This window comes from Pseudomonas sp. HP_01 (genome assembly GCF_055284355.1).
On sequence record NZ_JBTOPV010000029.1, the window covers coordinates 1 to 53,558 of the forward strand.

A 53,558-nucleotide genomic window follows, 5' to 3' on the forward strand; every position below is an offset into this window, starting at 1 on the left:
CGGATCGCGTTTAAATAGTGGGACCGGCTTTAGCCGGTAAGGCGTCGGGCGTTACACCCCGAAATTGGAGGTGTACATGCTGGCTTCTTCCCGGCTAAAGCCGGTCCTACTGACGGATCGCGTTTAAATAGTGGGACCGGCTTTAGCCGGTAAGGCGTCGGACGTTACACCGCAAAATTGGAGGTGCCCATGCTGGCCTCCTCCCGGCTGAAGCCGGTCCTACTGACGGATCGCGTTTAAATAGTGGGACCGGCTTTAGCCGGTAAGGCGTCGGACGTTACACCGCAAAATTAGAGGTGCACATGCTGGCTCTTTCCCGGCTAACGCCGGTCTCACTAATGCGCGCAGCTCTTTCAGTTAGCCTTAAACAACGCCGTCTGCCCTTCAGGTGAGGTGAAGATCGCGTCGCCGTTGTGCCCGACGTTTTTCACTTCAACCAGGCGTTGATTCAAGCCTTCCGGATGACGCTTGGTAAGGTAATCGAAATAGTTGTGACCACGTGCCAGACGCTGCGGCCCCTGGGCTTCGGCACCGCAATCCTTGTCCAGCGCCGGATGGTCCGGATCGGTGTCCAGCGCGCCCAGCAGATAAGTAATGTCCCGCTTTACGTACGCAGCCTCCAGCTCAGCCGGTGTTTCCTTGCCGGCATAGGCGGGCAGCTTGTTCAGGCCGTACTTCCATGTGTCGAAAGTCGGGCAGCTTGCCGCATCAACCGGCACAGGCCGAGTCGCATCGAAATACGCATACGAGGATGGGTTGGCGATCACATAGCGCAGCTTGATGCCTTCCTTCTTCAGCAATGCATCTTCCTTGCCGCCAATCATTGCGTAGCGCTGCACCACTTGAGCACCGCCCGAATGGCCAGCGATCACGATCTCCTTCAAGTTGGGAAACAGCTTGCTGTCACTCAAACGTTTGAGGATGTGATCGATGACCACAAAAGAGCTGACCGGCTTGGAGCCCAACGACTTCTCGCCCGCCATCCAGTCATTGGTGTGCCAGCGCAGCACCGATTCGGGCAGGCGGTGCTGTGCAATGTCTTTCTCATCGAGAAATTGCGGCGCGATCAGCAGCGTTTTCGAGCGCTGGCGTGACTGGTTGGCCGCACGCTCGACACTGCGCAGGTAGGTTTGCGCGTTGCGCAGCCGGCCGTGAAAAACGATAACGACCCGCTGGACCTGCGGGCTGGGACGAACCCAGCTCTGGCTCAGGCCGAGCGTGGCCTGGGTCGTCCCGTTGATCTGCAGCCGGTCCGGGCTGATGGATTTAACCGCCTGATCCGCTGCATGAGCATTGAGGCTCATCAGGGTGCCCAACAACAGGATCGAAAGCGGTTTCATCATGTGATCAGAGGCTCTTGGCGGCGAACGTATCGCATTGGTTGATTTGTCCTGCGGCAAAACCTGTCTTGAACCAGCGGACCCGCTGGGCAGAAGTGCCGTGGGTAAACGAGTCTGGCACGACCCGGCCCTGACCCTGTTGCTGCAAGCGGTCGTCGCCAATGGCGTTGGCGGCGTTCAGCGCCTCTTCAATATCACCCGGCTCCAGCCAGTTCAAACGCTTTTGTGCGTTGTTGGCCCAAACGCCTGCCAGGCAGTCAGCCTGAAGCTCCTGACGCACCAGCAAACCGTTGTCACCTTCCATTTTCATACCGCGTTGGCGGGCGGCGTCAACTTTAGCCGAAACCCCCAGCAAGGTCTGCACATGATGGCCAACTTCGTGGGCAATCACGTAAGCCTGAGCGAAATCTCCCGCCGCTTTAAAGCGCTGACTCATTTCACGGAAAAACTCCATGTCCAGGTACACGCGCTGGTCAGCCGGGCAGTAGAAAGGGCCGCTCGCCGAAGACGCCGAACCACACGCCGATTGCACCCGACCGCTGAACAGAATCAGGGCGGGTGCCTTGTACTGGCTCCCCATTTGCTGGAACACCTGCTGCCACGTGTCCTCGGTGTCGCCCAGGATCGCGCGCACGAAGTCGGCCTGCTCGTCATTGGCCGGTGGCGCCTGGCGCGTTTGCGGATTGACCGCTGCGGTCTGCTCCGAACCCATCTGGCCGGTGATCTCACCCAGAATCCGCATCGGGTCCTGCCCGGTCAGCAGGCCGATTGCGACGATGATCACAATCCCGCCAAGCCCCAACCCCTTGCCGCCAATGCGCATCCCGCCGCCACCGCCACCCCCGGAATCGCCACGTGCGTCCACGACGTTGTCACTGCGACGTCCTTTTTTCCATAGCATGGGGGAATCCTCTTTTTGGTCGTGTGGGAAGTGTAGACGGCGGGCGTGCGCCGTCTGGTCTGCTGGACTAAGAGAGGAGGGGAGGGGGAATAGTTCGCGAATCGGTTCTTCAGAGGTATCGCTGACCTGCAAAGCTTGTTGATGGAGGTTGGCAGCTCAGTACCTTCATTTTAATTTTTCAATCTGCGGAGAAGTAGACCCATGCCAAGGCAGCGCCCTTTGAGTGCACTAATGAGGCGCACGAAAATAATAGAGTAGTCCGCTACTCACACCGATGAGAATCATCGAGCCGTAAATTATGCGCACTCCCCATATCATTCGGGCATCAGATATGCATCTGCAGTCATTTAGGTAACTTTCAATTATTTCTATCTTTCGGTAGCAAAAAATCGTCATCGTCAAGATGGTCGCAATCATCCAAAAAGACATTGCCAGTGAAAGTAGGCCGATCAAGTAGTGCATGGGTGAAGCAGCTCCAAATTTCTTCCCTAATGAGGGTCAAAAGATCTCGCAGAGCACTGTCAAGCTTGTTCAGTCTAGGGAGAAATAAACCCAAGCTAAAGCGCCGCCGTTTGCATATGAGAAAAGATAGAGCGCCTGAAGTTGAAGCCTGAGCGCCGAAGACAACCGCTTATCTGCATCGGGAGGTATCTCACCCCGACTGTTCATAAGCTTATGCATGATGATGATCATCGCTAATCCATTCAGCCTCATCTGCCTGCCAATGAGGCCCCCGCCCCACACGCTTTTGTTCCACTGGACAAGTTTTACGTCTGATAGCCGTTCCTCCATAGCGGCTAACTTATTGAGCTGGAAGTAAATCATTATGATGATGTTGACGAATATGCTTCCAAATACCGCCATCACCCACCAGACTTTCTCGGGCATAATTATTTTATTAGCCAGGCCAATATAGCCAAGCAGGTACAGTTAACGAAAAGCCAGCTGTAAATTCCCCAGATCCACCTTTTCAGGCGAAGAGGAATACGGTAGTGAGCATCTTGAGTCGAATCGCCTCGCCGGTACATTGCGCTCGGAAAGGTGATTGCCATCAGCACCATATTAAATCTCATGTGCCTGCCAATTATTCGTCCCTGCCAAATCGCTCTGAAATAATTGATGCACCTGCAGTCAGATAGTAGGTGCTCAAGATGTTCTATGTTTTTGTAGGTAAACCATTACGATGATATTGGTCCACATCGAAAGTAATAAGATAAAACATGATGTGCCTAAAACGATGAAGTGCATTACGGAATCCAGTCGTAGATTAACTATCCGTGATATTTACCAATGTTTTCACCGAGCAATCCCCCAGCGTATCCCTCTATGCCAAGTTAAGAGCGTTTAAAAAAATTTTATCAAAAACGATAGTGCCATCAGCGATGTGAGGTTAAGAAAAAGAGAGATGTGGAGTCCCCACATCCATCGTTTTAAATGACGAGGAATACTCTGGTGGGCATCTTTCATTGCTTCGCCTCGAGCGTACATAAATCCTGGCATTGAAATAACGATGAAAACCATGCCGAGTCGCATAAGTCTGCCAATTACTCCACCTCCCCAAAGGCTTTTCGTGTTAATTACGCATTTGTTGCCAGACAAACATCGTTCGAGGAAGTCTAGGTGCTTGTGCATAAACCCTAGTAGAAAAAAAAATGTTGGTCCACGCCGAAATCGTTAGGATCAATCCAACTTGACCGTAAGATGAGGTAGGCATAATGGGCTCCCATTCATCAATAGATGCAATGTATCCCAAGTGATCCCCCCCCCTATCCGTGAAGTTGGCGCGGCCCGTGACTGCTCACAATTCAACAATTCAGGAAGTCAACTCCGTGTTTGAGATTTCGAAAGAGCCGACTTAAACTATCAGTTGAGTAAGCCGCACTAGTGAGGCGCGCGGAAATAATAGAGTAGTACCGCACTCATGCCGATGAAAACCATCGAGCAATAAACGATTCGTACTCCCCACAACAGTCGGGGAGGCAGTTTGAGAAGTTTTGCTCTCGGAATACGCTCCTGTCTCCAAAAAATTTCAGGTGCGACGGCAACTAGCGTTACGAAATTTTCTCTCATTTTTCTGCCAAGAAAGCTGTCTCCGTAGAACTTCTTGTTCACGGCAATCATTTTGATATCGCATAGGTAGTCTTCGATCTTTTCCAAGTATATGTAAAAGAATATATAGGAGCACGCAATGTGAGCGGCGATCATCAGTAACATGATGAGTGAGAGCAATCCCGTTGGTATATCGTCCGTCATGGCATCCACTCATAGAGATATTCCCCAGTAATTTCGCCGAAGAATTCACCAATTAGCCCACCGCCGTATCCGCCCACGACGCCTCCAACGATTCCGCAGCCGATCACGCCTATCCCGGACGTCAGGCCTCCCAAAACGATGGCGCACGCCGTGGTTCCTGCCGATGCACCTAATTCTCCACCGAAGTACCCCGTCAGTGTGCTGCCGAGAAATTTGCTACTTTCAACGTACCGGGCTTTTCGACAAAACTCCTCTCGCCCCGTCGAACATGCCTCCTTGATTTCAAGGCCTGCTGAAATTGCATTCAGCCCAATCCCCACAGGCGTCCCGAATTTCAGCAACTTCGCCACTCTAGCGATCCGCCCAACCCGCTCCGCATACCCCTGGATCTCGCCCGTATGCAGATAACTCTTGGTCGACAACCCCAGCATCTTCTTCAGCGGGCCCTTTTTCCGTAGCCCGGTGCCCCAGCGAGCAATGCCTTCCAGTTGCTTATCAAGCGTGGCAAACAGCGCTCGTCGCTGGTTGATGAACTCTTGCCGGGCAATGGGTGTTCCGCGCGCCAGCGACAGTTTGTAAAGCCGCTCGATCTCTTCCAGGGTTTTCTTCACGCCCTCCAGGTGCTTGCCCCAACTCCCGGTGGCAGCGCCAATACCCAGCGATCCATAACTGAGCATGTTCTGCAGCAAGTCGTAGTTCTCGATGAGCTGGCTGCCCGCGCCTTTCACTTGACGATGGACGTTACGCGCCAGGTTCATCAGTTAGGTTTCTTCGGCTGTCAGAGTGCCGTTTGAACCGTCGCTGACAATCACCAGTTGGCCTGGCATCACCACAACGTTTCGAATGTGCGCGTTAAGCACATCGAACTTCGCACCCCCGCTCACCCGTGCCTTGAGTGTGAAATAGGTCTGTATGCGGTCATTGATAAACACATAGGGCTTGGACACGTGCTGTCCTCAACTAAAGCGCTTGTTGGCGATGCGGTCCCAGCCGCCGACTACATTGCCGGCTGCCGCCCCGTCGCTGCGTTTCTGCTGGGTGTACAGAATGCGGACGCGGCCGAAGTTGATTTGCACGTGTTCCAGGGGCTCGCCGCTTTCACCGCTTTGGCTGAAGTCAGAAATGATGACTTCTTCGAGGCGCACTTCGTAGTACTTCAACTTATCTCCACCGGCGCGGTAGAGGCACAAGGTCAGGTCCTTGATGTGCGTACCCGCGCAACTGGCTTCAAACAACGCAGCGCTGGATTTATCCAGGCGCTTGCTGAAGCTGAAGTCGCTGAGGCTGGCCCGACCCGAGCCCGCGCCGCCGTTTGAGCTGGCGGTGGCCGAAGTGCTTTGGCTGACGCCGAAGTCGTAGGCCACTATTTCGATCCAGCCCTTGTTGCGCTCATCCAGCGACTCGCCGTCGATCCCGTCCAGCCTGATGAATCCGTCAAATGCCATGCCGCGTGTCCTTGCTGAGTTCAGGTCCAGCAAGGATAGGGAGCGTATTCGTGGCTTTGAAGCGTCAAGAGGGGGGGCAAAAGTACGATTCGGATTGGTCCTACGCTGGAGCCATAGCACGTCTTACGGAAGATTCCGTCACGGGTGATGTTCGCGGCAGTGATCGGTCGAAAAGGTGGGAAATAGCCGTATTCGCTGCTGGCGCAGAGGGTGCGCGCCAACAGCTAAAACCACATGGGTTAGACCCTCGCCGTCTGCTTCTCGGTGGTCTCGACCGGCGAGGCATCGGCGAAGTGGTTCACCTGGCGCAGGGCCTTGAAGCCAACCATCCAGGCGCCAACGACACCCAGTGTGCACAGGCCGCCGATGATCGCAGCGGGCACGGCACCCCACAGCGCTGCGCTGCTCCCGGCGCGGAATTCGCCCAGCTCGTTGGACGAACCGATAAACAGCATATTCACCGCATTGACCCGTCCGCGCATGTCGTCCGGCGTCGAGAACTGCACCAGCGTGGAGCGAATGTAGACGCTGACCATGTCCGCCGCACCGGCAATCATCAAAGCGAGCAGCGACAGCCAGAACAGGGTCGACAGGGCGAACACCAGATTGGCGACACCGAACACCGCGACGGCGATGAACATGACCAGACCGACGTGTCGATCAAAAGGCCGGAAGCTCAGGTACAGACCGGTGCTGACCTCCCCCAGACTCATTGCACTGCGCAGCGCGCCCAGCCCTTGCGGCCCCAGGTGCAGCACTTCATGGGCATAAATCGGTAACAGCGCCACCACGCCGCCGAGCAGCACGGCGAACAGGTCCAGGGAAATGGTGCCGAGGATGATCGGCCGCGAGCGGATGAAGGCGATGCCCGCGGTAAAGCGCTTCCAGGCCGTGGACTCGAGAATCTGCTTCTTGCCGGCATAGAGCACCGGCACGCGGATCAGCAACAGCACGCCAGCGATGAAGCTGGCCATGCACACTGAGTAGGTCAAACCGCCGCCGCCCGCTGCATATAAGCCGCCGCCGACCAGAGGCCCGGCGATGGTGGCAATGCGCATGATCATGCTGTTGGTGGCGATGGCCGAGGCGAGTTTTTCACGCGGGACGACTTGTGGCAGCAGGCTCTGCAGCGCCGGGCCGGTGAACGCCCGCGCGCAACCGAACAAGGCCAGGGTGGCGTAAATCAGCCGCGTGTCCTGATGGTGCGTGACCGAGAACAGCATCAGCATCAGGCTGCACACCGCTTGCACCGACCAACTGATGGTCAGGATCATCTTGCGATCGTAGCGGTCGATCAGGTCGCCGGCCGGCATCAACAACAGCAGCATGGGAATGAACTGCGCGAGACCCACATACGCCAGCGAAATCGGGCTGCGAGTCATGTCGTAGACCTGCCAGGCGACGACCACTGCCTGAATCTGCATGGCGAAAACGGCAGCAAGGCGCGCAGTCAGGAAGGCGAAAAAACCGGGCAGCCGCAGGGCGCTTTTAGCGGAGGATTCAGAAGGCGGGGCGGGCGATTCGGAGCTCAAGGCAAGGCATCCATCGAAGCGAAAGACGGCCGAGAGTTATACACCGGTCTGGCGCGGTTCGCCGCTAGCTGTCAGGAATTTAATGATGGATGGTGCGGGATATGCTGCGGGCGCATGGAGATAGTGTGGGCGTTTGCAATTACCGCTATTCCCGGCTGAAGCCGGTCCCACTCAAACACCCTCTCCAGCTGAAGCCGGTTCTGCTGACACCTCGCTCTGCAGGAGCCGGCTTGCTGGCGAACGCGGAGTGTCAGACACATAGATGTCGACTGACGCCATGCGTTCGCCAGCGGGCTGGCCCCTACAAAATGGGTTGATGCGAAGAACTTGCCAGAATCGCCTTCAGCGGCGAACCAGCAACACCCCCGACTCCATATGATGGGTGTATGGAAACTGATCAAACAATGCGCAGCGCTCGACCCTGTGGGTGTCGTGCAGCTGTGCGATGTTCGCGGCCAGGGTTTCCGGGTTGCACGAGATGTACAGAATGCGTTCGAAACGCCGCGTCAGCTCACAGGTGTCCGGGTCCATGCCGGCGCGGGGCGGGTCGACGAACACGCTGCCGAAGTCGTAGCTTTTCAGATCGACACCGGCCAGACGACGGAACGGGCGCACCTCATTCAGGGCTTCGGTCAGCTCTTCCGCCGACAGGCGCACCAGCGACACGTTATCCACCCCGTTGTCCGCCAGGTTACTCAATGCTGCATTGACCGACGTCTTGCTGATCTCCGTCGCCAGCACCTTGCGCACGCGGGTCGCCAACGGCAGCGTGAAGTTGCCGTTGCCGCAATACAGCTCAAGCAAGTCGTCATCGCGATCGCCCAATGCCTCGTACGCCCAACTCAGCATTTTCTGGTTCACCGTGCCGTTAGGCTGGGTGAATGCGCCCTCCGGCTGGCGATAGCTGAACGTGCGACCAGCGACATCCAGCTGCTCAGTCACGTAATCGCGACCGATCACCAGACGCTGCCCTTTCGAACGACCGATCACGCTGACCTTCAAATCAGCCGCCAGTTGCTCAGCCTCGACTTGCCAGGCGTCGTCCAGCGGGCGGTGATAGCACAGGGTGATCATGCCGTCGCCGGCCAGCGTGGTCAGAAAATCCACCTGAAACAGCTTGTGATTGAGCGTCTTGCTCGCCTCCCAGCGATCCCGCAACACCGGCATCAGCGCGTTGATCTGCTGGCTGGCAATGGGGAAGTCGCTGATCAGGATCGGCGTGTGCTTGTCGCCCGGCGCGAACATCGCGTAGTGACGCTTGCCGTCGTCGCGCCACAGGCGGAATTCGGCGCGCAGGCGGTAATGCTCGCGCGGCGAATCGAAGACCTGAGGCTCGGGCGCCGCGAAAGGCGCCAGTAGCTCGCGCAGGCGCGCGGCCTTCTCATCGAGCTGAGCGGTGTAGCTTGCAGGGTCGAACGTAGAACTCATGGATAAAAGCCCAGCTTGATCACGAACAGAATCGACAGCACGACCAGCGCCGAATTCAGCTCGCGGCCCCGGCCCGACAACAGCTTGATCACGGTCCAGGAAATGAAGCCAAAGGCGATACCGTTGGCGATCGAATAGGTGAACGGCATGGCCAGCGCGGTGATCACCACCGGTGCTGCTTCAGTGATGTCGTCCCAGTTGATTTCGGCAAGGCCCGAGGTCATCAACACGGCCACGAACAGCAGGGCAGGGGCGGTGGCGAATGCCGGAACGCTGCCGGCCAGCGGTGCGAAAAACAGCGCCAAAAGAAACAGCACGGCAACCACAATGGCCGTCAGACCGGTTCGCCCGCCAGCGCTCACGCCCGCAGCCGACTCGATGTAACTGGTGGTGGTCGAGGTGCCCAGCAGAGAGCCGGCCATTGCCGCGGTACTGTCGGCGATCAGCGCACGGCCCATCTTCGGCATGTGGCCGTCCTTGCCCATCAGGCCCGCGCGCTTGGCGACGCCGATCAGGGTGCCGGAGTTATCGAACAGGTCGACAAACAGGAAAGAGAAAATCACGCTGACCAGGCCGATGTTCAGTGCGCCGGGGATGTCCAGCTGCAGGAAGGTCGGTGCCAGCGAGGGCGGCATCGATATCACGCCGCCAAAGGGCGAGAAACCCATGACAATGGAGATGATGGTGACGGCCAGAATGCCGATCAGCACTGCGCCGCGCACTTTCAGGGCCTCCAGCGCCACGATCAGCGCGAACCCCAGCGCCGCAAGAATCGGTGCCGGTTTGGCCAGATCGCCCAGGCCGACCATAGTGGCCGGGTTAGTGACGACGATGCCGGCGTTGTGCAGCGCAATCAGCGCCAGGAACAGGCCGATACCGGCGGCAATGGCCGAGCGCAGCGGCAGCGGGATGCTGTTGATGATCCATTCGCGTATGCGGAAGATCGACAGCAGGAAAAACATCACCGCCGAAATGAACACCGCGCCCAGCGCCACTTGCCAGGTGTGGCCCATGTGCAGCACGACGGTGTAGGTGAAGAAGGCATTGAGGCCCATACCCGGCGCGAGGGCGATCGGGTAGTTGGCGATCAGGCCCATGACGGTGGAGCCGATGGCGGCGGCCAGACAGGTGGCGACGAAGATCGCGCCCTTGTCCATGCCGGTCTCGCCAAGGATGCTCGGGTTCACGAACAGGATGTAGGCCATGGCCAGAAAGGTCGTGACCCCGGCCAGAATTTCGGTGCGCACATTGGTGTTGTGTGCCCTGAGTTGAAACAACCGCTCCAGCATTTAAGGCTCCCCGGTGACGCTCCGCGTCATTTATGTAGTCGACTGAAACAGCAAAGCACAGCTCACCGAAACGGCTTGCACAAATTCTGCCAGTTGCAAAAAGCCGCGCATCATACCAGCAGCTCCGGGCGATGGGGCCTGGTGCTTGTCGTCGGATTGCAAATGTCCGAATTGGCTTGCCCCAGGCAGGCGCACCGCTGCGTCAAAACGCCCGTCATAAACCCTGAACGTTTCCGAAATCGCGCAAGTCGTACTCCTTAAGACGCAGATCACTGCGCTGATCGAGTACCTACCGTGAGGCTTCCCATGAGTGCAACCAATGAACAGGCGTTCGCAGGGCATTCCATCGCCCTGACGTTGAACGGCCAGACCCGACAAGTGGACGTACAGCCTTGGACCACGCTGCTGGATCTGCTGCGCGAGCAGCTCGATCTGGTCGGCACCAAAAAGGGCTGTGACCACGGCCAATGCGGTGCATGCACCGTGCTGCGCGACGGCAAGCGCATCAATGCGTGCCTGACCCTGGCGATCATGTGTGACGGCGCCGAGCTGACCACGATCGAAGGGCTTGCAGATGGCGATACGCTGCATCCGATGCAGCAAGCGTTCATCAAGCATGACGCTTTCCAGTGCGGCTACTGCACGCCCGGCCAGATCTGCTCGGCGGTGGGCCTGGCCAACGAAGGCCGCGCCAGCACCGACGATGAAGTGAAAGAACTTATGAGCGGCAACCTCTGCCGTTGCGGCGCCTACAGCAACATACGTGCGGCGGTGGTGGAAGTCTTGCCATCCATGAATGCCGCGCCGGATCAGGGAGGGCGTGGCCAATGAATCCCTTCAGCTACAGCAAGCCGTCCGACATCGCTCAGGCGGTCAATCTCGCAGGTCCTGGCAGCCGATTCATCGCTGGTGGCACGAACCTGCTGGATTTGATGAAAGAAAACATCGCTCGCCCCGAGCACTTGATCGACATCACCGGGCTCCCGCTGAAAGATGTCCGCGCAACCGACAGCGGCGGCCTGATGATCGGCGCGCTGGTGAGTAACGCCGACCTGGCGTGGCACCCGCTGATCGAGCGTGACTATCCGCTACTGTCCCAAGCCATTCTGGCCGGCGCTTCGCCGCAGTTGCGCAACATGGCGAGCACGGGTGGCAACCTGTTGCAGCGCACTCGCTGCTACTACTTCTACGATTCGACCGTGCCGTGCAACAAGCGCGAGCCTGGCACTGGCTGCCCGGCCAAAGACGGCCTGAACCGCATTCACGCGATTCTCGGTGCCAGCGATGCCTGCGTCGCGACTCACCCGTCGGACATGTGCGTTGCGCTGGCTGCGCTCGAAGCCCGCGTTCACGTCCAGGGTCGTGCCGGTGCCCGGGTCATCGAGTTTGCTGACTTCCACCGCCTGCCCGGCGATGCGCCCCAGCGCGACAACCAGCTTGCCGACGATGAACTGATTACCGCCGTCGAACTGCCAGCTCCACGTTTTCAGCAGCACAGCCATTACCTGAAAATCCGTGACCGCGCGTCTTATGCCTTTGCCCTAATCTCGGTGGCTGCGGCCGTTGAGCTCGATGGCGACGTGATCCGTGATGTGCGCATCGCCCTGGGTGGCGTGGCACACAAGCCATGGCGCGACACGGCCGTCGAGCAATCGCTCAAGGGCCTGCCGGTTTCCCGGGAAAACTTTGTTGCTGCTGCCGACGCGATGCTGCGCGACGCTCAACCGCTGGCGCACAACGCTTTCAAGATCAAGCTGGCGCGCCGCGCGATCGTTCGCGCCTTGAGCGACGCCACCTTGGGAGGAACTGTTTAATGAACGCCAATACACCCACCCCGGGAAAGGCCTCTGCGCTGGGCCAACCGATGGACCGCGTCGACGGACGCCTGAAAGTGACCGGTCAGGCCCGCTACGCCGGTGAATACCCAGAGGCCGGCTTGCTGCATGCCAGCGTCGTGTCCAGCACCATCGCATCGGGCCGCGTCGTGCGCATCGATGCTTCACAAGCGCTGGCGGTACCTGGCGTGGTGGCGGTCATCGACCACACCAACCGCCCGCACATCGCCAGTTATGACGAGGACTATCAGGACGCCGACTCGGCGGAAGGTTCGCCGTTCCGCCCGTTCTACAACGACCACGTGCTCTACAGCGGCCAGCCGCTGGCATTGGTCGTGGCTGACACCCTTGAACTGGCGCGGCATGCCGGCTCCCTCGTGCGCATCGAGTATCAAACCGAGTCGCACCAGACCGACCTCAGCGTCGGCCAGAGTGACGCCCACACGGCACCGGCGGAAACACCGAAGCCGCGCGGGGATTTTTCGGGTGCATTTGCCCAAGCTGCGGTGACGGTCGACACCCACTACAGCACGCCCAACGAGCACCACAACCCGATGGAGCCCCACGCATCGACGGTGTTCTACAAGGCTGATGGCAGCCTGGAGATCCACGATAAGACCCAGGGTACGCAGAACTGCCAGGACTACCTGCACAGCGTGTTTGGTCTGGAGAAAGAAAAGATCCGCATCCTCGCTGCCTTCGTCGGTGGCGCGTTCGGTTCCGGCCTGCGTCCGCAATACCAACTGCCGCTGGCCGTCATGGCGGCGTTGAAGCTCCAGCGTTCGGTGCGTCTGACGCTGACCCGTCAGCAGATGTTTACCTTCGGTTACCGCCCGCAGACCCTCCAGCACATGCGTCTCGGTGCCTCGAAGGATGGCAAGCTGATGGCGATCGCCCACGACGCGATCGGCCAGACGTCGCGCTTTGAAGACTTTGCCGAGCACGTCGTTGAATGGAGCGGCATGCTCTATCAGTGCGACAACGTGGCATTGAGCTACAAGTTGGCGCCGCTGGACGTCTACACGCCGCTGGACATGCGCGCACCGGGCGCTGCTTCCGGCATGGTCGCGCTGGAATGTGCGATGGACGAGCTGGCCATTGCGGCCGGCATCGACCCCGTGCAATTGCGGATCGTCAACTTTGCCGACAGCAACGGCAACGAGGGCAAGCCGTACTCCAGCAAAGAACTGCTGGCCTGCTACGAGCAAGGCGCACAGTGCTTTGGCTGGAGCAAGCGCAACCCGGAGCCGCGCAGCATGCGTCAGGGTCGTCAACTGGTCGGTTGGGGCATGGCCGGCGGTGTATGGGAAGCCATGCAAATGCCGGCCAGCGCCAAGGCCAGTATTGACAGCAGCGGCAAGATCACTGTGAGCAGCGCCACCACTGACATCGGCACTGGCACTTACACGGTCATGACTCAGATTGCCGCCGAGGCAGCGGGCGTAAATCCTGAAGACGTCACCTTCGTGCTGGGCGATTCGTCGCTGCCGACGTCGCCGTTGCAGGGTGGCTCGTTCACCGTGTCTTCTGTGGGTACGGCGGTGCAGCAGGCCTGCCGTGCGCTGCGCGCCAAGCTGCTCGACGCCGTGCGCATGGCGCATCCGCAATACGCGGTGGTGGACATGGCCGATGTCGGTTACGGCGACGGCTACCTGTTGATCGACGATCAGCGTTTTGCCTACGCAGACATCGTCCGCGAGTCCTCTCACGAGACGCTGGAGGTGCAGATCGACGCCAAGCCTGACGACAAGCGCGAAGGCTATTCGACGGCGACGCACTCGGCGGTGTTCGTTGAAGTGCTGGTGGATGAAGACCTGGGCACCATTCGCGTCAATCGCGTAGTGGATGCTGTTGCGGCGGGACGGGTGGTGAACTCGAAAACCGCACGCAGCCAGATTCTCGGCGGCGTCGTCTGGGGCATTGGTCAGGCTCTGCAGGAAGAGAGCCAGACCGACCACACCCTCGGGCGCTTCATGAACCACAGCCTGGCCGAGTACCACATCCCGGTGAACGCGGACATCGGCGAGATCGACGTGCTGTTCGTGGAAGAGAACGACAGCATCGTCAACGACCTGGGCTCCAAGGGTGTGGGCGAGATCGGCATCGTCGGCGTGGCCTCGGCCATCGCCAATGCGATCTACCATGCCACGGGCAAGCGCGTTCGGGAATTCCCGATTACGCTGGATAAGGTGCTGTAACCGACTCGGTACCTTGCAGGAGCGCGCCTGATCGTTCCCACGCTCTGCGTGGGAACGCCTCCCCCGGACGCTGCGTGTACCTAATGACGCAGAGCGTCATGAACTGCATTACCACGCGGAGCGTGGGAACGATCAGACCGTCATCAACTTCGTTGCCTCGCAGAGCATGGGAACGATCATCTGCTGCTGAACCCCCCCTTATTGAATGTCGCCCCAGTGCAAGCACAGGTCGCGCTGGTGCGCTTGATGCTCAGGCCTGCTGCGTACCTTGCATCAACGCGGCAGCCATCGAATTGCCGTGGGTCTTCACGCCTTGAAAAACTGCCGAAAAGAGCTGAATAAAATAACGAGCCGACCCGAGGAGCACCCATGAACTCATTTATTCGTCATATCAGTTGCGCTGCGTTGATGCTGAGCAGCACCGTCCTGCTGGCAGCGGAACCCGCCAAATGCCAGAACGTGCGCATGGGCGTGGTCAACTGGACAGACGTCGTTGCCACCAGCGCGGTGGCCGAAGTGCTGCTGCAGAACATGGGGTATGAGGTCAAACAGACCAGCGCCGCCCAGCAAATCGTCTTCGGCGGTTTGCGTGACGATCGGCTTGACGTGTTCATGGGGTACTGGAAACCGGCGATGGACAAGAACATCGCGCCGTTTGTGGCGGCCAATCAGGTCAAGGTCCTCGACGTACCCAGCATGAGCGATGCCCAGGCAACCCTGGCGGTGCCGGATTATGTGGCATCAGGCGGGCTGAAAACCTTCGGCGACATCGCCAGGTTCAAGGACAAACTTGGCGGCAAGATCTACGGCATCGAGCCCGGCACCGGTGCCAACGCCAACATCAAGGGCATGATCGAGAAGAACCAGTTCGGCCTCGGCGGCTTCCAGCTGGTCGAGTCCGGCGAGGCGGGCATGCTCGCGGCGGTGCAACGTGCGATCAAGCGTAATGAATGGGTGGTATTCGTAGGCTGGACGCCGCACCCGATGAACATCAACATGAAGATCGCCTACCTGACCGGCAGCGAAGACGTGTTCGGCCCGAGTGAAGGGGCGGCGACCGTTTCAGTCGTAACCGCGCCGGATTACGCGTCCCGTTGCCCGAACGTCAGCAAGCTGATGAGCAACCTGAAGTTCACCGCCGCTCAGGAGAGCCAGATGATGGTGCCGATCATGGACCGCAAGGCGCCGACCGACGTTGCCCGCCAGTGGCTCAAGGATCATCCGGAAGACATGAAGCGTTGGCTGGATGGCGTGACGACCTTCGATGGCAAAGACGCCGCCGCCGCCGTGCAAGTGGCGGTGAACAAGTAACCAAGCAGGCCTGGCCAAGGGCTCGGGCTGGAGCCGCCAATGCCTACGTCTTACCCGCTGTCCTCCGAAATGTCCGAGTTTTTGGCCAAAACACTGAGCTTCAGCAGCGCATCCGAGGACATCAATGAGCAGCGCCGCGCGTATTCGCGGATGAGTGAAGCGTTCACGCCCCCCCGTCCGGCGCACCTCGATGTAGGGGATTTCTCCCTCGGCGGCGTGGCGGTGCGCAGTTACCGGCCCCAGCGGCTTTCCCTTGAACATCCGGCGCCGTGTGTGATGTACATCCACGGCGGCGGCTGGGTCGTCGGCGATCTCGATTCTCACGACTTTCTGACCGCTGCCCTGGCGGCCGACCTCAACGCGGTGGTCGTCGCCGTCGATTACCGGCTGGCCCCTGAACACCCGTTCCCTGCGGGATTCGGTGACTGTCTGGCGGTCTGGCACGCCTTGCAGATTCAGGCGCAGCGGCTGGACATCGACCCGCGCCGCATCGCCATCGCCGGGGACAGCGCTGGCGGCAATCTCGCCGCTGCAGTGTGTCTCGCATTGCGCGATTCCGGTGAGCCTCAGCCGGTCGGGCAGGCGTTGATTTACCCGGAACTGGGGGGGGCAAACGATTTTCCCTCGCGCCGTGAGTGCGCGGACGCACCGCTTCTTTCCACTGGTGAGCTGGCATATTACCGCCAGCTTTACATGGCGGAGGCCGAACAATCGGCTTATGCCCGGCCACTCAAGGCCGGTGATTTCCATGATCTGGCGCCTGCGTTCATCGCCGTCGCGCAGTTCGACCCCTTGCGTGATGACGGCATCGCCTACGAGCGCTCGTTGCGTGAAGCGGGCGTGCGCACCGAGTTCAATCCCGGGCTCGGGCTGCTTCACGGTAGTCTCAGGGCCAAAGGCCAGGTGCCGGAAGTGGACGCGCTTTATCAGCGACTGATTTCCGCACTATTGGGCTTTATTCGCGATCCGCTGTAGGACCTCTTGCTTCGACGCTGTAAGGGCTAAGCTATGAATCCGCCCACTCTGTTCTGCTTCCCTCTAACTGCACCGCTCTGACAGGTGAGTCAACTCGCCACGCGACAAAAGACCACGCAGAGCAAGTGCCGAAATGGGACTACTCTTTCAATGTCAGCTGACCTGGATCAATACCTTGGCGTGTTTTGATCGAACTGGCCGCCTGACGCATCTCCCCCGGTTGCCGACCTGAGCACGAAACCACGAGAACAAACGCCACACCTCGTACTCAATACACCGTGGGGGCAGTCGCTGCAGGCCCCGAGTCTGAAGCCAGTTCCACCTGATAGAGGAAGACCTATGTTCGGTTTAGAGGCGCTCGATCTCGCCCGAATCCAGTTTGCGTTCACCGTTTCATTTCACATTCTTTTCCCGGCCATCACCATCGGTCTGGCGAGCTTTCTCGCGGTGCTGGAAGGCTTGTGGCTGAAGACTCACGACAACACTTATCGCGACCTCTATCACTTCTGGTCGAAGATCTTTGCCGTCAACTTCGGCATGGGTGTGGTCTCGGGTCTGGTCATGGCCTACGAGTTCGGCACCAACTGGAGCCGGTTCTCTGACTTCGCCGGTGCTGTGACCGGGCCGTTACTGACCTATGAGGTGCTCACGGCGTTCTTCCTCGAAGCAGGCTTCCTCGGCGTCATGCTGTTCGGCTGGAACCGCGTCGGCCGTGGCTTGCATTTCTTCGCTACGTCCATGGTGGCTGTCGGCACACTGATTTCGACCTTCTGGATTCTGGCGTCCAACAGCTGGATGCAGACCCCTCAGGGCTTCGAGATCATCGATGGCCGGATCATCCCGGTGGACTGGTTCGCGGTGATCTTCAACCCCTCGTTCCCGTATCGCCTGATGCACATGGCAATCGCCGCGTTCGTTTCCACGGCGTTCTTCGTCGGCGCATCGGCGGCCTGGCATTTGCTGCGCGGCCGTGACAATCCGGCGATCCGCAGAATGCTGTCCATGGCCATGTGGATGGCGCTGATCGTTGCGCCGATTCAGGCAATGGTGGGCGACGCTCACGGCTTGAACACCCTCGAGCACCAACCGGCCAAGATCGCTGCGATCGAAGGTCACTGGGAAAACGTCGGTGACGAACCGACCCCGCTGATTCTGTTCGGCATCCCGGACATGAAAGAAGAACGCACCAAGTACGCGGTCGAGATTCCCTATCTGGGCAGCCTGATCCTGACCCACAGTCTGGACAAGCAGATCCCGGCGCTGAAGTCCTTCCCGCCGGAAGACCGTCCGAATGCGCTGATCGTGTTCTGGTCGTTCCGCGTAATGGTGGCGCTGGGCCTGCTGATGATCGCGGTCGGTCTGTGGAGCGCCTGGTTGCGCTGGCGCGGCGGGCTGTACACCAATCGCTGGTTCCTGCGTCTGGTCATGTGCATGGGCCCGGCCGGTCTGATCGCGATGCTGGCGGGCTGGTTCACCACCGAAATCGGGCGTCAGCCCTGGGTGGTCTACGGGATCATGCGCACGGCGAATGCCGTGTCCAGACATAGCGTTGAGCAGTTGAGCATCACCCTGGTGTTGTTCGTCGTGGTGTATTTCCTGCTCTTCGGCACCGGCTTCGGTTACATGATGCGTCTGGTGCGCAAAGGGCCTAAAACCCATGAAGGTGATACTCCGGCACACGGCGGACCAGGGCAGAAACGCACCCCGGCGCGTCCTCTCTCTGCTGCTGATGAAAACAGCACGGACCACCGCAAAGACAGCCTGACTGAGGGGAACTGAGCCATGGGTATCGATCTTCCACTGATCTGGGCCGTGATCATCATCTTCGGCGTCATGATGTACGTCATCATGGACGGCTTCGATCTGGGCATCGGGATACTGTTCCCGTTCATGAAGGACAAGACCGACCGGGACGTGATGATGAACACCGTCGCGCCGGTCTGGGACGGCAACGAAACCTGGCTGGTGCTCGGCGGCGCCGGCTTGTTCGGCGCTTTCCCGCTGGCTTACTCGGTCGTGCTCGAAGCGCTTTACCTGCCGCTGATCTTCATGCTGTTCGGGCTGATCTTCCGCGGCGTGGCATTCGAGTTCCGCTTCAAGGCCACTGACGTCAAGCGGCACCTGTGGGACAAGGCATTCATCGGCGGTTCGCTGGTGGCGACATTCTTCCAGGGCGTGGCACTGGGCGCGTACATCGACGGCATTCCGGTGGTCGACCGTGCCTACGCCGGCGGTGGGCTGGACTGGCTGACGCCGTTCTCGGTCTTCTGCGGTCTGGCCCTGATCGTGGCGTACGCCTTGCTCGGCTGCACCTGGTTGATCATGAAGACGGAAGGGGCGTTGCAGAAAGCCATGCACGATCTGGCACGACCTTTGGCCCTCGCCACGCTGGTGGTGATGGCGATCGTCAGCCTGTGGACGCCACTGGCCCACCAGGCCATTGCCGATCGCTGGTTCAGCCTGCCAAACCTGCTGTGGTTCATGCCGGTACCGGCACTGGTCCTGGTAACGATGTACGGCTTGTTCAAAGCGGTGGCGCGCAACGCCAACTACGCGCCGTTCCTGCTGACGCTGGTGCTGATCTTCCTGGGCTACAGCGGTCTGGGCATCAGCTTGTGGCCGAACATCATTCCGCCAACAGTGTCCATCTGGGCGGCCGCATCGCCGCCACAGAGTCAGGGTTTTATGTTGGTCGGTACGCTGTTCATCATTCCGCTGATCCTGGGTTACACGTTCTGGAGCTACTACGTATTCCGCGGCAAAGTCACCCACGAACACGGCTATCACTAGCAGCACGGGCCCCCGGTTTGTCGCCGGGGCCTGACTGCGGGAGAAGAGGGTTTAGCGATGTCGGTTAAAGAATCTGTTCAGCACGAGGCTCATCCCAACGATCGCCGCGATTTTGAGCGCGAGGTTGATCCAGCGAAGGGTAAGCCCCTGTGGCAGCGCATCGGCTGGCTGTTGATCATCTGGACCGGCAGCGTGCTGGCGCTGTTCGTGGTCGCCATGCTGCTGCGCATGTTCATGACAGCGGCAGGCATGAAGTCGCACTGAGTGTTTCCGGCTCGATAAAAAACCCGCTTCTGCGGGTTTTTTTTGGCCGCACATCTGAAGTCACGTAGACAAGCGCGTCGAGCTATTTGCGCGCCTTGAGGATCACAAACTTCGGCGTCGCCGCCACTTGCTCCACGCCCCGGAACAACCGCGCCAGTTTGCTGTGATAGCCCAGATGACGGTTGCCAACGATGTACAGCGCGCCGCCGGTGACCAGCGCCGTGCGCGCCTGCTGGAACATCCGCCATGCGAGGAAATCGCCGACCACTTGTTGCTGATGAAACGGCGGATTGCACAGGACGACGTCCAGCGAATCGGGTTCCTGTGCGTCCAGTCCGTCGCCTGCCTGAATGACTGCCGGCCGCTCGCCGAGGGCCAGTCTCCAGTTCTCCTGCGCCGACTGCACCGCCATGAACGACTCGTCTACCAGCGTGTAGTGCGCGTCAGGGTTGTCCAGCGCACTGGCGATGGCGAGCACGCCATTGCCGCAACCCAGGTCTGCGACCCGCGCCGCGCCCAGGCCCTTGGGCAAGTACGGCAGGAAGGCCCGCGTGCCGATGTCCAGACCGTCACGGCAGAACACGTTGGCGTGGTTGATCAACTCGATCTTCGGCTCGTCCAGCGTGTAACGGGTGGGGTAGGGCGAGGGCTGAACGGTTTTGGCTTCAGGGGTGCAGAACAGCAGTCGCGCTTTTTTCACAGCAAGCGATGCCTGCACGGGGCCGATGTATTCTTCCATCAGCTCGCCAGCGGAGCGGGGCAGGTGCTTGATCATTCCGGCAGCAACGACTTTGGCGTTTGGCGCCAGTTGGTCTTGCAACCGGATCAGTTGCTCTTCCAGCAACGCGAGGGTCTTGGGCACGCGAATCAGCACCCAGTCGAAGGGGCCGGTCAACGGCGCACTGGCGGGGATCACCGGCACGGCGTCATAGGTCAGGCCGTTGCGCACCAGATTCTTTCCCAAAGCCTGAGCGCCGAGGTACGAATCCGTACTGCTGAACACCGTCGCATGGGGCGCGAGGCTGGTGGCGAGGGCGCCGAAACTGTCGTTGAGCACCAGCACCCGCGTTTGCAGCGTCACGCCCTGTTCGGCGACGTGGTTGAGCAGATATTCGTCGGCAGCATCGAAGGCCTGCAAGGGCTCATCTGACTGTTCCGGCTGGCGGATCAGGTCGAGTTGGGCAAACGGGGTGGTCAGCAGGGGCATGGGCGGAGCAGTTCCAGTCGTTGATGGCGCGACCGGCGTGTTGGCGGGAGTTGCGCCTGCGCCGGCGTGTCCAGGTTCGCGAAGCCGGCGATTTTACGTGTTTTTGCCTGCGCTCACCGGGCTTTTCGCCCTTGCTTCCCCCCTGTGTCTAGATCACCCCGTCTTTCGCCGCCTGGACCACTGCCGACATCTTGTTGCAGGCGCCGATCTTCTGGATGGCTTTACCAACGTGGAAGTTAACGGTGCGCGCTGTGACATCAAGGATCAACGCGACTTCTGCTGCTGTCTTGCCCGTAGCGGACCACTTCAACACCTCCACCTCTCTCATCGTCAGGCCCTTATAGGTCAGCGTCTCCTTACTCGCCTTGCAGTCTTCCCCCAGTGTTTGAGTTTCCATAGCGTGCCTCCGTGCTCAGTCTTGATCGTCCTGATCGAAGTCTAGGAAACAATCACGGCTTTGAATGGAGCGTGCCTGGCCATCGCCTCGAGGTGCCACCAGACGGGCTGCCAGCATGATTTTAAAATGCTCGTAGAATCAATGGCTTATACAGATTAAGTGTGTAGACACGAACCACTTCGCGATAACGCCGATAGCGAAATACTCTAAAAATTGCTCAGTCCGTTGCGGATATCACTACAAACCGACGGTGTTTATCGCGGCGGGTTTGCGGGACACTGGTCACCCTTTTTGTGAGACAGGAGCCAGGAGCGCCCCATGACTGCCAGTGCAGAGAAATTCACCCGGCAAACGCTGCTGGACGTTACGCCGCTGACTCCCAGTCTCTTTACCTTTCGTACCACACGCGATCCAGGTTTCCGCTTCACGGCGGGACAATTCGCACGTCTGGGTGTTACCAAGTCCGACGGCACGACGGTGTGGCGCGCCTACTCGGTGGTGTCCTCGCCCTTCGATGAATTCCTCGAATTTTTCTCCATCGTGGTGCCCAACGGCGAATTTACCAGCGAGCTGAGCCGACTTCGTCAGGGTGACACGCTGATGGTGGAGAAACAGGCGGTGGGTTACCTGACCCTGGATCGCTTCACCGATGGTCAGGACCTCTGGATGTTGTCCACAGGCACCGGTGTGGCGCCCTTCCTTTCGATCCTTCAGGACTTCGAGGTCTGGGAAAAATTCGAGCGGATCATTCTGGTGTATAGCGTCCGTGAGTCCCGGGAACTGGCCTACCAGCAGCTTATCGCCGAGCTGACCCAGCGCGAATACCTAGCCGAGTACGCACACAAGTTCACGTTCATCGCCACAGTGACGCGGGAAGCGCATCCCGGTGCGCTCAACGGACGGATTACCACGCTGATCGAGAACGGTGAGTTGGAGAAGGCGGCCGGTGTCGCGCTGACACCCGAACATTCACGGGTGATGATCTGCGGCAATCCACAGATGATCGAAGACACTCGCGCAGTGCTGAAAACTCGCGACATGCGCCTGGCGTTGACGCGCAAGCCGGGACAGATTGCGGTGGAGAATTATTGGTAGGTTGATACAGCGGTGCGATCGCAAGACCCATGTGGAAGCGAGCAAGCTCACCCCCACATGCTATGACCGGCCTTAAACGAACCGGTCAGGCGTCACCGGCAGTGGTGCAGCGGGCTTGTTGTTCTGTTCTTTCAACAGGTCGCGGATTTCGCCCAGCAGCAGCTCTTCCTTGGTCGGGGTTGGAGGCAGGGTGGGTGCCTTGGCCTCTTCACGTTTCAGGCGGTTAATCGCCTTGACGCCCATGAAGATGGCGAATGCCACGATGATGAAGTCGATCACGGTCTGAATGAACTTGCCGTAGGCCAGCACCACCGCAGGGGCTGCCCCTTCCGCAGGCCTCAGCACGACTGACAGATCGCTGAAGTCCACGCCGCCGATCAGCAGCCCGAGGGGCGGCATGATTACATCGCCTACGAACGACGAAACGATCTTGCCGAATGCCGCGCCGATGATGATACCGACGGCCATGTCGACGACGTTTCCTTTTACGGCAAAAGCTTTGAACTCGCTTAGTACGCTCATGGGTGTATTCCTTTGTTACAGATGTGAGTGGTAAATGCAGTGTAAGTCAGCTAGCTGCATCTCGCTTAATCCATGCAATCGACCGGGTACGTTCCGGTAAGTTTTATTTAATCCTCCAAAAGCATGCATGCCTGCTAGGGCTGCGCCCGACGGTTTGACGCATCGGGTATGATTGCCCCTTTTTTACATCGGGGGTGTCATGGCCAAGGCCAAACGCATGTACGGCTGCACCGAGTGCGGTTCGACGTTTCCCAAATGGGCCGGCCAGTGCAGCGAATGCGGCGCCTGGAACACCCTCGTTGAAACCGTGATCGACAACAGCACGGCCGCTGCGCCCAGCGGTCGTTCCGGCTGGACCGGCCAACAGGCGCAGATCAAAACCCTGGCCGAAGTCAGTGTCGAAGAAATCCCGCGTTTTTCCACCAACTCCACTGAACTGGACCGCGTTCTCGGCGGCGGCCTGGTGGATGGCTCGGTGGTGCTGATCGGCGGCGACCCCGGCATCGGCAAATCGACCATTCTCTTGCAGACCCTTTGCGCCATTGCCGAGCGCATGCCGGCGCTGTACGTCACCGGTGAAGAGTCGCAGCAGCAGGTCGCCATGCGCGCCCGTCGCCTTGGCTTGCCCCAGGACAAACTGCGGGTCATGACCGAAACCTGCATCGAAACCATCATTGCCACGGCGCGCATCGAGCAGCCGAAGGTCATGGTGATCGACTCGATCCAGACCATCTTCACCGAACAGCTGCAGTCAGCGCCCGGCGGCGTATCCCAGGTGCGCGAGAGTGCTGCGCTGCTGGTGCGCTACGCCAAGCAGAGCGGTACCGCGATATTTCTGGTCGGCCACGTCACCAAAGAAGGCGCGCTGGCCGGGCCTCGCGTGCTGGAGCACATGGTCGACACCGTGTTGTACTTCGAGGGCGAGTCCGATGGCCGCTTGCGTTTGTTGCGCGCAGTGAAAAACCGCTTTGGTGCCGTCAACGAATTGGGCGTCTTCGGCATGACCGACAAGGGGCTTAAAGAAGTCTCGAACCCGTCGGCGATCTTTCTCACCCGCGCGCAGGAAGAAGTCGCGGGCAGTGTGGTCATGGCGACATGGGAAGGCACCCGGCCGATGCTGGTGGAAGTGCAGGCGCTGGTCGATGACAGCCACCTCTCCAATCCGCGTCGCGTGACGTTGGGGCTGGATCAAAACCGGCTCGCCATGTTGCTGGCGGTACTGCACCGCCACGGCGGCATTCCCACCCATGACCAGGACGTGTTTCTCAACGTCGTGGGCGGGGTGAAAGTGCTGGAAACCGCTTCCGACCTGGCCTTGATGGCCGCCGTCATGTCCAGCCTGCGCAACCGTGCACTGCCGGGCGACTTGCTGGTGTTCGGCGAAGTGGGCTTGTCCGGCGAAGTGCGCCCCGTGCCCAGTGGTCAGGAGCGACTCAAGGAAGCGGCCAAGCACGGCTTCAAACGCGCCATCGTGCCCAAGGGCAACGCCCCGAAAGAGTCGCCGCCTGGCCTGACAGTGATCGGTGTGACGCGCCTCGACCAGGCGCTGGACGCGTTGTTCGAGTAAGGCGGCGTGGCCTATAGATGTATCAGCGCACCCAGCTCGCGCTCCAATTCATCGTGATCGGCAATGTTGAGTTCGATCAGTCGACGCAGGTGCGTCACTGAATCGAGCTCAATGTGCTTGCACACAAACCCCAGGTGATTGTGATCATCGTGGGTCAGCTGCACTTCCATCACGACGTCTATACCGTCCTGCAACTCGATGTCGACCATGAATCGCTCGTTGGCATCGCCCTCCCAGGGCGAGGGCTTTTCGATCAGCAGCCCCTTGAGCGACAGGTCGATCAGTTGAACCGTCCAGGTCTGGTCGCCCTGGCTAAGTTTGGTTTTCGCGTCGAATGCAACGCGTTTGAAGCGACGACGTTCTTCGTGGTTATCGGTCATTACGCAACTACTCCTTTAGCGCCTCTACGGCCCGCTGCGTTGACTATAGGACAAATATCGCGCTAGACCATTGTGGGGGTAGCCTTTCGCTCCGGCGGCGCTAAACTCCGCTTGCTGAATAAAAATAAGTCCACTCAGTTGGAATCGAAAAAAAATGAAAAACAATAATGGTCTGCTGCGCCACGTGCCCTGGCTGATGGTTGCGATCCTTGGAGCATGGGCACTGGGAGTGGTTGCATTGCGTCGCGGGGAGGCGATCAACGCACTCTGGATTGTGGTCGCCGCAGTGGCCATTTATCTGGTCGCTTATCGCTACTACAGCCTGTTCATCGCAACTAAAGTCATGCAACTCGACCCGACCCGGGCCACCCCCGCGGTGCTCAAGAACGACGGGCTCGATTACGTTCCTACCAATAAACACATTCTCTTCGGTCACCACTTCGCCGCCATTGCCGGCGCCGGTCCTCTGGTCGGCCCGGTGCTCGCCGCGCAGATGGGCTATCTGCCCGGTACGCTGTGGTTGATCGCCGGTGTCGTTCTGGCGGGTGCGGTTCAGGACTTCATGATCCTGTTCCTTTCCACGCGCCGTAACGGACGCTCCCTGGGCGACATGGTCCGCGAAGAAATGGGCCGCATTCCCGGCACCATCGCGCTGTTCGGCTGTTTCCTGATCATGATCATCATCCTCGCGGTGCTGGCGCTGATTGTCGTCAAGGCATTGGCCGAGAGCCCATGGGGCATGTTCACGGTCATGGCGACGATTCCGATCGCGATGTTCATGGGCATCTACATGCGCTTCATCCGCCCGGGCCGCATCGGCGAGATCTCGGTGGTGGGCGTCGTGCTGTTGCTGCTGTCGATCTGGGTCGGTGGTCTGGTGGCAGCGAGTCCGGAGTGGGCGCCGATGTTCACGTTCACTGGCGTGCAGATCACCTGGATGCTGGTCGGCTACGGTTTTGTCGCGGCCATGCTGCCGGTCTGGCTGGTGTTGGCGCCTCGCGACTACCTGTCCACGTTCCTGAAAATCGGCACCATCATTGCGCTGGCGATCGGCATTCTGATTCTGGCGCCTGAGCTGAAAATGCCTGCGCTGACGCAGTTCACCGACGGCACCGGTCCGGTCTGGAAAGGCACCCTGTTCCCGTTCCTGTTCATCACCATTGCCTGTGGCGCGGTATCCGGTTTCCACGCGCTGATTTCCTCGGGCACCACGCCGAAGCTGCTGGATAACGAAGTCAACGCCCGTTACATCGGTTACGGCGGCATGCTGATGGAATCGTTCGTGGCGATCATGGCGATGGTCGCGGCTTCGGTCATCGAGCCAGGCGTGTACTTCGCAATGAACAGCCCTGCGGCGATCGTCGGCTCCGACGTCAACTCGGTCGCGCAGATGGTCAGCAGTTGGGGCTTCCTCATCACGCCGGATCAATTGACCGCTGTGGCGAAGGACATCGGCGAAAATACTGTGCTGGCACGTGCCGGTGGTGCGCCGACTCTGGCAGTGGGTATCGCGCAAATCCTGCACCAGGCCTTCCCGGGTCAGAACACCATGGCGTTCTGGTACCACTTCGCGATTCTCTTTGAAGCGCTGTTCATCCTGACCGCAGTCGATGCCGGTACCCGTGCCGGCCGCTTCATGCTGCAGGACCTGTTGGGCAGTTTCGTGCCTGCGCTGAAGCGCACCGAGTCCTGGACCGCCAACGCCATCGGCACCGGTGGCTGCGTCGCGCTGTGGGGGTATCTGCTGTATCAGGGCGTGATCGATCCGCTGGGCGGGATCAACACGTTGTGGCCATTGTTCGGTATCTCCAACCAGATGCTGGCAGGTATTGCGCTGATGCTGGCGACGGTCGTGCTGATCAAAATGAAGCGTCAGCAGTACGTCTGGGTGACCATCCTGCCGGCCTCGTGGCTGCTGATCTGCACTGTCACGGCAGGCTTCATCAAGCTGTTCGACCCGAGCCCAGCGGTAGGCTTCCTGGCACTGGCGAAGAAGTACAGCACGGCGGCAGATGCCGGTCAGGTGCTGGCCCCGGCCAAGACCATGGACCAGATGCAGCATGTGATCTTCAACGCGTACACCAACGCCACCCTGACCACGCTGTTCCTGTTCGTGGTCCTGAGCATTCTGTTCTATGCGCTCAAGGTCGGTCGTGCGGCGTGGGTCAAGAAAGAGCGTACCGACAAGGAATCGCCATTCCAGGCCTTTCCGGAATCCCACTGAGTGCGCTGTAACGCGAGGAACTGTTTATGTTCAACGATCTGAGTCGCCTGGGTAAGTATCTCGGTCAGGCCGCTCGCCTTATGGTGGGCATGCCGGATTACGACAACTACGTTGAGCATATGCAGAAGACCCACCCGGACAAGCCGGTGATGTCCTACGAAGCGTTCTTCCGGGAACGCCAGGATGCACGTTACGGCGGGAAGGGCGGCCCCAAGTGTTGCTAATGACTTGACCCGTGGTCATGTAGGAGTGGGCTTGCTCGCGATGCGTTAATTCAGTCGCTGCTGTACTGACTGACATTTCGAATCGCCAGCAACCTCACTCCTGTTTTTTTTCAGCAATCGAGGTCTTTTTTTTGTTCACACCTATCCCCGTCACCATCCTCAGCGGCTTTCTCGGCGCCGGCAAAACCACCTTGCTGCGCCATCTGCTCAAGGAGGAGCACGGCCTGAAGATCGCCGTGATCGAGAACGAATTCAGTGATGCCGGCGTCGACACCCAGTTGCTCGGGGACGAGCCCGTGCAGGTGATGACCCTGTCCAACGGCTGCGTCTGCTGCACCATTCACACCGACCTGACCAAAGCGCTGTATCTGCTGCTGGAGCGCCTCGACAGCGGGGAGATCGCGTTTGATCGGCTGGTCATCGAATGCACCGGGCTGGCAGACCCCGCACCGGTGGCGCAGACCTTCTTCATCGATGAGGAGCTGCGCGAACGTTACATCCTCGACGGCATCATCACGCTGGTTGACGCGGCGCACGCCGACACGCACCTGGAACAGACCATCGCTCAGGCGCAGATCGGCTTCGCAGATCGTCTGCTGGTGAGCAAGACCGATCTGGTGGATGAAGCTACCTTCAAAGCGCTAAGCGAACGGCTAACTCGCATCAACCGCCGCGCGCCGATACGCGTGGTCGAGCACGGCAAGATCGACCTCGCCGAGCTGCTGGACGTGCGCGGCTTCAACCTCAACGCCGACATCGGCGGGATGACCCTGCGCCCGGCAGCACCTGCAGGCCGCTCCATCGACCGCATCAGCAGCCTGGTCCTGCGCAGTGACCAGCCGCTGGATATCGACAAGCTCAGCACCTTCATGAACGAGTTGCTGGAAGAGCACGGCAAACAACTGCTGCGCTACAAAGGCGTGCTGAGCATTGCCGGCGAGGATCGCAAGCTGGTATTTCAGGGCGTGCTGAAGTTGTACGGCTTTGATTTCGACGTGGAGTGGGCAGCGGGCGAAAAGCGTGAAAGCGTGATCGTGTTCATTGCCGACGAACTGCCGGAGGAGAAGATCCGGGCCGGCTTTGCAGGCGTTGCTGCAGATTAAGTATCGTGTGCGGGAATGATCCGTAAGACGCGCTATGGCGCCTGCGTAGGACCGTTCCGAATCGTACTTTCAACCCCCACTCTACGCTTCTAGACCCCACGTCCCGTCCCTATCCTTGCTGGATCTGAAGTCAAGCAAGGAAGGGCAGCCCCATGTCCAAGCCCTACGTGTTCATCAATGACCGCATACGAACCTACTTCACGCTCAAGGCTCGGGTCGGCGGGAGCGCAAAATTTGATGTGCTGAATGCGCACATTCGCAATGTGGTGGTTATGCCGGGCCAGCTGGTGATTGTCAGCGAAGGTTCGATGGGCAGCCTCACGGCTGAGGAAATCGAGCTGATGGCACTGGCGCGAAACGTCCATCGTCAGGTGCGAGGCTCGGGTAGCGAGCTGATCAAGAACTACGACCTGATGCAGAACATGCTCAGTTACGGATCGGTGGGCGTCGGCGCCGCCACCGGCAGTTGGAGTAAGCACCTTAACGGCGTGCAGAAAACCCTCGAAGAAATCGAGCGGCTGTACAAGCTGTCGCTGTCCCGCGGGACGCCCATTGCGCGGCAGGAATTCATCAATCAACGGCGAGTGCTGTTTGCCAGGCTAGATATTCAGCTGGAAGGTATCGCCCGCTGGGGGACGGGGTTGACTAAAAAAGGCCCACTGAAAAAGATGCTGGGCTTATCGACCAAGAGTTATCTGCGCACCGGGGAGATACAGGGCTACGTCGCACGAGTTGCGAAAGTCGCCAAGGTGGCGAAGTTGTTGAAGCATGGGACGGCGGTAGGGATTGGTTTGAACGTGGCATCAACTGCGCTGGAGATTAAGGAAGCCTGTTCGACCGGGCGCGAAGAGGTATGTCGGCGGGCTTATTATGTTGAAGGCTCAAAGTTAGTGGGGGGCGTAGCGTTCGGCTTCATCGGCGGGGAGGTAGGGGCAGTAGCCGGACCGGTGTTGTGTATGGCCGTGTTTGGTGTGCCTACATTGGGGCTGGCTGCATTAGGTTGCGGGATTATTGCCGGCGGGGCTTTGGCTTACGGAGGTGGTGCCCTAGGCGAAATAGCCGGTGAGTCGTTTGGGGAGATGGTCTACGAATGGCTGCCCTGATCTCTTACAACGTAGCAGTATGGTTGGGGTTCGTAGATTTCGTTTTGACTTTCATTCACCTAGTCTCGTCTTATATTTTTTTCCTGAAATACATGGAGCGCATTGAAGATCATCTTTCTGATATCGAAATGATCGGCCTGCATGCAGACTATTATGGTGACACATGGCTGGGCCGAAGAATGCGCGAGTCGTTTATAACCATGATTTTGGTTATGCCGGGAGCCTTTAAAAGGCAGGAAGTCATTCCCCTGTACAAGCTTCAGAAACTTCCTCGGCACTTTCGGTTTTGGATTAGGTTTTTCTTTTATTCGGCGTTAATTCTTCTCGGTGCACTCGGCTTGATTTGCTTGCGTCTGAAAATGGGGCGACCATAGCAGTGCTTTCTTGAAGATCACCGAAACCCTCATCCTGTTTGTTCCCGATGATTCTTTGCCCATAGGCTTCGGTAGAGAAGTGAATGAGAAGACCAACCCAACAAAAAGCCCGGCTAACAAGCCGGGCTTTTTATGCAACTGCTGCTTCGTCAGATCAAGCGCCGTAAACCGGCAGCTTGGCGCAGATGGCCTGAACCTTCTCACGTACGGCGTTGATCACCGCTTCGTTGTTCAGGTCGGCCAGGATGTCGCAGATCCAGCCCGCCAGTTCCTTGCACTCTGCTTCCTTGAAGCCGCGAGTGGTCACGGCCGGTGTGCCGAAGCGCAGGCCGGAGGTGACGAACGGGGAGCGTGGATCGTTGGGCACCGAGTTCTTGTTCACGGTGATGAACGCTTTGCCCAGTGCGGCGTCGGCGTCTTTACCGGAGATGTCCTGCTTGATCAGCGACAGCAGGAACAGGTGGTTTTCAGTACCGCCGGACACCACGTCGAAACCGCGCTCGATGAACACGCCGGCCATGGCCTTGGCGTTTTTCACCACTTGTTCCTGGTAGGTCTTGAACTCAGGCTGCAGCGCTTCCTTGAAGCAAATCGCCTTGGCCGCGATGACGTGCTCCAGAGGACCGCCCTGACCGCCCGGGAAGACAGCAGAGTTCAGCTTCTTCTCGATGTCGGCGTTGGCGCGCGCCAGGATCAGGCCGCCACGAGGGCCGCGCAGGGTTTTGTGGGTGGTGGTGGTGACGACGTCAGCGAACGGCACCGGGTTCGGGTAAACGCCTGCAGCGACCAGACCGGCTACGTGCGCCATGTCGACGAACAGGAAAGCGCCGACTTTGTCAGCGATGGCGCGGAAGCGCGGGAAGTCGAGGATCTGCGAATAGGCCGAGAAACCGGCAATGATCATCTTCGGTTTGTGCTCGACCGCCAGACGCTCGACTTCGTCGTAGTCGATCAGGCCGTTGCCGTCGATGCCGTACTGAACGGCGTTATACAGCTTGCCCGAGGAAGAAACGCTGGCACCGTGGGTCAGGTGACCGCCGTGGGCCAGGCTCATGCCCAGAATGGTGTCGCCAGCATTGAGCAGCGCCAGGTACACCGCGCTGTTGGCCTGGGAGCCTGCGTGTGGCTGGACGTTGGCGTAATCGGCACCGAACAGTTGCTTGGCGCGGTCGATGGCCAGTTGCTCGACGATGTCGACGTATTCGCAGCCACCGTAGTAACGCTTGCCTGGGTAGCCTTCAGCGTATTTGTTGGTGAGGACCGAGCCCTGAGCTTCCATGACGGCCGGGCTGGTGTAGTTCTCCGAGGCGATCAGCTCGATGTGATCTTCCTGACGCTTGGCTTCCTGTTCCATGGCGGCGTACAGGTCGGAGTCGTACTTGGCGATGGTCAAATTGCGGCTGAACATGGCGGTCCTCGGGGATCGGGCAGTAGAAAAGGGGGGCATTCTAACCCATCGGGTTTTATCTGGCATATGAAAGCGGATCATGTCCGGTACGAGCGGTTTTCATGCGAGGGAATGACTGGCGAATGACCTTGTAGGAGCGCGCTTGCCCGCGATGCGATTTCGGGCCAGACGGATTTGTGTCGGATGTAAGAATGGTTCGCGGGCAAGCGCGCTCCTACGGGTGATCGGTATCAGTCGAGCATAAACAGCGCATCGTTGCTGAATTGCGCTTCGAACCGCGTCGCCGGCATCGGGCGTCCGAACAGGTAGCCCTGAACTTCGTCGCAGCCGTGTTCGCGCAGAAACTCCAGCTGCTCGTGTGTTTCCACGCCCTCGGCGATCACCGACAGATTGAGGCTGTGGGCCATGGCGATGATCGCCCGGGCGATTTGCGCGTCCTGTTCGCCAGACGGCAGGCCATCCACGAACGTGCGGTCGATCTTCAACACGTCGATGGGAAACTGCTTCAGGTAATTCAGCGACGAATAACCGGTGCCGAAGTCATCGACCGCAATGCTCAGGCCCAGCCGCTTCAACCCGGCCAGAATCTGCATGGCTTCGCTCACCTCACGCATCAGGATGCTTTCAGTCAGTTCAAGTTCGAGGCAGGCGGGCGGCAGACCGATTTCCTGGAGGATGCCGGCGATGCGCGTGCCCAGCTGCCCGTCCGAAAACTGCCGTGCGGAAATGTTCACCGACACTTTCGGCACGCGAACCCGCGCCAGATGCCATTCGCGCAACTGGCGGCAGGCCTCCTTGAGCACCCATTCGCCCACTTCGACCACCAGCCCGAGCTCCTCGAGCACCGGGATGAATTCCACTGGCGGTACCAAACCGCGGCGCGGGTGACGCCAGCGCAGCAGCGCTTCGGCGCCGGTCAGACGCTTGCCGTCGCCACTGAACTGCGGCTGGTAATACAGCGTGAATTCGCCCTGCTCCAGGGCATGGCGCAGGTCGCTTTCCAGCTCCAGACGCTCAAGGGCACTGGCGTTCATGTCGGCTTGGTAAAACTGGAAGTTGTTCTTGCCGCGTTCCTTGGCGTGATACATCGCCGTGTCGGCGTTCTTCATCAACTGGCTCAGTTCGTTGCCATCCTGAGGGCTGAGCGCGACGCCGATACTGGCCGTGACGAAGAACTCGCGACCCTCCAGCACGAAGGGTTTTACCAGACTGGCAAGAATCTGTTCGGCCACATGAATCGCACGGTTCAGCGCCGCCTGTTGAGTGGGGCGGGGTTGCAGCAGCAGCGTGAACTCATCGCCGCCCATGCGCGCTACGGTGTCGTCTTCGTCGACGCATCCGAGCAGGCGCAAGGCCATTTCCTTGAGCATCCGGTCGCCGGCAGCATGGCCCAAAGAATCGTTGATCGGCTTGAAACGATCGAGGTCGAGGAACATCAACACCACCCACGTCTGCTGACGTTCGGCGTGCAGCAACGCGCTGTGCAGGCGATCCTGAAACAGCGTGCGGTTGGGCAGATGGGTCAGTGCGTCGTAATAAGCCAGCCGATGAATACGCTGCTCGCTGGCCTTGCGCTCGCTGATGTCGCTGAAGAAGCACACGTAGCTGGCCAGATCGCCTTCATCGTCGAGCACCGCCGTAATTCCGACCCATGCCGGATAGTGCTCGCCGTCGCGCCGCTTGAGCCACAGCTCACCCTCCCAGCTACCGCGCTGGCTCAGCTGTTTTAGGATGTAACCCAGATGCGCTGCCTGCTGATTCTCGACGGTCAGCATCATCGGCAACTGATCCAGGACTTGCGACACGGCGTAGCCACTGACCCGGGTAAAGGCGTCGTTGGCCTGCACGATGTAGCCCGCAGGGTCGGTGATGAGAATGGCCGAGGTCGAGTGTTCGAACACCGTCGCTGCCATGCGCAGGTCTTTTTCGGCGCGCCGCTGCTGACTGACATCACGTCCCACGCCGAGAACGCCTTCAAACGCCCCGATTTCATCCCACACCAGAACCAGACGCAGCTCCACGGGAATCTTGCGCCCATCAGCGCGCAGGCAATCGAACAGGAACAACTGAGTGGTGACTTCGCTGCGCAGGTCCGCCAGCGCTTCGGGCGTGTTCAACGCTTTACTGATTCGCTGCAGCAGCCCGTTGAAGCCGCTGAGTTGCTGAGGATTGGCGATGATCGCTTTCCAGCCGTTTTGCAGAATCCACTCGGCGCTGTAACCCAGCACGGTGTGGACAGAAGGGCTGATGTAGTTGGCGTGCAAAAGTTGATCGGTGGAGAAAATGACGTCGCTGATGCTTTCCGCCAGCATCCGGTAACGCTGTTCGCTCTCACGCAGGGACTGGCTGGCCTCCACTTGCTCAGTGATGTCCTTGGCGACGCCCACAATGCGCCTGACCTGACCGTCGTTGTCCGCCGCCAGCGCCTGTTCGCGGATGTCGAACAAGCGCCAGCTGTCGTGCCGGTCACGGAAGCGCAGCTGACGATGAATCGTCTCGCTGCTGCAAGGCTCGCCTTCGGCACGTCGCAGTAGCTCGTAGGCGCCGAGATCGTCCGGGTGCAGCAGGAGCTCCCAGTAGTATTCGCCCATTTCGTCCAGTTCGGCCTGGCTGTAACCCAGCGTCTCGCCCAAATGGTGGTTGCTGTAGATCATCCGCCGCGTGACCACATCCTGCACGTACAGATGGTCGGGAACTGTGCGCACGACATCCGACCAGAACCGTTCCCGCTCCTGCAGCGCCAACTCGGCCTGCTTGCGGTTAGTAAAATCGCTGATGCTGAGGATGACGGCGTTGAAGTCTTCGGACTGCTCGGGCAGACGCATGACCACCCAGAGGTGCTGATCCCTGCCCTTGGTGCCGGGTAGCAGGATTTCGAGTTCCAGCTGACGTTGCCCGTCGAGGACGGCCTGGAGTATCTGCAGACCGATGCCGTTTCTGGCGCGGGGACAACCTTCAATCAGCTGCTGCCAGACATGCTGTGCCGATTCTGCGCGCAGCACTTGAGCGGCGACCTGATTGACCTCTGTGATGCGCAACTGCTGAAGCAGGTCGCTGATTTGCTCAGGCTGGTTGATCAGGCGCGCTTTCAGGTCTTCGCCGTTGTTGACTTGCAGGTGCCTGAGGGACGCCGGCAGTCCGGAGAGGTCCATTACGCACAGCGCGACACCAGTGCCTTCAAAGATGTCTTTGTAACGGCGACGGCTTTGATGCAGCTGCAGTTGCCGGCGGCGCAGGCTGCGCAACGCAAACAGCGGAATGATGGAACAGAGCAGGGCCAACAGGCATTTACCGATGAGCGGGAAGAGCAGTGTCTGGCGGGCTTTCTGCAGGTCGAACAGGCCGCGCAGTTGCCAGTCGCTGTGGGTCAGCGGTTGCACAAGGACCGTCTGCATCTGGCTGTCAGCGGACTGATCGGCGTCTGGCAGGTTTTTGTAAAGCGGGCGGCGACTGCTGATATCTTCCAGCAGCCAGGCGGGCTGGTAATCCAGATCGCTCTGGCGTGTCAGCGCTTTGAGCATGTCGGGCCTGAGTCGCAGCGCCCAGTAGCGCTCATTGCCGGTGCCGGGCTGACGGATGAACAGGTAGAACGTCGAGGCGCTTGGGTCGTTGGCATAGAAGTATGGGTGACCCTGGATGACCGAATGCATCTGGGTCAACAAGCCGACGTCACGGGGCTCGCCATCGCTGTCGGCGCTGATATTCCCGTCGCTGTCGAGCCAGACCAGGCTTTTCACTCCTGGCATGGCATGACGCAGGCTGGCCAGCACTGCCGCTGATCCGTCTGCAGATTGCGGAGCGTCGCGTGCTTCGTCGAGCACATTCAGCGCCACCTGCGCGTTCAGGGCCATGTTCAGGCTTAACCGGTCGGCGAGCTGCACGCTGTAGTCGATGCTGCGCTTGTGCTGACGTTCCTGGGACTGCTGGAACTGGTCGATCATCTGCCATAACAACAGCATCAACATCATCAGGACCAGGGCCGCGAGCGCACCTCTGAGTAGCCCTCTAAAAGGCATAGTCGTTGCGCTGTCGGGCGGGCGCAGGGGTGAGGCGGGGGTCGGTTTGAGCAAACTGTGATCCTGACTACTGGACTGAATCAGCATGTGCGACACGCACTATAAGCCCGGTGCGCAAAAGGCGGCTAGCATGCCACCGAGCTGTGGCACAGTGCCAGCGCTATTGGGGCGGACGGTTTGCCCTGTTGCGTGCATTCGGGTAGCTTTGCGCCACGCGCGACGCGCCGGTTTCTGCACGGCGTGCTTGCATGTATCTAAAGACCTGCAAGCATTGCTCCAGCTTTAATACCGGTCCTCGGAAGTTTGTCCCTGCCGCGCCGGTTTGGCTCTGATCAATTCAAGGCCCGGAATCGCGCTACGGCAAGTTGCGGCGCGAAGATAAACGCATTTTTTGCGACGCAGCACTAAGCTCGCGCCTTTATTCACAGTCTCACTCCAGGTTTTCATTCCATGGCTCAATACGTCTTTACCATGCATCGGCTGAGCAAAGTTGTTCCGCCGAAGCGGGAAATCCTGAAAAACATCTCCCTCTCGTTTTTCCCCGGCGCCAAGATCGGCGTCCTCGGCCTCAACGGTTCGGGTAAATCCACGCTGCTGAAAATCATGGCCGGTGTCGACACCGAGTTTGATGGTGAAGCGCGCCCGATGCCCGAGCTGAACATCGGCTACCTGCCGCAAGAGCCGCAGCTCGACCCGACCAAGACCGTACGTGAAGTGGTCGAAGAAGCGGTCAGCGTCATCAAGGACGCTCAAGCGCGTCTGGACGAAGTCTATGCCGCTTACGCGGAGCCGGACGCTGATTTCGACAAGCTGGCGGCCGAGCAGGCCAAGCTCGAGTCGATCCTGCAAGCCAGCGATGGCCACAATCTGGAGCGCCAGCTGGAAGTCGCCGCCGATGCGTTGCGTCTGCCGGCCTGGGACGCCAAGGTCGAACACCTGTCCGGTGGTGAGAAACGTCGCGTCGCGCTGTGCCGCCTGTTGCTGTCCGCCCCCGACATGCTGCTGCTCGACGAACCGACCAACCACCTGGACGCCGATTCCGTCGCCTGGCTCGAGCATTTCCTGCACGATTTCCCGGGCACCGTGGTTGCGATCACCCACGACCGGTACTTCCTCGACAACGTCGCTGGCTGGATTCTGGAGCTCGACCGCGGTGCGGGCATTCCTTACGAAGGCAACTATTCCGGCTGGCTTGAGGCCAAGTCCGATCGTCTGGCGGCCGAATCCAAACAGCAATCGGCCCATGAAAAGGCCATGAAAGAAGAACTTGAGTGGGTCCGTAAAGGTGCCAAGGCGCGCCAGTCGAAATCCAAGGCCCGTCTGCAACGCTTCGAAGAGCTCCAGTCCCAGGAATTCCAGAAGCGCAGCGAAACCAACGAGATCTACATCCCGGCTGGTCCGCGCCTGGGCGACAAGGTCATCGAGTTCAAGAACGTCACCAAGGGCTATGGCGATCGCGTGCTGATCGACAACCTGTCGTTCTCCATGCCTAAAGGCGCAATCGTTGGCGTGATCGGCGGTAACGGTGCCGGTAAGTCGACGCTGTTCCGCATGCTGATGGGCAAGGAGCAACCGGATTCCGGCTCCATCGAAGTCGGCGAAACCGTGCAACTGGCGTGCGTCGATCAAAGCCGTGACGACCTGGACGGCAGCAAGACCGTGTTCGCGCAGATTTCCGACGGCTCCGATCAGATCAAGATCGGCAACTACGAAATCCCTTCGCGCACCTATGTCGGCCGTTTCAACTTCAAAGGCGGCGATCAGCAGAAGTTCGTGAAGGACCTGTCTGGCGGTGAGCGCGGTCGTCTGCACCTGGCGCTGACGTTGAAGGAGGGTGGCAACGTCCTGCTGCTCGACGAACCGTCAAACGACCTCGACGTTGAAACCCTGCGTTCCCTCGAAGAAGCCCTGCTGGACTTCCCGGGCGCTGCCATTGTGATCTCTCACGATCGGTGGTTCCTTGACCGCGTGGCGACTCACATCCTCGCGTACGAAGACGATTCCCAAGCCGTGTTTTTCGAAGGCAACTACACCGAGTACGAAGCCGATCGCAAGAAACGCCTCGGCGACGCAGCCGCTCAGCCGCACCGCGTGCGTCACAAGAAACTGGCCTGATTCGGGTTGGTGTCATAAAAAAACGGAGCCTTCGGGCTCCGTTTTTTTGTCTGGCCTATTGCCGGTCGATTGAGTCAGTCGCCGGCCTCAATCCGCATGACGTCGATGACTGCATCGCCGACCGGCCGTTTCCAGGTGACTTCGTCCCCGACACTGGCGCCGAGCAACGCCTTGCCCAGTGGTGACGCCCAATTGATCAGCTGACTGGCAGCATCGGCCTGATCCTCTCCGACCAGTTGCACGCGTTGCTCGACACTGTCCTCGTCGGCAAAGGTCACCCAACTGCCAATCTGAACCTTGTCCTCTGATGTGCTGCTGACCACTTGGGCGCTCTGCAGGCGCTGGTTGAAATAACGCAGGTCGCGTTCGATTTCGGCCATGCGCTGTTTGTCGGCGTCATCGCCCTGGGCGTTCTGTTCGCTGTATTGCGCTTGCAGCTGCTCAACCTGAACGTGCAATTGATCAAAGCCGCGCTGGGTGACGTAGTTAATCTGGGCGCTGATCTGCCGTTCAACCGGCGGGTCAATTTGCGCGGCGGCGTTGTCTTCGTTGACGAAGGCGCGACTCATGGCGGGCTCCTGTTCATGGCTTGATCACATTGGGCCATAGTGAGTCCCCGATAGTTTCACCCGTTATCCGCCGGCGGCAGGCAGCTCAATGAGAGCGGTAGGCTTTCGCGGCGTCCTGGGTCCTCTGATGGTCCCAGTTGCGGTCGCGGTCATTCCAGATGCTGTCCCGGCCCTGATCCTGAACGTTGCTGTTGGCCAGTTGCGCCTGGCATTGACGGAATCCGTCCGACCAGCCTTGGGCATACAACGTGTCACGCAGATAGCGCGGCACGTCCTTTTTGAATTGCCCCTTCATGAGATCGATGGATTGCCGACCGCTCCCGCAGCCATCCTGGAAACCATCAGCGAATGCCGGCGGGTAACCTTCGGCCAATAACTGGTCGTGGGTAGACTGACATCCGGCGATTACTACAACGCACCACAGCACAGCCCATCGCGCATTCATTTTGATTTCCTCACTGCTTGAGAAAAGTTTAGAAGCGCTTGTGTGAGTTATTGGTAAAAACGCTGTAGGAAATCCATTAACCGATGCTCGGTCACGCGCCATAAGTTCCACCTTTTTCGCTCGGCGACGATGCCTTGAAAAACGTCCGGTAATTTTCCCCTGGGCGGGCCGTGCAGATTCAAGGTTGTTAAACTGTCGCGCTGCGCAAAACCGTTTAGGAAGATTGATGAACCTCAGAACGATTCTGATCCTCGGCGCACTCAGCGCTTTTGGCCCGTTGGCCATCGACTTTTACCTGCCAGGTTTCCCGGCTATCGCGTTGGCATTCGGCACCGACGAGAAACACGTTCAGTTGACCCTGGCCTCTTATTTCCTCGGCCTGAGCATCGGCCAACTTGCCTATGGTCCAATCGCCGATCGTTTCGGCCGTCGGATCCCGCTGTTGTTTGGCGTCGGCTTGTTCACCCTCGCATCTCTGGGGTGCGCCCTGGCGCCTTCTCTTGAATGGCTGATTGCTGCCCGCTTTGTACAGGCGTTGGGCGGATGTGCCGGCATGGTGCTGTCGCGGGCGATCGTCAGCGACAAATGCTCACCGGTCGACTCGGCCAAGGTGTTCTCGCAACTGATGCTGGTCATGGGCCTGGCGCCGATTCTGGCCCCAATGCTGGGTGGGCTGCTGGTCAACGTCGTGGGTTGGCAGGCTATCTTCCTGACCTTGACCGTATTCAGCGCACTCACTGCGGTGGCGGTGTTCAGGGGCTTGCCGGAAAGCATGCCCGCCGGCCATCCGCGACTGCCCCTCTCGGGGGCGTTAGGGTCGTACTGGAATCTCTTGGGCGACCGGATTTTCCTGGGCCACGCGCTCACCGGGGGCATCGCGATGGCCGGGATGTTTTCATACATTGCTGGCTCGCCTTTCGTTTTCATCAAGCTGTATGGCGTCCCGGCGGAACATTACGGCTGGTTATTCGGCATCAACGCTGCAGGCTTCATCTTCATCGCTCAGGTGAACGCACGACTTGTTGGCCGCTATGGTCCGGCGTGGTTGCTGTCGCAGACTGTCTGGATCTATCTCGCTGCCGCCCTCGTACTGTTGACCATCGCCTCTCTGCACACCGAAAAACTGTGGCCGCTGCTGATTCCGCTGTTCATTTATATCGCCAGCCTGGGCTGCATCATTCCTAACGCTTCGGCGTGCGCAATGAGCGGGCAGGGCAAACGTGCGGGCAGCGCGTCGGCCTTGCTGGGATGTTTGCAATTCAGTGTTGCTGCCGGCGCGGCGGCACTGGTCGGTGTACTGCATGACGGAACGGCCGTGCCGATGGCGACGGTCATTACGTTGTGCGGTGTGCTCGCTGTGACGCTTGCAATCATTACTCGCCGGGCGCAGCAGAAGCGAGACGCGCAGCTTCCTCACGCGGATGTGCGTATCTAACCAGCGTCGGCAACGTTAACGCGTTGCCGATTTCGCCAGGTTTAATGCGTGCCTGTACAAGCATGTTCAGGCTGTTGAAAAAGAGCGGCTTATATACGGCTGTTTACTACTTCGGAGTTGGAAACTTCTTACAGCTAATAAAATTAGCTATCTGGCCTCCGCGCTTGAACGTCAGAAGTTCACTTCTGACACGCCTCAGGCACAGATTATTTTCTTGAAGGCTTTATGACGTTTGGGTGTAGGCAATCGCCCTGACGCAGGATTCATGAACCAGCGTTGTCCGCGTAAAATGCCCGTCCTTTAAGGGGTCTCGGCTATCTGGCTGAATCTGAACCGTTAACGGGTTGCGGGATTGTGCTGAACATTTGCCGATACGGCCCACAAACAAAGGGCCGTGCAATGGACAAGTTGATCCGTCAATCGGCTGCAGGTCTTATACTAAGCGCCGTCATGGATCCGATTTAATTCTCATGTTTCAAACTGTATTGCTCGGGCACAGCTATCTGTATTGCCTGCAAGTTCAAGCGATCAGAGTTCGTGTGAGGTGATTTAAATCAAGGTCCGTTTTTGCCTTAAGCACGCATGATGGTTAGCCACAACAATGGACCGGCGCTTTCAATTGATTGAGCCTGTGATCCAGAGCCAATGGCACGCCTCGACCTGCGCACCGGCGCCGGTCCGCCTAGATAATGTTCAACAGGGAGTGAAGACATGGAATATGTACCTTGCATCAGCCAGATCGCTGCGTTGCTCGCCGACCCCAAACGCAGCGCGATCGTGTGGGCATTGATGGACGGAACATCGCGGGCGGCCAATGAAGTAGCTTCGCTGGTGGGTCTGTCCACTTCTTCTGCCGGTGCGCACCTGGCGCGCCTTGCCGCCGGCGGATTGCTGCGTCACGAAGTCCGAGCCCGCAAACGCTACTTCAGGCTTGCTGCGCCGGAAGTCCGGACCGCCGTCCAGGCGCTGGTCAGCGCATCGATGGTCAGCGCGGATCTGATCAGCCGCAGCCTGGCGCAACCATTACCGCCCCTGCCGTTATGCCGCGCCAGCGTCTGCGCGGATCATCTGGGCGGCGAGATGGGTGCCGAGCTGTATCTTAGGATGCTGGGCGCGGGCTGGATCGAACAATCCGAACACCGGCTGGAGGTCACCAGTGTCGGTATCTCCCGCTTTGCCGAACGAGGAATTTTTATTCCCGCGCTGGCCCACAGACGACGCGAGGCCGTGTGTGCCTGTGTCGACTGTCACGAAAGCAGGCCGCATCTCGGGGGCGCATTGGGCGCAGGACTTCTGCAGTTGTTCATGCAGCTGGGCTGGCTGCGGACGACGGAAGAGGCCTCCACGTTACAGGTCTCTTCCAATGGTCAGCGAGAAATCAGCAAGATCGCTTCGGCGGCGTGATGCCCCAGGGGGGAGGCGCGGCGTGTGGAGCAGAACGTCCACACGCTTTTAGCGCTCAAGGGGCGTGTCTGATCAGGGCTTGATCAGACGCGCGTCGAGGCTGTTCTGCGCCAGGCGCCTGGCCTGATCCTGGGTCATGCCGAGGTGGGTGTGCAGCGCGTGGAAGTTCTCGGTGACGTAGCCACCGAAGTACGCCGGGTCATCAGAGTTGACGGTCACTTTCACGCCACGCTCGAGCATGTCCAGAATGTTGTGCTGACCCATGTGGTCGAAAACGCAGAGCTTGGTGTTGGAAAGTGGGCAAACCGTCAGGGGGATTTGTTCATCAATGATGCGCTGCATCAGGCGCTCGTCCTCGATGGCGCGTACGCCATGATCGATACGCTGGATTTTCAACAAATCAAGCGCTTCCCAGATGTACTCCGGCGGACCTTCTTCACCTGCGTGGGCAACGGTCAGGAAGCCTTCACCGCGAGCACGATCAAACACGCGCTTGAACTTGCTCGGCGGATGGCCCATCTCCGAGCTATCCAGGCCGACCGCCACGAAGGTGTCGCGATAGGGCAGGGCCATGTCGAGGGTTTTCTGCGCTTCGTCTTCGCTCAAGTGGCGCAGGAAGCTGAGGATCAGGCCGCTGCCGATACCGAGCTTTTCCTTGCCGTCTTTCAACGCGCCGGCGATGCCGTTAAGCACGACTTCAAACGGGATGCCGCGGTCGGTGTGGGTCTGGGGATCGAAGAACGGTTCGGTGTGGATGACGTTCTGCGCCTTGCAGCGTTCCAGGTAAGCCCAGGTCAGGTCGTAGAAATCCTGCTCGGTGCGCAGTACGTCGGCGCCGCGGTAGTACAGGTCGAGAAACTCCTGCAGATTATTGAAGGCGTAGGCCTTGCGCAGGGTTTCGACGTCGGCCCAGGGCAGGGCGATCTTGTTGCGCTCAGCCAGGGCGAACAACAGTTCCGGCTCCAGCGAGCCCTCCAGATGCAGGTGCAGTTCTGCCTTGGGCAGGGCGTTCAACCAGTCGTACATGGGCTTTGTCTCATAAAGTGCAATGGCAGGCATTCTACAGAGTCAGGCGCGCGGGCTGAATAAAACCTGACCGGACGGTTCACACACTGCTTTGGCGCGCATTGCCACAGGTACAGGCGCCGATAGGCCGCCGTTGCAGGTGTTTCTCGGTGCATGGCTGTTTTGAAAACAGCCAGATTGAAGTCATTTTGACGCGGCGGCGCGACGATCTGTCGCGACCTGGTGCTAACCTGTCTTGAAACCTTTGTTTACATCCACACTCTCAAGCGCTTCAGTAAACTTCACTTCATGGATGTGCGGCCAGGGTCGCAAGGGGCTAAAAGGCAGCGATGGGCACGATTCTCAAGCAGGAAAAGTTTCTTCTACTGGCGGTCATTGCGACCTTTTTCGCGTACTTCTACGAACACCAACTGCTCAGCAACGGACATACCGTCGCACTGATCGCAGGCATTGCTCTGGTGGGCTTCATCATCTGCGCCTCGCTGCGCGTGGCTCACCATGCCGAGTTGCTGGCGGAAAAAGTTGGCGATCCCTACGGCACCATGATTCTGACGTTGTCGGCCGTGCTAGTTGAGGTCGTGATTCTGGCGATCATGATGAGCAATGAACCTTCACCCACGCTGGTGCGGGATACCATTTACTCGGCCGTGATGCTCGACATCAACGGGATTCTGGGCCTCGCCGCGTTGATGGGCGGGCTCAAGCACGGTGAACAGTCCTACAACGATGACTCCGCGCGTTCCTACAGCGTGATGATTCTGACGGCCATGGCGGTGTCGATGGTAGTGCCGGAATTCATTCCGGAAGGTAAGTGGAAGCTGTATTCCGCCTTCACCATTGGCGCGATGATCCTGCTTTATGCGCTGTTCCTGCGTATGCAGGTTGGGCCGCACAGTTACTTCTTCAGCTACAACTACCCGGACAAGAAGCGCCGCAAGGGTGAGGCGCAGGAAGCGCACGAGCCAGTCAACCTGACACGCTCAATCGCAACCTTGGTTTTCGGCGTAGTGGTCATTGGCGCGTTGGCCGAGGTCATGTCGAAAACCGTCGACCTGGGTCTGGAAGGCAGCGGCGCTCCGCCGGTGATGACGGCGATTCTGGTGGCGGCGATTTCGGCAGCGCCGGAGATCCTGACTGCACTGCGAGCCGCGCTGGCCAACCGTATGCAATCGGTGGTCAACATTGCTCTGGGGGCTTCGCTGTCGACGGTGATCCTGACCGTTCCGGTCATGGAAGGCATGGCGCTCTACAGCGGTCAGGCGTTCCAGATGGCGATGACGCCAGTGCAGACAGTGATGATCTTAGTCACCTTGTTGGTCTGCGCCATCAACCTCAACGACGGCGAAACCAACGCCATCGAAGGCATGACGCATTTCGTGCTGTTTGCCACCTTCATCGCGTTGTCTTTGATGGGGCTGTAGATCAGGTTCGGCTTGAATCCAGGCGTGGGGGAGTCAGCAATTTCACTTCCCCACTGCCGTAGCAGCGCATCACCCCCTGATCAATTGCGCAGCAGCCTGCCGATGGTCTGCAATCAATCCCTTCAGATCCAGGCCTTCTACCTGACCGTCAATCACCCGCCATTGGCCGCCGATCATCACCCGATCTGCGCGATCAGCGCCGCAGAGCAACAGCGCCGAGAGCGGATCGTGACTGCCGGAAAAGCGCAACTCGTCCAGCTTGAACAACGCCAGATCAGCCTGTTTACCCACGGCCAATTCGCCGATATCGTGCCGGCCCAGCAATTGCGCCGAGCCCTTGGTCGCCCAGCCTAATGCCAGTTCGGGTGTGATTTTTTCCGCCCCGTAACGCAGGCGCTGAAGGTAAAGCGCCTGCTTGGCTTCAAGCATCATGTTCGAGGCGTCATTTGACGCAGAACCGTCGACACCCAGACCGATCAGCGCGCCTGCGGCAAGCAGGTCCAGCGTGGGGCAGATGCCTGACGCAAGGCGCATGTTCGAACTCGGGCAATGACAGACCCCGGTGCCCGCCTGGCCGAGGCGCGTGATCTCTTCGCTGTTGAAATGAATGCCATGAGCCAGCCAGGTACGAGGGCCAAGCCAACCGACGCTGTCCAGGTAATCCACTGTGCGCAGGCCGAATCGCTGCAGGCAGAAGTTCTCTTCTTCCAGGGTTTCGGCCAGATGGGTGTGCAGACGCACGTCGTGTCTTTCGGCGAGGGCCGCGCTTTCGGCCATGATCTCGGTCGTCACCGAAAACGGCGAGCATGGCGCCAACGCAATCTGGATCTGCGCGCCATCACCCCGCTCGTGGTAGGTCTCGATCAAGCGCACGCTGTCATCAAGGATCACCTGGCCCTGCTGGACGGTTTGCTGGGGCGGCAGGCCTCCGTCTTCCTCGCCCAGGGTCATCGAACCCCGCGTCAGCATCGCGCGCATACCCAGTTCGCGAACGCTTTCGACCTGAACATCGATGGCGTCTTCCAGACCCTGCGGAAACAGATAATGGTGGTCGGCGGCGGTGGTGCAGCCCGAGAGCATCAACTCGGTCAGGGCGACCTTGCTGGCCAGTGCGAGTTTTTCCGGCGTTAATCGCGCCCACACCGGGTACAGGGTTTTCAGCCAGGGGAACAACGGTTGATTGACCACCGGGCCCCAGGCGCGGGTCAGGGTTTGATAGAAGTGGTGGTGCGTGTTGATCAGGCCGGGCAGCAAGACATGCTCGCGTGCATCGAATACGTGATCCCAAGGCTGCGCAGGCTGTTGACCGAGCGGGAGCATCTCAACGATAACCCCGCCTTCGACCACCAGGCCGCCGCGAGCATCAAGTTCATTGGCCGTGAATACGGCGAGGGGATTTTTCAACCAGGTACGGATCGCGGGCATTGGCCGGCTCCTCTGAAAGTGGGTTCAGGTCGCCAGCTCAGTGTTGCCCTGTCTGCTGATCCAGGGTCGCCGCAGCATCGAACGTGCTGCGAGGCGAGGGCGGATTCTAGAGTGTTGCGTCGGGTTGGGGCAAGTCACGCCAGCTCATGCTGCCGTGACTTGCATCGCAATCACCAGGGAATCGTCTCACCCTTGTAGTTCACGAAGTGATGACCGCCTGTCCCCGCGAACCGCTCAAGCTGCTCGACAATCCCCCGCACACTGGTCTCGACGTCGATATCCGCGCCTTCGCCGCCCATCGCCGTGCGGACCCATCCGGGGTGCATCGATAGCACGGTGGGCTCGTTCTCGCCCAATTGCGTCACGAAGGTGTTGGTCATTGAGTTCAGCGCGGCTTTGCTGGCTTTGTACAGCGCCATCTCTGGTGCGTCCGGCATGGTGACGCTGCCAAGCACCGAGCTCATGAACGCAATCACGCCGCTCTCGGGACGGATCTGGTCGACGAAGCGTTTGGCCAGGCGGATTGGCGCGACGGCATTAGTGAGAAACAGCTGACCCAGTTCGCCGGCGGTGGCGTCCGTGGGGTTCGGATGCATCGGCCCCATCACGCCGGCGTTGACGAACAGCAGGTCGTACGTCTGGCCCTTGAGGTTGTGAGTCAGCACTTCGAGGGACGATTGCTCGTCGATGTCCAGTGTTTGCAATTGCACATTCGGCAGTGCCTTCAGCTCATCGGCCTTTTGGGCGTCCCGGACGGTGGCGGTGACTTCCCAGCCCAGTTCTGTAAGACGTTTCACCAGTCCGAGGCCAAGGCCGCGTGACGCTCCGATGATCAGGGCTGTTTTAGGGGTGGACATTGAACTGACTCCTGTACAGACAAACGAAAAATTTCACTCAATCGATGGACATCGCGACGCGGCGAGAATTTTGTTTCTTGAGGCACTCAGTTGCCGCGAGGCGCACACGTTAGCGCCAGAGGATGACAGAGGCCCGCGACATATGTGAGTGGACGTTTCCAATATGAATGTCAGGCGATCAGCCCGGCCCACGATCAAGCCCGCCTGACGGTATCGCTGTATAAAAAACATCCAGTTTCGCCAACGCGCGCTGTACCCGGCAGTCCGCGAAGGCTTGCACGGGTTATCCACAGATTGCTCCACAGGTAATGTGAGCAACTGGAGATTGGCGATATAACCCGCCCGAGACGGGTAACGTATCGGTATAAGCCGCGCTAACACGCTGTTTTACCGCTGCTTTTATTCACAGGGCACTGTTTTGGCTAAAAAGTGATCAAGCTCCGCAAAGCCATGTGGAACAAGGGCTGCGGAGGTGTGTGCTCAGGTTGTCCACAGGCGGATGCACAGTAGATGTGGGCAAATGCCCTTGGCGCCCACGGTCATTGGGTTACCCGACAGGATTGGCTTTAGCCGGGAAAGCGTCGAGCGCCTGCAGATCAGCTACTGCGGCGGCTGTAATACGATCCGTCCGCGACTGATGTCGGACACTTGGCGCTGAAGCGTTTCAATCTGCTCGGGCCCTAGAGCAATCGAGAGCGTGACGCCATTTGCGTTGAAGCGCTCATCCTCCACGAGCCCATTGAGTTCAGCCACTCGCAGCTTGATCAGCACCAGCTCGCTGAAGCTGCAATCGAATTGCAACGACACTCGATTGATCAATGGCACTCGATCAGCCTGCTGCAGGCATTTGTTGGCGCCCCCGCCGTAGGCCCTCGCGAGGCCGCCGGTGCCCAGTTGAACCCCGCCGTACCAGCGGATAACCAGCACGACGACCCGATCAAAATCCTGCGCATCAATGGCCGCGAGTATGGGGCGCCCAGCCGTGCCGCCCGGTTCGCCATCGTCGTTGCTGCGGTACTGCGCGCCCAGTTTCCAGGCCCAGCAATTGTGTGTGGCGTCCAGATCACTGTGCTGCTCAATGAACGTTTGAGCATCGGCAGCGGTGTCGATAGGCGCGGCGAGGGTAATGAAGCGGCTCTTGCGAATCTCTTCGCGAAACTCGCAGGGGCCGGTGAGCGTAAAAGGCATTGAGGTTCCAGACTGCGCTTGGGTTTTCAGGAGTTATAAAGCAGGCGTGAGTCCGCAGCCTTTGAGAATGATGCGAATCAAGTTATCCCCAGCGGCGTCCATGTCTTGCCTGGTCAGCTTCGAACGGCCGGTAACCTGGCAAATCTGGGTGGCGAAGTCAGCGTAATGCTGAGTGCTGCTCCACAGCAGGAAGATCAGATGCACCGGATCGACCGGGTCAATCTTCCCGTCGTCGATCCAGGCCTGGAAGACGGCGGCACGCCCCTGAAACCATTCGCGGTAGTCCTGGCTGAAATACTGACTCAGGCACTCGCCGCCACTGATGATCTCCATCGCGAAGATGCGCGAAGCTTGTGGCTGGCGACGGGAGAACTCCATCTTTGCGCGTATGTAGTGCGACAGCGCCTGTGCCGGATCGTCTTCTGCGCTCAGGTTGTTGAAGGTGCTGTCCCACAACTCGATGATGTTGCTCAGCACCGCGATGTACAGCCCCAGCTTGTTGGTGAAGTAATAGTGCAAGTTGGCTTTGGGTAAGCCGGCATTCTGCGCGATGGTGTTCATGCTGGTGCCCTTGAAGCCATGCCGAGCGAATTCGTCCTCGGCCGCCTTGAGGATTGCTTCTTCGTTCTTCTGCCGAATGCGGCTGGCCGGTTTGGTGGCGCTGGGGCTATGAGCGGGGACTTCAAGGGTCATGTGCGATTCCAGACGGATCATTTGGGTGCGACGCGGTGAACACATAGCGCACCCGCGATCATCCGACAAGCGTGACCTCGAAAATCAGTGTTCAAAGGATTCCGCTGTCTGTTTTTTGGCTTCGCTCGATTCCTTGCCTTCCGGAAGTAGCAGGCACATCACGATGGCCGTCAGCCCGCCGCTGGTGATTGCCGAGTCGAACAGGCTCTGCACCCATTGCGGCAAATGATGCAGCAGCGTCGGCTGCGCCGCGATACCCAGCCCTACACCGAACGAGGTGGCGATGATCAGCATGCTGCGGCGATCCAGCGGCGCTTGAGCAAGGATCCGTACGCCCGCCGCCGCGACGCTGCCGAACATCACCAATGTCGCGCCGCCAAGCACCGGTTTCGGAATCTGCTGAAGGATCGCACCGATCATCGGGAACAGTCCGAGCAGAAACAGGATTGCTCCGATGTACAGACCCACATACCGACTGGCGACGCCGGTGAGCTGGATCACTCCGTTATTCTGCGCGAAGGTGGTATTCGGGAACGCACTGAAAGTCGCCGCGATCATACAACTGACGCCGTCGCCCAACACACCCCCCTTCAGCCGGGCAATGTAGCTTGGGCCCTTGATGGGTTCGCGGGAGAGCATGCAGTTGGCGGTGAGGTCGCCGACGGTTTCGATACTGCTGATCAGATAAATCAGCGCAACCGGCAGGAGCGCGGCCCAGTCGAAGCTGAATCCGAACCGAAAGGGCACGGGAATGGTGACCAGCGCAACGTCGGCAATGGAGTGAGGCACGAGCTTGCCGCTGAACCAGGCAGCGATGCTGCCGATCGCGAGCCCGATAATAATGGCCGACAGCCGCAACCAGGGCGCGCTTGAGCGGTTGAGCACGACGATCACTGCCAGCACGAAAACGCCAAGGGCCAGATTGACCGGCTCACCGAAGTCCGGAGCGTTGAAGCCGCCTCCCAGATCAGTCACACCGACCTTGATCAGGCTGACGCCGATTAGCGTGATGACGATGCCGGTTACCAGTGGCGTGATCACTCGACGCAGCTGTCCGATGAAACGGCTGAGCACAATCTGCACGATGGCGCCGAAGAAACATACTCCGAACACCATGGCCATGATGTCTTCCGGGCTGCCACCGCGCTGCTTGACCATGAAGCCTGCCGACAGTACCGCGCCGAGAAACGCGAAACTGGTCCCCTGCAGGCAAATCATGCCCGCTCCGATACCGAACGGCCGGCGCGCCTGGATGAACGTCCCCACGCCCGAGACCATCAACGCCATGCTGATCAGATAAGGCATGTAAGCACCGAGCCCGAGCGCCGATCCGATAATCAGTGGCGGCGTGATAATACCCACGAATGCAGCGAGCACATGCTGGATTGCCGCCAGGCTCGCGGGCCCGGGGCGCGGCCGGTCGTTGAGGCCATAGATGAGGTCGTTATTGTCTGGCGCTTCAGGCTGCATGCTGGCTCTCGATTTTGTGTGGGGCTTCTACATCCAGCCTTACTGCAAAAACCTGTCCAACTGATCAGTTACCTGTTCACCGATTCGCTGTACATGCCCGCCTATCAAGGGCTGGACGAATATGGCGGCCGTTTGACTGCGTGTTATTGAGGTGCCGACGTACTGAGCCGGCCTCATCGTGTGGCAGCCAGACTCTCCAGGAAACTTTCCAGCACCAAATGGGGGCGGCGACCTTTGCGCGTGACGGTCACAAGGCTCAGGTCGTAAAACCGCGTTTTGGGCTTCAGCGCACGCAGCCGTCCCTGCTGCACCCAAAGGCTGGCGTAATGATCGGGTAGATAACCGATGTAACGCCCGGTCAGAATCAGAAACGCCATGCCTTCCCGGTCCGACGCGCTCGCGCTGCATTTCAGCGCCTGATAGTGAGCCTGGATTTCACCCGGCAGACGAAACGTCGGCGCAATGGTCTCCTGAGCGGACAGCCGATCGTCGTCAAGCAGCGCATCGTCTACGTAAAACAAGGGATGGCCGACCGCGCAATACAGCAGCGAACGTTCGCTATACAGCGGCTGGTATTCAAGTCCCGACAAGGCGCTGGCCTGGGGTACGACGCCAACGTGCAAGCTGCCGTCGAGCACACCCTGCTCGACTTCATTGGGCGCGATCATGCGGATGTTGATGTGCACGTCCGGGCCACGTTCTTTCAGATGGGACAGCGCGTGGGTGATGCGCATATGGGGGAGGGTGACCAGATTGTCCGTCAGTCCGATGTTCAGTTCGCCGCGCAGATGTCGGTGAAGACCATTCACCTCCGTACGAAAACTCTCGAGGGCGCTCAACAATTGCAGTGATGACTGATAGACCTCGCGGCCTTCCTCCGTCAGGGAAAACCCCGCACGCCCCCGTTGGCAAAGACGCAATCCCAAGCGTTGCTCGAGGTCGCTCATCTGCTGACTGATGGCGGAGCGACCAATGCCCAGCGCGCTTTCCGCTGCCGAAAAGCCGCCGGACTCCACCACGCTACGAAAGATGCGCAAAAGACGAATATCAAAGTCGCTGACTTGCGCCAGCGGTTCGTTGCGGCGGGTGCTCATAGTTTAGTGACCAGTCAACTGAAGATCGTAAAAGCAGGATTTTCCAGACTTTATGCCCGTGGCACTGTTAGCTGCAACCGGCACTGCTCCTGCCCGCACTTCAATCAGGAAATCAGGCCAACCCCGCCCTGTGAGGTTAATTCCGATGAATATGCCCGAATCGTCCGACATGTCACTGGCGAGCCAGCTCAAACTTGACGCCCACTGGATGCCCTACACGGCGAACCGAAACTTCCACCGTGATCCACGGCTGATCGTCGCCGCTGAAGGCAGCTATCTCACGGACGATAAGGGTCGCAAAATCTACGATGGCCTGTCGGGGCTGTGGACCTGCGGGGCAGGGCATACGCGCAAAGAAATCCAGGAAGCCGTTTCGCGGCAGTTGGGCACGCTGGACTACTCGCCAGGATTCCAGTTCGGACATCCGCTGTCCTTCCAGCTGGCTGAAAAGATCACCGATCTGACACCCGGCAAGCTGAATCACGTCTTCTATACCGACTCTGGATCGGAGTGCGCTGACACTGCCGTCAAGATGGTGCGGGCTTACTGGCGTTTGAAAGGTCAGGCGACCAAAACCAAGATGATCGGCCGCGCCCGTGGCTATCATGGTGTGAATATCGCGGGCACCAGTCTGGGTGGCGTTAACGGCAACCGAAAGATGTTTGGGCAATTGATGGACGTCGATCATCTGCCTCATACGCTGCTTGCCAGCAACGCCTATTCGCGGGGCATGCCGGAGCAGGGCGGCATTGCGCTGGCCGATGAAATGCTCAAGCTCATCGAGCTGCACGATGCGTCGAACATTGCCGCGGTGATTGTTGAGCCCATGGCGGGTTCTGCGGGAGTGATTGTTCCGCCACAAGGCTATCTCAAGCGTCTGCGTGAAATCTGTGATCAGCACAACATTCTGCTGATTTTCGATGAGGTGATCACGGGCTTCGGGCGCACCGGCTCGATGTTCGGCGCCGACAGCTTCGGCGTTACCCCGGACCTGATGTGTATCGCCAAGCAGATCACCAACGGTGCGATCCCCATGGGGGCAGTGATTGCCAGCACTGAGATTTACCAGACGTTCATGAATCAGCCGACGCCCGAGTACGCCGTGGAATTCCCACATGGCTACACCTATTCAGCGCATCCGGTCGCGTGCGCGGCCGGCCTCGCCGCTCTGGAAATCATTCAGCGCGAGAGCCTGGTGCAGCAGGTCGCTGAAACTGCGCCGCACTTCGAAGGCTATCTGCACGGTTTGAAGGGCAGCAAGAATGTCGTCGATATTCGTAACTACGGTCTCGCTGGCGCCATTCAGATTGCGCCGCGCGACGGCGACGCCATTGTGCGTCCATTCGAAACGGCCATGAAACTGTGGAAGGCAGGTTTTTACGTGCGCTTCGGCGGTGACACCCTTCAGTTCGGCCCGACGTTTAACAGCAAGCCGGAAGACCTCGACCGCATGTTTGACGCAGTCGGTCAGGCCCTTAATCAAATCGACTGACCCCCTTTGCAGGTTTGCAGGCGCCACTTCGGCAGCGCCTGCGGGCTGATATTTTTTGGAGTTATGCATGAGCACCATTCAACACCTGATACATGGCGAGCGGGTCAGCGAAGACGGCCGCAGCGCGGATGTGTTCAACCCCTCGACTGGTCATGCCATTCGCAAGGTGCCACTCGCCAGTCGCGAAACCGTTCAACAAGCGATCGACTCTGCCAAGGCTGCTTTCCCCGCGTGGCGCAATACCCCTCCTGCCAAGCGCGCGCAGGTCATGTTCCGCTTCAAGCAATTGCTGGAACAGAACGAGGCGCGTATCGCCCGGCTGATCAGCGAAGAGCACGGCAAGACCATCGAAGATGCCGCGGGAGAACTCAAGCGGGGTATCGAAAACGTCGAATACGCCTGTGCGGCGCCTGAAATTCTCAAGGGCGAGTACAGCCGCAACGTCGGCCCGAACATTGATGCGTGGTCTGACTTTCAGCCGCTTGGCGTAGTGGCTGGCATCACCCCCTTCAACTTCCCTGCCATGGTTCCGCTGTGGATGTACCCGTTGGCGATTGCCTGCGGCAACTGTTTCATCCTCAAACCGTCCGAGCGCGATCCAAGCTCAACCTTGCTGATCGCCGAGTTGCTCCATGAAGCCGGATTGCCGAAGGGCGTCCTGAATGTCGTGCACGGCGACAAGGTGGCGGTTGATGCGTTGATCCAAGCCCCTGAAGTCAAAGCGCTGAGTTTTGTGGGTTCCACCCCGATCGCCGAGTACATCTATAAAGAGGCTACTGCACGCGGCAAGCGGGTACAGGCATTGGGCGGCGCGAAGAACCACGCAGTGCTGATGCCCGACGCGGACCTGGATAACGCCGTAAGCGCATTGATGGGCGCGGCCTATGGTTCCTGCGGCGAGCGCTGCATGGCGATTTCGGTCGCAGTGTGCGTGGGTGACCAAGTCGCCGACGCACTGGTCGCCAAGCTCGTGCCGCAAATCAATGGGTTGAAGATCGGCGCCGGGACTTCCAGCGGACTCGATATGGGCCCTCTGGTCACGGGGCAGCATCGCGACAAAGTCAGCAGCTATATAGAGGACGGCGTGGGTGCAGGTGCGAAGCTGGTTGTGGACGGTCGTGGGCTCACGGTCCCAGGACACGAAGATGGTTTTTTCCTGGGTGGATGCTTGTTCGACCATGTCACGGCCGAGATGCGCATCTATAAAGAAGAGATATTCGGGCCGGTGCTGTGCATTGTGCGTGTGGACAGCCTCGAACATGCGATGCAACTGATCAACGACCATGAATACGGCAATGGCACCTGCATCTTCACTCGCGATGGTGAGGCGGCCCGTCTGTTCTACGACGAGATCGAAGTGGGTATGGTTGGGGTGAACGTTCCACTGCCTGTACCTGTGGCTTATCACAGCTTTGGCGGATGGAAGCGGTCACTGTTTGGTGACCTGCATGCTTATGGCCCGGATGGCGTTCGCTTCTATACCCGTCGCAAAGCCATTACACAGCGATGGCCGCAGCGGGCCAGTCACGAGGCCTCGCAGTTCGCGTTCCCCAGTCTTTAATGCTTCAGGGTGGGCGGGGCCCCAAACTTGTCCACTCGATCCGTTATTTTTGACTGATATGACAGTTTCATTAAATAAGTGCTTGACGCCCCTCTGGATCTGTCTATAATTCGCCCCACTTCCGGCGCAGACGAAACGGAAAACTCCTTGATAATCAAAGAGTTGGACGAAGTAAGCAGCGA

45 protein-coding genes are annotated in these 53,558 nt (G+C 59.2%); 21 read left to right on the forward strand and 24 right to left on the reverse strand.

What is annotated here, in order from left to right; translation table 11 throughout:
* Positions 1 to 353: 353 nt before the first annotated feature.
* From ACYAR8_RS16325 to ACYAR8_RS16365, 9 genes are all read right to left on the reverse strand, one after another.
* On the reverse strand, positions 354 to 1,343 hold the full coding sequence (locus ACYAR8_RS16325) for an alpha/beta hydrolase (protein ID WP_463580432.1): 990 nt from the start codon (positions 1,341 to 1,343) through the stop codon (positions 354 to 356).
* Between the two features lie 4 nt (positions 1,344 to 1,347).
* Positions 1,348 to 2,241 carry a KPN_02809 family neutral zinc metallopeptidase gene (ypfJ, locus tag ACYAR8_RS16330; RefSeq protein WP_074888585.1) on the reverse strand — a complete coding sequence of 298 codons (894 nt, stop codon included), beginning with the start codon at positions 2,239 to 2,241 and terminating at the stop codon, positions 1,348 to 1,350.
* 531 nt (positions 2,242 to 2,772) lie between these two features.
* Positions 2,773 to 3,129, reverse strand: a complete 357-nt coding sequence (locus ACYAR8_RS16335) for a hypothetical protein (protein ID WP_463580433.1) — start codon at positions 3,127 to 3,129, stop codon at positions 2,773 to 2,775.
* 1,361 nt (positions 3,130 to 4,490) lie between these two features.
* The gene (locus tag ACYAR8_RS16340; RefSeq protein WP_463580434.1) at positions 4,491 to 5,252 is read right to left on the reverse strand and encodes a hypothetical protein; all 762 of its coding nucleotides are present in this window, start codon (positions 5,250 to 5,252) and stop codon (positions 4,491 to 4,493) included.
* A 3-nt stretch (positions 5,253 to 5,255) separates the two neighbouring features.
* The gene (locus ACYAR8_RS16345) at positions 5,256 to 5,441 is read right to left on the reverse strand and encodes a hypothetical protein (RefSeq protein WP_463580435.1); all 186 of its coding nucleotides are present in this window, start codon (positions 5,439 to 5,441) and stop codon (positions 5,256 to 5,258) included.
* A 9-nt stretch (positions 5,442 to 5,450) separates the two neighbouring features.
* A complete protein-coding gene (locus tag ACYAR8_RS16350; protein WP_463580436.1) occupies positions 5,451 to 5,939 on the reverse strand; it encodes an Hcp family type VI secretion system effector in 489 nt (162 codons plus the stop codon).
* Between the two features lie 239 nt (positions 5,940 to 6,178).
* On the reverse strand, positions 6,179 to 7,471 hold the full coding sequence (locus tag ACYAR8_RS16355; RefSeq protein ID WP_074888597.1) for an MFS transporter: 1,293 nt from the start codon (positions 7,469 to 7,471) through the stop codon (positions 6,179 to 6,181).
* 342 nt (positions 7,472 to 7,813) lie between these two features.
* A complete protein-coding gene (gene trmA / locus ACYAR8_RS16360; RefSeq protein ID WP_463580437.1) occupies positions 7,814 to 8,899 on the reverse strand; it encodes a tRNA (uridine(54)-C5)-methyltransferase TrmA in 1,086 nt (361 codons plus the stop codon).
* Positions 8,896 to 10,188: an NCS2 family permease gene (locus ACYAR8_RS16365; RefSeq protein WP_074888604.1), complete on the reverse strand. Its 1,293-nt coding sequence runs from the start codon at positions 10,186 to 10,188 to the stop codon at positions 8,896 to 8,898. The genes trmA and ACYAR8_RS16365 overlap by 4 nt, the downstream gene beginning before the upstream one ends.
* A gap of 306 nt (positions 10,189 to 10,494) precedes the next feature.
* Between ACYAR8_RS16365 and ACYAR8_RS16370 the strand changes: the two genes are divergently transcribed.
* The 8 genes from ACYAR8_RS16370 (at position 10,495) to ACYAR8_RS16405 (ending at position 19,561) form a co-directional block, all read left to right on the forward strand.
* Positions 10,495 to 11,019 carry a (2Fe-2S)-binding protein gene (locus ACYAR8_RS16370; RefSeq protein WP_074888607.1) on the forward strand — a complete coding sequence of 175 codons (525 nt, stop codon included), beginning with the start codon at positions 10,495 to 10,497 and terminating at the stop codon, positions 11,017 to 11,019.
* Positions 11,016 to 12,002, forward strand: coding sequence for an FAD binding domain-containing protein (locus tag ACYAR8_RS16375; protein ID WP_463580438.1), 987 nt, complete (start codon positions 11,016 to 11,018; stop codon positions 12,000 to 12,002). The genes ACYAR8_RS16370 and ACYAR8_RS16375 overlap by 4 nt, the downstream gene beginning before the upstream one ends.
* Entirely contained in the window at positions 12,002 to 14,221 is a 2,220-nt protein-coding gene (locus tag ACYAR8_RS16380; RefSeq protein ID WP_463580439.1) for a xanthine dehydrogenase family protein molybdopterin-binding subunit, read from the forward strand. The genes ACYAR8_RS16375 and ACYAR8_RS16380 overlap by 1 nt, the downstream gene beginning before the upstream one ends.
* A 369-nt stretch (positions 14,222 to 14,590) precedes the next feature.
* Positions 14,591 to 15,532, forward strand: a complete 942-nt coding sequence (gene choX, locus ACYAR8_RS16385) for a choline ABC transporter substrate-binding protein (protein ID WP_074888615.1) — start codon at positions 14,591 to 14,593, stop codon at positions 15,530 to 15,532.
* Positions 15,533 to 15,571: 39 nt separating this feature from the next.
* Positions 15,572 to 16,507 carry an alpha/beta hydrolase gene (locus ACYAR8_RS16390; RefSeq protein WP_463580440.1) on the forward strand — a complete coding sequence of 312 codons (936 nt, stop codon included), beginning with the start codon at positions 15,572 to 15,574 and terminating at the stop codon, positions 16,505 to 16,507.
* A 339-nt stretch (positions 16,508 to 16,846) separates the two neighbouring features.
* On the forward strand, positions 16,847 to 18,286 hold the full coding sequence (locus ACYAR8_RS16395) for a cytochrome ubiquinol oxidase subunit I (RefSeq protein ID WP_074888620.1): 1,440 nt from the start codon (positions 16,847 to 16,849) through the stop codon (positions 18,284 to 18,286).
* A gap of 3 nt (positions 18,287 to 18,289) precedes the next feature.
* On the forward strand, positions 18,290 to 19,297 hold the full coding sequence (gene cydB / locus ACYAR8_RS16400; protein WP_463580441.1) for a cytochrome d ubiquinol oxidase subunit II: 1,008 nt from the start codon (positions 18,290 to 18,292) through the stop codon (positions 19,295 to 19,297).
* A gap of 57 nt (positions 19,298 to 19,354) precedes the next feature.
* On the forward strand, positions 19,355 to 19,561 hold the full coding sequence (locus ACYAR8_RS16405; protein WP_463580442.1) for a DUF2474 domain-containing protein: 207 nt from the start codon (positions 19,355 to 19,357) through the stop codon (positions 19,559 to 19,561).
* A gap of 82 nt (positions 19,562 to 19,643) precedes the next feature.
* On the opposite strand, the gene ACYAR8_RS16410 is transcribed toward ACYAR8_RS16405, so the two are convergent.
* Both ACYAR8_RS16410 and ACYAR8_RS16415 read right to left on the reverse strand, forming a co-directional pair.
* Positions 19,644 to 20,768: a methyltransferase gene (locus ACYAR8_RS16410; RefSeq protein WP_463580443.1), complete on the reverse strand. Its 1,125-nt coding sequence runs from the start codon at positions 20,766 to 20,768 to the stop codon at positions 19,644 to 19,646.
* A gap of 148 nt (positions 20,769 to 20,916) precedes the next feature.
* Positions 20,917 to 21,165 (reverse strand): helix-turn-helix transcriptional regulator, encoded by a 249-nt coding sequence (locus ACYAR8_RS16415; RefSeq protein ID WP_074888631.1) that lies wholly within the window; start codon positions 21,163 to 21,165, stop codon positions 20,917 to 20,919.
* Between the two features lie 318 nt (positions 21,166 to 21,483).
* Here ACYAR8_RS16415 and ACYAR8_RS16420 point away from each other — a divergent pair, with 318 nt between their 5' ends.
* A complete protein-coding gene (locus tag ACYAR8_RS16420) occupies positions 21,484 to 22,260 on the forward strand; it encodes a ferredoxin--NADP reductase (RefSeq protein ID WP_463580444.1) in 777 nt (258 codons plus the stop codon).
* A gap of 72 nt (positions 22,261 to 22,332) precedes the next feature.
* Here ACYAR8_RS16420 and mscL read toward each other — a convergent pair whose 3' ends face one another.
* Positions 22,333 to 22,782 (reverse strand): large-conductance mechanosensitive channel protein MscL, encoded by a 450-nt coding sequence (gene mscL, locus ACYAR8_RS16425; RefSeq protein ID WP_074888636.1) that lies wholly within the window; start codon positions 22,780 to 22,782, stop codon positions 22,333 to 22,335.
* A 199-nt stretch (positions 22,783 to 22,981) separates the two neighbouring features.
* On the opposite strand from mscL, the gene radA reads away from it, so the two are divergent.
* Positions 22,982 to 24,349 (forward strand): DNA repair protein RadA, encoded by a 1,368-nt coding sequence (radA, locus tag ACYAR8_RS16430; protein WP_074888638.1) that lies wholly within the window; start codon positions 22,982 to 22,984, stop codon positions 24,347 to 24,349.
* Between the two features lie 11 nt (positions 24,350 to 24,360).
* On the opposite strand, the gene ACYAR8_RS16435 is transcribed toward radA, so the two are convergent.
* On the reverse strand, positions 24,361 to 24,729 hold the full coding sequence (locus tag ACYAR8_RS16435; protein ID WP_074888641.1) for a PilZ domain-containing protein: 369 nt from the start codon (positions 24,727 to 24,729) through the stop codon (positions 24,361 to 24,363).
* A gap of 154 nt (positions 24,730 to 24,883) precedes the next feature.
* Between ACYAR8_RS16435 and ACYAR8_RS16440 the strand changes: the two genes are divergently transcribed.
* The 5 genes from ACYAR8_RS16440 to ACYAR8_RS16460 all read left to right on the forward strand — a co-directional run bounded on the left by ACYAR8_RS16440 (position 24,884) and on the right by ACYAR8_RS16460 (position 29,757).
* The gene (locus tag ACYAR8_RS16440; protein WP_074888644.1) at positions 24,884 to 26,953 is read left to right on the forward strand and encodes a carbon starvation CstA family protein; all 2,070 of its coding nucleotides are present in this window, start codon (positions 24,884 to 24,886) and stop codon (positions 26,951 to 26,953) included.
* Positions 26,954 to 26,979: 26 nt separating this feature from the next.
* Positions 26,980 to 27,177, forward strand: coding sequence for a YbdD/YjiX family protein (locus tag ACYAR8_RS16445; protein ID WP_065987541.1), 198 nt, complete (start codon positions 26,980 to 26,982; stop codon positions 27,175 to 27,177).
* 131 nt (positions 27,178 to 27,308) lie between these two features.
* Entirely contained in the window at positions 27,309 to 28,280 is a 972-nt protein-coding gene (gene yjiA / locus ACYAR8_RS16450; RefSeq protein WP_463580445.1) for a GTPase, read from the forward strand.
* A 152-nt stretch (positions 28,281 to 28,432) separates the two neighbouring features.
* Positions 28,433 to 29,383: a hypothetical protein gene (locus ACYAR8_RS16455; RefSeq protein WP_463580446.1), complete on the forward strand. Its 951-nt coding sequence runs from the start codon at positions 28,433 to 28,435 to the stop codon at positions 29,381 to 29,383.
* Positions 29,371 to 29,757: a hypothetical protein gene (locus ACYAR8_RS16460; RefSeq protein ID WP_074888656.1), complete on the forward strand. Its 387-nt coding sequence runs from the start codon at positions 29,371 to 29,373 to the stop codon at positions 29,755 to 29,757. The genes ACYAR8_RS16455 and ACYAR8_RS16460 overlap by 13 nt, the downstream gene beginning before the upstream one ends.
* Before the next feature lie 154 nt (positions 29,758 to 29,911).
* Here the strand turns inward: ACYAR8_RS16460 and glyA are convergent, their stop codons facing one another.
* Positions 29,912 to 31,165, reverse strand: coding sequence for a serine hydroxymethyltransferase (gene glyA / locus ACYAR8_RS16465; RefSeq protein WP_463580447.1), 1,254 nt, complete (start codon positions 31,163 to 31,165; stop codon positions 29,912 to 29,914).
* Between the two features lie 230 nt (positions 31,166 to 31,395).
* Entirely contained in the window at positions 31,396 to 35,268 is a 3,873-nt protein-coding gene (locus ACYAR8_RS16470; protein ID WP_463580448.1) for a sensor domain-containing protein, read from the reverse strand.
* Between the two features lie 363 nt (positions 35,269 to 35,631).
* Here ACYAR8_RS16470 and ettA point away from each other — a divergent pair, with 363 nt between their 5' ends.
* Positions 35,632 to 37,296, forward strand: coding sequence for an energy-dependent translational throttle protein EttA (gene ettA / locus ACYAR8_RS16475; protein ID WP_065987538.1), 1,665 nt, complete (start codon positions 35,632 to 35,634; stop codon positions 37,294 to 37,296).
* A 74-nt stretch (positions 37,297 to 37,370) separates the two neighbouring features.
* Here ettA and ACYAR8_RS16480 read toward each other — a convergent pair whose 3' ends face one another.
* Both ACYAR8_RS16480 and ACYAR8_RS16485 read right to left on the reverse strand, forming a co-directional pair.
* On the reverse strand, positions 37,371 to 37,865 hold the full coding sequence (locus ACYAR8_RS16480; protein ID WP_074888661.1) for a GreA/GreB family elongation factor: 495 nt from the start codon (positions 37,863 to 37,865) through the stop codon (positions 37,371 to 37,373).
* 85 nt (positions 37,866 to 37,950) lie between these two features.
* Positions 37,951 to 38,310 carry a hypothetical protein gene (locus ACYAR8_RS16485; RefSeq protein WP_108118864.1) on the reverse strand — a complete coding sequence of 120 codons (360 nt, stop codon included), beginning with the start codon at positions 38,308 to 38,310 and terminating at the stop codon, positions 37,951 to 37,953.
* 226 nt (positions 38,311 to 38,536) lie between these two features.
* Here ACYAR8_RS16485 and ACYAR8_RS16490 point away from each other — a divergent pair, with 226 nt between their 5' ends.
* Together ACYAR8_RS16490 and ACYAR8_RS16495 are read left to right on the forward strand one after the other, a co-directional pair.
* Positions 38,537 to 39,745, forward strand: a complete 1,209-nt coding sequence (locus tag ACYAR8_RS16490; RefSeq protein ID WP_463580449.1) for a multidrug effflux MFS transporter — start codon at positions 38,537 to 38,539, stop codon at positions 39,743 to 39,745.
* Between the two features lie 711 nt (positions 39,746 to 40,456).
* On the forward strand, positions 40,457 to 41,149 hold the full coding sequence (locus ACYAR8_RS16495; protein WP_074888671.1) for an ArsR/SmtB family transcription factor: 693 nt from the start codon (positions 40,457 to 40,459) through the stop codon (positions 41,147 to 41,149).
* 72 nt (positions 41,150 to 41,221) lie between these two features.
* Here ACYAR8_RS16495 and ACYAR8_RS16500 read toward each other — a convergent pair whose 3' ends face one another.
* Complete coding sequence (locus tag ACYAR8_RS16500) at positions 41,222 to 42,175, reverse strand: adenosine deaminase (RefSeq protein WP_074888674.1); 954 nt, start codon at positions 42,173 to 42,175, stop codon at positions 41,222 to 41,224.
* A 329-nt stretch (positions 42,176 to 42,504) separates the two neighbouring features.
* Here ACYAR8_RS16500 and ACYAR8_RS16505 point away from each other — a divergent pair, with 329 nt between their 5' ends.
* Complete coding sequence (locus tag ACYAR8_RS16505; protein ID WP_463580450.1) at positions 42,505 to 43,596, forward strand: calcium:cation antiporter; 1,092 nt, start codon at positions 42,505 to 42,507, stop codon at positions 43,594 to 43,596.
* Between the two features lie 69 nt (positions 43,597 to 43,665).
* Here the strand turns inward: ACYAR8_RS16505 and ACYAR8_RS16510 are convergent, their stop codons facing one another.
* The 6 genes from ACYAR8_RS16510 to ACYAR8_RS16535 form a co-directional block, all read right to left on the reverse strand.
* Positions 43,666 to 45,021, reverse strand: a complete 1,356-nt coding sequence (locus tag ACYAR8_RS16510; RefSeq protein WP_463580451.1) for an 8-oxoguanine deaminase — start codon at positions 45,019 to 45,021, stop codon at positions 43,666 to 43,668.
* Positions 45,022 to 45,191: 170 nt separating this feature from the next.
* Entirely contained in the window at positions 45,192 to 45,878 is a 687-nt protein-coding gene (locus ACYAR8_RS16515; protein ID WP_463580452.1) for an SDR family oxidoreductase, read from the reverse strand.
* Positions 45,879 to 46,478: 600 nt separating this feature from the next.
* Entirely contained in the window at positions 46,479 to 47,066 is a 588-nt protein-coding gene (locus ACYAR8_RS16520) for an IMPACT family protein (protein ID WP_463580453.1), read from the reverse strand.
* A 33-nt stretch (positions 47,067 to 47,099) separates the two neighbouring features.
* Complete coding sequence (locus ACYAR8_RS16525) at positions 47,100 to 47,759, reverse strand: TetR/AcrR family transcriptional regulator (RefSeq protein ID WP_463580454.1); 660 nt, start codon at positions 47,757 to 47,759, stop codon at positions 47,100 to 47,102.
* An 84-nt stretch (positions 47,760 to 47,843) separates the two neighbouring features.
* Positions 47,844 to 49,229 (reverse strand): uracil-xanthine permease family protein, encoded by a 1,386-nt coding sequence (locus ACYAR8_RS16530; RefSeq protein ID WP_463580455.1) that lies wholly within the window; start codon positions 49,227 to 49,229, stop codon positions 47,844 to 47,846.
* A gap of 173 nt (positions 49,230 to 49,402) precedes the next feature.
* Positions 49,403 to 50,323 (reverse strand): LysR family transcriptional regulator, encoded by a 921-nt coding sequence (locus ACYAR8_RS16535; protein ID WP_108118859.1) that lies wholly within the window; start codon positions 50,321 to 50,323, stop codon positions 49,403 to 49,405.
* A gap of 145 nt (positions 50,324 to 50,468) precedes the next feature.
* Here ACYAR8_RS16535 and aptA point away from each other — a divergent pair, with 145 nt between their 5' ends.
* The gene (gene aptA, locus ACYAR8_RS16540) at positions 50,469 to 51,815 is read left to right on the forward strand and encodes an omega-aminotransferase AptA (protein WP_074888701.1); all 1,347 of its coding nucleotides are present in this window, start codon (positions 50,469 to 50,471) and stop codon (positions 51,813 to 51,815) included.
* A 67-nt stretch (positions 51,816 to 51,882) separates the two neighbouring features.
* On the forward strand, positions 51,883 to 53,376 hold the full coding sequence (locus ACYAR8_RS16545; RefSeq protein ID WP_463580456.1) for a CoA-acylating methylmalonate-semialdehyde dehydrogenase: 1,494 nt from the start codon (positions 51,883 to 51,885) through the stop codon (positions 53,374 to 53,376).
* The last annotated feature ends 182 nt before the right edge of the window (positions 53,377 to 53,558 follow it).

What these genes read in the sequence shown, in the direction of transcription:
- ACYAR8_RS16325 (WP_463580432.1), bottom strand. Translation starts at nt 1,343, where the DNA reads ATGATGAAACCGCTTTCGATCCTGTTGTTGGGCACCCTGATGAGCCTC.
- ypfJ (WP_074888585.1), bottom strand. Translation starts at nt 2,241, where the DNA reads ATGCTATGGAAAAAAGGACGTCGCAGTGACAACGTCGTGGACGCACGT.
- ACYAR8_RS16335 (WP_463580433.1), bottom strand. Translation starts at nt 3,129, where the DNA reads ATGCCCGAGAAAGTCTGGTGGGTGATGGCGGTATTTGGAAGCATATTC.
- ACYAR8_RS16340 (WP_463580434.1), bottom strand. Translation starts at nt 5,252, where the DNA reads ATGAACCTGGCGCGTAACGTCCATCGTCAAGTGAAAGGCGCGGGCAGC.
- ACYAR8_RS16350 (WP_463580436.1), bottom strand. Translation starts at nt 5,939, where the DNA reads ATGGCATTTGACGGATTCATCAGGCTGGACGGGATCGACGGCGAGTCG.
- trmA (WP_463580437.1), bottom strand. Translation starts at nt 8,899, where the DNA reads ATGAGTTCTACGTTCGACCCTGCAAGCTACACCGCTCAGCTCGATGAG.
- ACYAR8_RS16365 (WP_074888604.1), bottom strand. Translation starts at nt 10,188, where the DNA reads ATGCTGGAGCGGTTGTTTCAACTCAGGGCACACAACACCAATGTGCGC.
- ACYAR8_RS16370 (WP_074888607.1), top strand. Translation starts at nt 10,495, where the DNA reads ATGAGTGCAACCAATGAACAGGCGTTCGCAGGGCATTCCATCGCCCTG.
- ACYAR8_RS16375 (WP_463580438.1), top strand. Translation starts at nt 11,016, where the DNA reads ATGAATCCCTTCAGCTACAGCAAGCCGTCCGACATCGCTCAGGCGGTC.
- ACYAR8_RS16380 (WP_463580439.1), top strand. Translation starts at nt 12,002, where the DNA reads ATGAACGCCAATACACCCACCCCGGGAAAGGCCTCTGCGCTGGGCCAA.
- choX (WP_074888615.1), top strand. Translation starts at nt 14,591, where the DNA reads ATGAACTCATTTATTCGTCATATCAGTTGCGCTGCGTTGATGCTGAGC.
- ACYAR8_RS16390 (WP_463580440.1), top strand. Translation starts at nt 15,572, where the DNA reads ATGCCTACGTCTTACCCGCTGTCCTCCGAAATGTCCGAGTTTTTGGCC.
- ACYAR8_RS16395 (WP_074888620.1), top strand. Translation starts at nt 16,847, where the DNA reads ATGTTCGGTTTAGAGGCGCTCGATCTCGCCCGAATCCAGTTTGCGTTC.
- cydB (WP_463580441.1), top strand. Translation starts at nt 18,290, where the DNA reads ATGGGTATCGATCTTCCACTGATCTGGGCCGTGATCATCATCTTCGGC.
- ACYAR8_RS16405 (WP_463580442.1), top strand. Translation starts at nt 19,355, where the DNA reads ATGTCGGTTAAAGAATCTGTTCAGCACGAGGCTCATCCCAACGATCGC.
- ACYAR8_RS16410 (WP_463580443.1), bottom strand. Translation starts at nt 20,768, where the DNA reads ATGCCCCTGCTGACCACCCCGTTTGCCCAACTCGACCTGATCCGCCAG.
- ACYAR8_RS16415 (WP_074888631.1), bottom strand. Translation starts at nt 21,165, where the DNA reads ATGGAAACTCAAACACTGGGGGAAGACTGCAAGGCGAGTAAGGAGACG.
- ACYAR8_RS16420 (WP_463580444.1), top strand. Translation starts at nt 21,484, where the DNA reads ATGACTGCCAGTGCAGAGAAATTCACCCGGCAAACGCTGCTGGACGTT.
- mscL (WP_074888636.1), bottom strand. Translation starts at nt 22,782, where the DNA reads ATGAGCGTACTAAGCGAGTTCAAAGCTTTTGCCGTAAAAGGAAACGTC.
- radA (WP_074888638.1), top strand. Translation starts at nt 22,982, where the DNA reads ATGGCCAAGGCCAAACGCATGTACGGCTGCACCGAGTGCGGTTCGACG.
- ACYAR8_RS16435 (WP_074888641.1), bottom strand. Translation starts at nt 24,729, where the DNA reads ATGACCGATAACCACGAAGAACGTCGTCGCTTCAAACGCGTTGCATTC.
- ACYAR8_RS16440 (WP_074888644.1), top strand. Translation starts at nt 24,884, where the DNA reads ATGAAAAACAATAATGGTCTGCTGCGCCACGTGCCCTGGCTGATGGTT.
- ACYAR8_RS16445 (WP_065987541.1), top strand. Translation starts at nt 26,980, where the DNA reads ATGTTCAACGATCTGAGTCGCCTGGGTAAGTATCTCGGTCAGGCCGCT.
- ACYAR8_RS16455 (WP_463580446.1), top strand. Translation starts at nt 28,433, where the DNA reads ATGTCCAAGCCCTACGTGTTCATCAATGACCGCATACGAACCTACTTC.
- ACYAR8_RS16460 (WP_074888656.1), top strand. Translation starts at nt 29,371, where the DNA reads ATGGCTGCCCTGATCTCTTACAACGTAGCAGTATGGTTGGGGTTCGTA.
- glyA (WP_463580447.1), bottom strand. Translation starts at nt 31,165, where the DNA reads ATGTTCAGCCGCAATTTGACCATCGCCAAGTACGACTCCGACCTGTAC.
- ACYAR8_RS16470 (WP_463580448.1), bottom strand. Translation starts at nt 35,268, where the DNA reads ATGCTGATTCAGTCCAGTAGTCAGGATCACAGTTTGCTCAAACCGACC.
- ettA (WP_065987538.1), top strand. Translation starts at nt 35,632, where the DNA reads ATGGCTCAATACGTCTTTACCATGCATCGGCTGAGCAAAGTTGTTCCG.
- ACYAR8_RS16480 (WP_074888661.1), bottom strand. Translation starts at nt 37,865, where the DNA reads ATGAGTCGCGCCTTCGTCAACGAAGACAACGCCGCCGCGCAAATTGAC.
- ACYAR8_RS16485 (WP_108118864.1), bottom strand. Translation starts at nt 38,310, where the DNA reads ATGAATGCGCGATGGGCTGTGCTGTGGTGCGTTGTAGTAATCGCCGGA.
- ACYAR8_RS16490 (WP_463580449.1), top strand. Translation starts at nt 38,537, where the DNA reads ATGAACCTCAGAACGATTCTGATCCTCGGCGCACTCAGCGCTTTTGGC.
- ACYAR8_RS16495 (WP_074888671.1), top strand. Translation starts at nt 40,457, where the DNA reads ATGGAATATGTACCTTGCATCAGCCAGATCGCTGCGTTGCTCGCCGAC.
- ACYAR8_RS16500 (WP_074888674.1), bottom strand. Translation starts at nt 42,175, where the DNA reads ATGTACGACTGGTTGAACGCCCTGCCCAAGGCAGAACTGCACCTGCAT.
- ACYAR8_RS16505 (WP_463580450.1), top strand. Translation starts at nt 42,505, where the DNA reads ATGGGCACGATTCTCAAGCAGGAAAAGTTTCTTCTACTGGCGGTCATT.
- ACYAR8_RS16510 (WP_463580451.1), bottom strand. Translation starts at nt 45,021, where the DNA reads ATGCCCGCGATCCGTACCTGGTTGAAAAATCCCCTCGCCGTATTCACG.
- ACYAR8_RS16515 (WP_463580452.1), bottom strand. Translation starts at nt 45,878, where the DNA reads ATGTCCACCCCTAAAACAGCCCTGATCATCGGAGCGTCACGCGGCCTT.
- ACYAR8_RS16520 (WP_463580453.1), bottom strand. Translation starts at nt 47,066, where the DNA reads ATGCCTTTTACGCTCACCGGCCCCTGCGAGTTTCGCGAAGAGATTCGC.
- ACYAR8_RS16525 (WP_463580454.1), bottom strand. Translation starts at nt 47,759, where the DNA reads ATGACCCTTGAAGTCCCCGCTCATAGCCCCAGCGCCACCAAACCGGCC.
- ACYAR8_RS16530 (WP_463580455.1), bottom strand. Translation starts at nt 49,229, where the DNA reads ATGCAGCCTGAAGCGCCAGACAATAACGACCTCATCTATGGCCTCAAC.
- ACYAR8_RS16535 (WP_108118859.1), bottom strand. Translation starts at nt 50,323, where the DNA reads ATGAGCACCCGCCGCAACGAACCGCTGGCGCAAGTCAGCGACTTTGAT.
- aptA (WP_074888701.1), top strand. Translation starts at nt 50,469, where the DNA reads ATGAATATGCCCGAATCGTCCGACATGTCACTGGCGAGCCAGCTCAAA.
- ACYAR8_RS16545 (WP_463580456.1), top strand. Translation starts at nt 51,883, where the DNA reads ATGAGCACCATTCAACACCTGATACATGGCGAGCGGGTCAGCGAAGAC.